Source organism: Vibrio sp. Isolate33, from assembly GCF_022397895.1.
Lineage (GTDB): Bacteria > Pseudomonadota > Gammaproteobacteria > Enterobacterales > Vibrionaceae > Vibrio > Vibrio pomeroyi.
In genome coordinates this window covers 1-46,762 of record NZ_JAKEUP010000027.1, presented here as the reverse complement: position 1 = coordinate 46,762, position 46,762 = coordinate 1, and the positions used below count along the sequence as shown (strand labels likewise).

General features: G+C 45.2%; 61 protein-coding genes and 1 pseudogene. 21 read left to right on the top strand and 41 right to left on the bottom strand.

Annotated elements, in window-relative coordinates; genetic code table 11:
- Positions 1-167 precede the first annotated feature (167 nt).
- The 4 genes from L1D37_RS22695 to L1D37_RS22680 all read right to left on the bottom strand — a co-directional run bounded on the left by L1D37_RS22695 (position 168) and on the right by L1D37_RS22680 (position 6,517).
- Complete coding sequence (locus L1D37_RS22695; protein WP_017633399.1) at positions 168-524, bottom strand: DUF2799 domain-containing protein; 357 nt, start codon at positions 522-524, stop codon at positions 168-170.
- A gap of 81 nt (positions 525-605) precedes the next feature.
- Positions 606-962 (bottom strand): gamma-glutamylcyclotransferase, encoded by a 357-nt coding sequence (locus tag L1D37_RS22690; protein ID WP_239849230.1) that lies wholly within the window; start codon positions 960-962, stop codon positions 606-608.
- Between the two features lie 87 nt (positions 963-1,049).
- On the bottom strand, positions 1,050-4,808 hold the full coding sequence (locus L1D37_RS22685; RefSeq protein WP_239849229.1) for a translocation/assembly module TamB domain-containing protein: 3,759 nt from the start codon (positions 4,806-4,808) through the stop codon (positions 1,050-1,052).
- Positions 4,805-6,517 (bottom strand): autotransporter assembly complex family protein, encoded by a 1,713-nt coding sequence (locus L1D37_RS22680; RefSeq protein ID WP_239849228.1) that lies wholly within the window; start codon positions 6,515-6,517, stop codon positions 4,805-4,807. Before L1D37_RS22680 ends, L1D37_RS22685 begins: the two co-directional genes overlap by 4 nt.
- 195 nt (positions 6,518-6,712) lie before the next feature.
- Here L1D37_RS22680 and msrA point away from each other — a divergent pair, with 195 nt between their 5' ends.
- Positions 6,713-7,342 (top strand): peptide-methionine (S)-S-oxide reductase MsrA, encoded by a 630-nt coding sequence (gene msrA, locus L1D37_RS22675; protein ID WP_239849227.1) that lies wholly within the window; start codon positions 6,713-6,715, stop codon positions 7,340-7,342.
- Positions 7,343-7,471: 129 nt separating this feature from the next.
- Here msrA and L1D37_RS22670 read toward each other — a convergent pair whose 3' ends face one another.
- Positions 7,472-7,672 (bottom strand): DUF1107 family protein, encoded by a 201-nt coding sequence (locus tag L1D37_RS22670; RefSeq protein WP_017632273.1) that lies wholly within the window; start codon positions 7,670-7,672, stop codon positions 7,472-7,474.
- Positions 7,673-7,924: 252 nt separating this feature from the next.
- Here L1D37_RS22670 and L1D37_RS22665 point away from each other — a divergent pair, with 252 nt between their 5' ends.
- From L1D37_RS22665 to L1D37_RS22635, 7 genes are all read left to right on the top strand, one after another.
- The gene (locus tag L1D37_RS22665; RefSeq protein WP_239849226.1) at positions 7,925-8,476 is read left to right on the top strand and encodes a YtfJ family protein; all 552 of its coding nucleotides are present in this window, start codon (positions 7,925-7,927) and stop codon (positions 8,474-8,476) included.
- A gap of 90 nt (positions 8,477-8,566) precedes the next feature.
- The gene (locus L1D37_RS22660; RefSeq protein ID WP_176680494.1) at positions 8,567-8,857 is read left to right on the top strand and encodes a DUF2607 family protein; all 291 of its coding nucleotides are present in this window, start codon (positions 8,567-8,569) and stop codon (positions 8,855-8,857) included.
- Positions 8,858-8,899: 42 nt separating this feature from the next.
- A complete protein-coding gene (locus tag L1D37_RS22655; RefSeq protein ID WP_239849225.1) occupies positions 8,900-9,622 on the top strand; it encodes a DUF2796 domain-containing protein in 723 nt (240 codons plus the stop codon).
- Between the two features lie 140 nt (positions 9,623-9,762).
- A complete protein-coding gene (locus L1D37_RS22650) occupies positions 9,763-10,479 on the top strand; it encodes an ABC transporter ATP-binding protein (protein ID WP_239849224.1) in 717 nt (238 codons plus the stop codon).
- The gene (locus tag L1D37_RS22645) at positions 10,476-11,735 is read left to right on the top strand and encodes an FtsX-like permease family protein (RefSeq protein ID WP_239849223.1); all 1,260 of its coding nucleotides are present in this window, start codon (positions 10,476-10,478) and stop codon (positions 11,733-11,735) included. Before L1D37_RS22650 ends, L1D37_RS22645 begins: the two co-directional genes overlap by 4 nt.
- Positions 11,736-11,749: 14 nt before the next feature.
- On the top strand, positions 11,750-12,265 hold the full coding sequence (locus tag L1D37_RS22640; RefSeq protein WP_017632266.1) for a DUF3299 domain-containing protein: 516 nt from the start codon (positions 11,750-11,752) through the stop codon (positions 12,263-12,265).
- A 431-nt stretch (positions 12,266-12,696) separates the two neighbouring features.
- A complete protein-coding gene (locus L1D37_RS22635; protein ID WP_176680498.1) occupies positions 12,697-13,605 on the top strand; it encodes a TIGR03899 family protein in 909 nt (302 codons plus the stop codon).
- A 156-nt stretch (positions 13,606-13,761) separates the two neighbouring features.
- Here the strand turns inward: L1D37_RS22635 and cysC are convergent, their stop codons facing one another.
- The 4 genes from cysC to cysD form a co-directional block, all read right to left on the bottom strand.
- Positions 13,762-14,382: an adenylyl-sulfate kinase gene (gene cysC, locus L1D37_RS22630; RefSeq protein WP_176680499.1), complete on the bottom strand. Its 621-nt coding sequence runs from the start codon at positions 14,380-14,382 to the stop codon at positions 13,762-13,764.
- 24 nt (positions 14,383-14,406) lie between these two features.
- Complete coding sequence (locus L1D37_RS22625) at positions 14,407-16,131, bottom strand: SLC13 family permease (protein ID WP_017632263.1); 1,725 nt, start codon at positions 16,129-16,131, stop codon at positions 14,407-14,409.
- A 65-nt stretch (positions 16,132-16,196) separates the two neighbouring features.
- Positions 16,197-17,627 (bottom strand): sulfate adenylyltransferase subunit CysN, encoded by a 1,431-nt coding sequence (gene cysN / locus L1D37_RS22620; protein WP_048662155.1) that lies wholly within the window; start codon positions 17,625-17,627, stop codon positions 16,197-16,199.
- Positions 17,628-17,645: 18 nt separating this feature from the next.
- Entirely contained in the window at positions 17,646-18,590 is a 945-nt protein-coding gene (cysD, locus tag L1D37_RS22615) for a sulfate adenylyltransferase subunit CysD (RefSeq protein ID WP_258166798.1), read from the bottom strand.
- Between the two features lie 414 nt (positions 18,591-19,004).
- Between cysD and L1D37_RS22610 the strand changes: the two genes are divergently transcribed.
- From L1D37_RS22610 to L1D37_RS22560, 11 genes are all read left to right on the top strand, one after another.
- Positions 19,005-20,981 carry a bifunctional 2',3'-cyclic-nucleotide 2'-phosphodiesterase/3'-nucleotidase gene (locus tag L1D37_RS22610; protein WP_239849222.1) on the top strand — a complete coding sequence of 659 codons (1,977 nt, stop codon included), beginning with the start codon at positions 19,005-19,007 and terminating at the stop codon, positions 20,979-20,981.
- A 285-nt stretch (positions 20,982-21,266) separates the two neighbouring features.
- A complete protein-coding gene (locus L1D37_RS22605) occupies positions 21,267-21,854 on the top strand; it encodes a DedA family protein (RefSeq protein ID WP_239849221.1) in 588 nt (195 codons plus the stop codon).
- The gene (locus L1D37_RS22600) at positions 21,851-22,984 is read left to right on the top strand and encodes an ATP-grasp domain-containing protein (protein WP_239849220.1); all 1,134 of its coding nucleotides are present in this window, start codon (positions 21,851-21,853) and stop codon (positions 22,982-22,984) included. The genes L1D37_RS22605 and L1D37_RS22600 overlap by 4 nt, the downstream gene beginning before the upstream one ends.
- 19 nt (positions 22,985-23,003) lie before the next feature.
- Positions 23,004-23,546 (top strand): hypothetical protein, encoded by a 543-nt coding sequence (locus L1D37_RS22595; RefSeq protein WP_123322761.1) that lies wholly within the window; start codon positions 23,004-23,006, stop codon positions 23,544-23,546.
- 2 nt (positions 23,547-23,548) lie between these two features.
- Positions 23,549-24,298, top strand: a complete 750-nt coding sequence (locus L1D37_RS22590; protein ID WP_239849219.1) for an NRDE family protein — start codon at positions 23,549-23,551, stop codon at positions 24,296-24,298.
- A gap of 12 nt (positions 24,299-24,310) precedes the next feature.
- Positions 24,311-24,748 carry a YHS domain-containing (seleno)protein gene (locus L1D37_RS22585; protein WP_123322759.1) on the top strand — a complete coding sequence of 146 codons (438 nt, stop codon included), beginning with the start codon at positions 24,311-24,313 and terminating at the stop codon, positions 24,746-24,748.
- Between the two features lie 10 nt (positions 24,749-24,758).
- Positions 24,759-25,202 carry a hypothetical protein gene (locus L1D37_RS22580; RefSeq protein ID WP_055319933.1) on the top strand — a complete coding sequence of 148 codons (444 nt, stop codon included), beginning with the start codon at positions 24,759-24,761 and terminating at the stop codon, positions 25,200-25,202.
- Between the two features lie 12 nt (positions 25,203-25,214).
- Positions 25,215-26,969, top strand: a complete 1,755-nt coding sequence (locus tag L1D37_RS22575; RefSeq protein WP_239849218.1) for a lysophospholipid acyltransferase family protein — start codon at positions 25,215-25,217, stop codon at positions 26,967-26,969.
- 71 nt (positions 26,970-27,040) lie between these two features.
- Complete coding sequence (locus L1D37_RS22570; RefSeq protein ID WP_239849217.1) at positions 27,041-27,607, top strand: Crp/Fnr family transcriptional regulator; 567 nt, start codon at positions 27,041-27,043, stop codon at positions 27,605-27,607.
- Between the two features lie 57 nt (positions 27,608-27,664).
- Positions 27,665-28,117, top strand: coding sequence for a GNAT family N-acetyltransferase (locus tag L1D37_RS22565; protein ID WP_239849216.1), 453 nt, complete (start codon positions 27,665-27,667; stop codon positions 28,115-28,117).
- Positions 28,117-28,965: a DMT family transporter gene (locus tag L1D37_RS22560; protein WP_239849215.1), complete on the top strand. Its 849-nt coding sequence runs from the start codon at positions 28,117-28,119 to the stop codon at positions 28,963-28,965. The genes L1D37_RS22565 and L1D37_RS22560 overlap by 1 nt, the downstream gene beginning before the upstream one ends.
- A 50-nt stretch (positions 28,966-29,015) precedes the next feature.
- Here the strand turns inward: L1D37_RS22560 and L1D37_RS22555 are convergent, their stop codons facing one another.
- On the bottom strand, positions 29,016-29,600 hold the full coding sequence (locus L1D37_RS22555; protein ID WP_239849214.1) for a LysM-like peptidoglycan-binding domain-containing protein: 585 nt from the start codon (positions 29,598-29,600) through the stop codon (positions 29,016-29,018).
- 213 nt (positions 29,601-29,813) lie between these two features.
- Here L1D37_RS22555 and L1D37_RS22550 point away from each other — a divergent pair, with 213 nt between their 5' ends.
- Together L1D37_RS22550 and L1D37_RS22545 are read left to right on the top strand one after the other, a co-directional pair.
- Positions 29,814-30,434, top strand: coding sequence for an FKBP-type peptidyl-prolyl cis-trans isomerase (locus L1D37_RS22550; RefSeq protein ID WP_008220519.1), 621 nt, complete (start codon positions 29,814-29,816; stop codon positions 30,432-30,434).
- Positions 30,435-30,568: 134 nt separating this feature from the next.
- Positions 30,569-31,063: a DUF2780 domain-containing protein gene (locus tag L1D37_RS22545; RefSeq protein ID WP_239830715.1), complete on the top strand. Its 495-nt coding sequence runs from the start codon at positions 30,569-30,571 to the stop codon at positions 31,061-31,063.
- 253 nt (positions 31,064-31,316) lie between these two features.
- Here the strand turns inward: L1D37_RS22545 and rplQ are convergent, their stop codons facing one another.
- The 31 genes and pseudogenes from rplQ to tuf all read right to left on the bottom strand — a co-directional run.
- Complete coding sequence (gene rplQ / locus L1D37_RS22540) at positions 31,317-31,697, bottom strand: 50S ribosomal protein L17 (protein WP_004729812.1); 381 nt, start codon at positions 31,695-31,697, stop codon at positions 31,317-31,319.
- A gap of 24 nt (positions 31,698-31,721) precedes the next feature.
- A complete protein-coding gene (rpoA, locus tag L1D37_RS22535; protein WP_004729813.1) occupies positions 31,722-32,714 on the bottom strand; it encodes a DNA-directed RNA polymerase subunit alpha in 993 nt (330 codons plus the stop codon).
- A gap of 22 nt (positions 32,715-32,736) precedes the next feature.
- Positions 32,737-33,357, bottom strand: a complete 621-nt coding sequence (gene rpsD, locus L1D37_RS22530; protein ID WP_004738777.1) for a 30S ribosomal protein S4 — start codon at positions 33,355-33,357, stop codon at positions 32,737-32,739.
- 31 nt (positions 33,358-33,388) lie between these two features.
- Positions 33,389-33,778 carry a 30S ribosomal protein S11 gene (gene rpsK / locus L1D37_RS22525; protein WP_004738778.1) on the bottom strand — a complete coding sequence of 130 codons (390 nt, stop codon included), beginning with the start codon at positions 33,776-33,778 and terminating at the stop codon, positions 33,389-33,391.
- Between the two features lie 19 nt (positions 33,779-33,797).
- Entirely contained in the window at positions 33,798-34,154 is a 357-nt protein-coding gene (rpsM, locus tag L1D37_RS22520; protein WP_004738779.1) for a 30S ribosomal protein S13, read from the bottom strand.
- A 148-nt stretch (positions 34,155-34,302) separates the two neighbouring features.
- Positions 34,303-34,416 (bottom strand): 50S ribosomal protein L36, encoded by a 114-nt coding sequence (rpmJ, locus tag L1D37_RS22515; protein WP_000868186.1) that lies wholly within the window; start codon positions 34,414-34,416, stop codon positions 34,303-34,305.
- Positions 34,417-34,457: 41 nt separating this feature from the next.
- Positions 34,458-35,792: a preprotein translocase subunit SecY gene (secY, locus tag L1D37_RS22510; protein ID WP_004738781.1), complete on the bottom strand. Its 1,335-nt coding sequence runs from the start codon at positions 35,790-35,792 to the stop codon at positions 34,458-34,460.
- A gap of 20 nt (positions 35,793-35,812) precedes the next feature.
- Complete coding sequence (rplO, locus tag L1D37_RS22505; RefSeq protein ID WP_004736758.1) at positions 35,813-36,247, bottom strand: 50S ribosomal protein L15; 435 nt, start codon at positions 36,245-36,247, stop codon at positions 35,813-35,815.
- Between the two features lie 5 nt (positions 36,248-36,252).
- Positions 36,253-36,429, bottom strand: coding sequence for a 50S ribosomal protein L30 (gene rpmD, locus L1D37_RS22500; RefSeq protein ID WP_004736756.1), 177 nt, complete (start codon positions 36,427-36,429; stop codon positions 36,253-36,255).
- 7 nt (positions 36,430-36,436) lie between these two features.
- Positions 36,437-36,937, bottom strand: a complete 501-nt coding sequence (gene rpsE / locus L1D37_RS22495) for a 30S ribosomal protein S5 (protein WP_017061307.1) — start codon at positions 36,935-36,937, stop codon at positions 36,437-36,439.
- A gap of 14 nt (positions 36,938-36,951) precedes the next feature.
- On the bottom strand, positions 36,952-37,305 hold the full coding sequence (gene rplR / locus L1D37_RS22490; protein WP_004738784.1) for a 50S ribosomal protein L18: 354 nt from the start codon (positions 37,303-37,305) through the stop codon (positions 36,952-36,954).
- Positions 37,306-37,314: 9 nt separating this feature from the next.
- Positions 37,315-37,848 (bottom strand): 50S ribosomal protein L6, encoded by a 534-nt coding sequence (rplF, locus tag L1D37_RS22485; RefSeq protein ID WP_017629801.1) that lies wholly within the window; start codon positions 37,846-37,848, stop codon positions 37,315-37,317.
- Positions 37,849-37,861: 13 nt separating this feature from the next.
- A complete protein-coding gene (gene rpsH, locus L1D37_RS22480; RefSeq protein WP_017061309.1) occupies positions 37,862-38,254 on the bottom strand; it encodes a 30S ribosomal protein S8 in 393 nt (130 codons plus the stop codon).
- A 29-nt stretch (positions 38,255-38,283) separates the two neighbouring features.
- On the bottom strand, positions 38,284-38,589 hold the full coding sequence (gene rpsN, locus L1D37_RS22475) for a 30S ribosomal protein S14 (protein WP_004738789.1): 306 nt from the start codon (positions 38,587-38,589) through the stop codon (positions 38,284-38,286).
- Between the two features lie 16 nt (positions 38,590-38,605).
- Complete coding sequence (gene rplE, locus L1D37_RS22470; RefSeq protein WP_004738790.1) at positions 38,606-39,145, bottom strand: 50S ribosomal protein L5; 540 nt, start codon at positions 39,143-39,145, stop codon at positions 38,606-38,608.
- A 24-nt stretch (positions 39,146-39,169) separates the two neighbouring features.
- Positions 39,170-39,487, bottom strand: coding sequence for a 50S ribosomal protein L24 (rplX, locus tag L1D37_RS22465; protein ID WP_004738792.1), 318 nt, complete (start codon positions 39,485-39,487; stop codon positions 39,170-39,172).
- 11 nt (positions 39,488-39,498) lie between these two features.
- Positions 39,499-39,870: a 50S ribosomal protein L14 gene (gene rplN, locus L1D37_RS22460; protein WP_004736740.1), complete on the bottom strand. Its 372-nt coding sequence runs from the start codon at positions 39,868-39,870 to the stop codon at positions 39,499-39,501.
- Between the two features lie 162 nt (positions 39,871-40,032).
- Complete coding sequence (gene rpsQ, locus L1D37_RS22455; RefSeq protein ID WP_004736739.1) at positions 40,033-40,287, bottom strand: 30S ribosomal protein S17; 255 nt, start codon at positions 40,285-40,287, stop codon at positions 40,033-40,035.
- The gene (gene rpmC / locus L1D37_RS22450) at positions 40,287-40,478 is read right to left on the bottom strand and encodes a 50S ribosomal protein L29 (RefSeq protein WP_004736737.1); all 192 of its coding nucleotides are present in this window, start codon (positions 40,476-40,478) and stop codon (positions 40,287-40,289) included. The genes rpsQ and rpmC overlap by 1 nt, the downstream gene beginning before the upstream one ends.
- Positions 40,478-40,888 (bottom strand): 50S ribosomal protein L16, encoded by a 411-nt coding sequence (gene rplP, locus L1D37_RS22445; RefSeq protein ID WP_004736736.1) that lies wholly within the window; start codon positions 40,886-40,888, stop codon positions 40,478-40,480. Before rplP ends, rpmC begins: the two co-directional genes overlap by 1 nt.
- 11 nt (positions 40,889-40,899) lie before the next feature.
- On the bottom strand, positions 40,900-41,598 hold the full coding sequence (gene rpsC, locus L1D37_RS22440; RefSeq protein ID WP_004736734.1) for a 30S ribosomal protein S3: 699 nt from the start codon (positions 41,596-41,598) through the stop codon (positions 40,900-40,902).
- 18 nt (positions 41,599-41,616) lie between these two features.
- Positions 41,617-41,949 (bottom strand): 50S ribosomal protein L22, encoded by a 333-nt coding sequence (gene rplV / locus L1D37_RS22435; protein WP_004736732.1) that lies wholly within the window; start codon positions 41,947-41,949, stop codon positions 41,617-41,619.
- Positions 41,950-41,959: 10 nt separating this feature from the next.
- On the bottom strand, positions 41,960-42,238 hold the full coding sequence (gene rpsS, locus L1D37_RS22430; protein ID WP_004736729.1) for a 30S ribosomal protein S19: 279 nt from the start codon (positions 42,236-42,238) through the stop codon (positions 41,960-41,962).
- A gap of 19 nt (positions 42,239-42,257) precedes the next feature.
- Positions 42,258-43,082 carry a 50S ribosomal protein L2 gene (gene rplB, locus L1D37_RS22425; RefSeq protein ID WP_017629802.1) on the bottom strand — a complete coding sequence of 275 codons (825 nt, stop codon included), beginning with the start codon at positions 43,080-43,082 and terminating at the stop codon, positions 42,258-42,260.
- A 14-nt stretch (positions 43,083-43,096) separates the two neighbouring features.
- Positions 43,097-43,399: a 50S ribosomal protein L23 gene (rplW, locus tag L1D37_RS22420; RefSeq protein ID WP_004736765.1), complete on the bottom strand. Its 303-nt coding sequence runs from the start codon at positions 43,397-43,399 to the stop codon at positions 43,097-43,099.
- Positions 43,396-43,998 (bottom strand): 50S ribosomal protein L4, encoded by a 603-nt coding sequence (rplD, locus tag L1D37_RS22415; RefSeq protein ID WP_004738803.1) that lies wholly within the window; start codon positions 43,996-43,998, stop codon positions 43,396-43,398. The genes rplW and rplD overlap by 4 nt, the downstream gene beginning before the upstream one ends.
- A gap of 16 nt (positions 43,999-44,014) precedes the next feature.
- Positions 44,015-44,644 (bottom strand): 50S ribosomal protein L3, encoded by a 630-nt coding sequence (gene rplC / locus L1D37_RS22410; protein ID WP_004736763.1) that lies wholly within the window; start codon positions 44,642-44,644, stop codon positions 44,015-44,017.
- Between the two features lie 14 nt (positions 44,645-44,658).
- Positions 44,659-44,970: a 30S ribosomal protein S10 gene (gene rpsJ, locus L1D37_RS22405; protein ID WP_004736761.1), complete on the bottom strand. Its 312-nt coding sequence runs from the start codon at positions 44,968-44,970 to the stop codon at positions 44,659-44,661.
- Between the two features lie 425 nt (positions 44,971-45,395).
- Positions 45,396-45,878, bottom strand: coding sequence for a bacterioferritin (gene bfr, locus L1D37_RS22400; RefSeq protein WP_017629803.1), 483 nt, complete (start codon positions 45,876-45,878; stop codon positions 45,396-45,398).
- 81 nt (positions 45,879-45,959) lie between these two features.
- Positions 45,960-46,148, bottom strand: a complete 189-nt coding sequence (locus L1D37_RS22395) for a bacterioferritin-associated ferredoxin (RefSeq protein WP_017629804.1) — start codon at positions 46,146-46,148, stop codon at positions 45,960-45,962.
- A gap of 314 nt (positions 46,149-46,462) precedes the next feature.
- Positions 46,463-46,762: pseudogene (gene tuf / locus L1D37_RS22390) on the bottom strand (elongation factor Tu); the annotation flags it as partial.

The window sequence follows — 46,762 nt, the reverse complement described above, 5'->3', positions numbered from 1 at the left end:
CTAGTAAAAGAGTCTATAAGTACCTATAACAATATGAGGCCGCACCTTAGTCTCAGGATGAAAACTCCAAATGAGGTGCATGAAAAAAGCCAACAGCTGACGCTGTTGGCTTAGTAGAAATACTGTCAACGTATTTTAGGACGAGACACAATTAACTGTTCGTCAGATTATCGAATATCAAACTTCGATTCCGCGCCTCTTTCATAGTTGAAGCGGAACCATTTATCGACATCGTCACAAATACCAAGGTAAGTCTCACCACGGCGTCCTAGCGCTCTTGGGTTTTGAGAACAATACTGAGTTTTACCCACTTCATAACCTTGGCCATAAGCGGCATATAAGTCTGCATCAATTGATGGTGAAGACGCGGCTTCAGCCAAACTTGCTTCAGTCTGTTTGGTTTTTCCTTTTAGCGCCATTTCTTCGCCAAAGCTCTGCCAATCGGTTGTGTTCATTGACGTTGGTGGCGGAGTTTGCGCACAACCAAATAACATTACTGATAGCACCAATAATAGATATTTCATAATTTCCTCCTGATGGAAAAGACTAGCCTGTACATTGAGACTTTTAGCTATTACGTCAGAATGCTTCCAGTAGTTCATTCACTATAGCGGGTTGCTCCGCTTACACCAGTTACCCGAAAGTATTTCTTTATTAGCTGTTAGATCAAGCTGATACAAATATACCCATGCTAATCCAAATATAGTCTCTATTTGCTCGCGACGATACTCAACAGGTACATCTTCTAGCCGATCGAGCGACTCCAAAATTTCGTCGTTAATGATATAGACCTCGCCAGCGACACTTTTCTTTCCAGAAATCATCGCCGGATAGGCACCTAAATCAAAAAGGGCAAACGACCCTGGTGTATCGAAGCGCCCCAACAACTCGCAATCCTGCAAATAGTGGTGATTGGATTGACCTTGTCTCAAGGTGCCATAGACGAACACAAGATGCTGCATAACCCCTCCATAGGACATTCATTTCGGCAATTCGATGAACGGCTAAACACTCTCGACCTAAACCGCTCTATTCGGAATCAAACTGTTCTACTCGAACTCAAACTGATAGAGGAGGTCTACCGCACTGTCTAAGCCCGATACGGCTTCAACGTAGAGATCCTGCATTAATCGATAACGAACGGTAAACTCACCCAACGAGTTAAAGATACCCACACCATACTTCACCTGTAAGCCTGGCAGAATGTAACCACTTACCGTGACTTGTGAGTCATCGCCAGAACCTGCGGTATCCAGTTGTAGATCTTGTACACCAAATGCTTCACCGATTTCGCCAACAACCTTACCGCTCTTCGCTAAGCTCAAACCAATTAAGGTCGTTGTCATCGAACCGTTCGACTCACCATCAATATCTTGGCCACGTAAAATATAAGATAGCGCGTTGGCTTGCGGCATTGCAGGGTCAGAATAAATCTCAATCGTCGGCTCTGTCGCTGGGCCTGTCACTCGAATACCAGCGGTCACGTCATCCTGAGTGTTGTCAGGGTTACGTATCGCGTTGATCGCTACGTATGGCTGATCCGGTGGACCATTCATTAGAATCTTACCTTCTTCGATCAACAGGTCTTGTCCGAATGATTGGTAAGTACCATCGACGATGTTTACCTCACCGGTGATAAATGGACCTTGGTCTTTTTGAGCGACATTAAGTTTACCCACCAGCTCACCTTCAAGGCCGAAAGCAGACAGTTTAAAGTCATCACCAATGGAGATATTAATATTGGTCATCACATTAAATGGAATCGTGTCTTCATTCTCTGGCTCAAGATCTTTATTCAAGATAACTTGATCAGAAGAGACGCCGACCGCTGACGGTGGTAAGTCTTCGACAACAATACGTCCCCATGGCAATGCGATATCACCAGTGATTTTTGCAAGCTCAGGCGTAACATCAATGGTCATGTCAGGAACCACCTTGACCTTGACCATCGGCGGTATATCAACCATCAACTCATCAGCAAACACTCTCACGTTCGAGTGCCATGCTTGAAGATCCTGCCAATCCCCTGAGCCTTCAATATCAAGGTGACCATCTGGCGTTTCCACATTGGCATCCAGCTTCGCGCTATAACCATCAAAATCGAGATCAATACGGCCGTCTTTAACATCAACAGGTGTGACATCACCTTTAACTTGAATGCCATCAACAGAGAACTGACCAAAGACTTGAGGATGCATCAAAGAACCTTTTACCTGTAGGTCACTCTCCAGATCGGCCTTCAACAGACTGTATTCGCCGAGGATTGGCTGTAAGAAGTCCAAATGGAAAGTTGTCAGCTTAATTGCCGCATCGACCATTTTGTCTTCAGCAAGAATGTCCGGTAACGACACCGTACCAGACAGGTCACCATTGTCGGAAACATCGAGCTTAAAGTCGGCGTTCAGTTGGTTGTCTTTCAACTGTGCATTTAATGCAACACTTTCCCAACCGAGTGTGATTGGCTCGCCAACTTGTTGAACAACCTGACCTTTCGGCATATCAACGCTTACCGTCACCTCAGGTTCACCTTGTTCCAACCATTTGGCATGAGCGGTCGCATTCACTAAGCCCTGCAATTGCGTCTCTTTAGGTACAAAGGCTTTAATTTGCTCGAAGTCGAATTGGTTAATCGCGAGTTTAGCCTCACCCGATTTCCCGGCTCGAATATCTTCATCCAAACACACGCTCGAACCCGATTGCTTCCAACAGTGTGCTTGAACGTCGGCATACTGCTTATCGACATCCGCCTTAATCGCAACAGGTTGGTCTAATACCCACGGCCCCTGCTGAGTGGTGATTTTGACTCTGTCTAACGAGCCATCCCAAATCAGAGAAGGTTTCTGAATTAACTGACCAGAAATCGCCAAACTTGTCGACACGATGTCGGATATCACATCAAGTGTTACGGTATGCTTCTTCTCACCGCCATTCACTGTTAAATCGATACTTTCAACGCTTTGATCTTGGTAGGTTAAGTTCTTCGCTTTTAATACAAGGTCAGCTTGAGCTTCCGGTAATGGCAGTGGAACTACAGAGCCATTAAGTGATAACGACTCAAGTGTTGCCTCGCTATTCCAATCAATCTTATCGACATTTAAAGCTAGGTCGACTTCAGGTTCGTTCGTTGGGCCGCTAAGTTGGATGTTACCAATCACTCTACCTTTCAACTCAGGAACACTTCGTGCGAGATCAGGGAAGAAGATATCAACGCCCATGTCCCATTGTTTATCAAGCTCACCCAGCGCCTTAATCGAGTTCACCCCGTGAGCCAAGCTCAAGCCGCTGGTTTTCAGTTTAGGTTCACCACTCGCGCTGCGATCCGACGCTGACAACTGGCCTTCGATATCCAGAGGGTATTCTCTCAAGATCCCTTCAATATCCAACTTAGGCAGCTCAATTGCCCAACCGCCCGCTTCGGTCAACTCACCAGAAGTAACGATGCTGCCGCTAATGTTACCTTCAGCTTCTGGCCATTGCAGACCTGGCTGAATATCCTTCAACGTCACATCGGCTTGCCAGTTAACAAGCTTCTTCCAGTTCGCTTTAACCACACCATTGAGTTCACCACCCAGCGTGTTCAGTTTTAAGCGCTCAAGTTCAATCTGTTCTGTGGTGCCCTTTCCCTCTAGGTCTATGGTTAAGGCCGGTATCTCCTTACCATCCGCTTCACCTTTAAGCTGCACATTAAAGCCATCTAATGAGCCGTCGGCTTTGAATTTTTCAATTGCAGCTTGGTAATCACTTTTACCTGAAAGAGGCCATTGCGCTTGACCATCTTCTAAAAGAAGGTCAAATGGCAGAGTCGGCTCTAAAGGTTGAAGTTCTCCAGAGAGCTTTGCTTCTATCAAGTCAGAAAACTGCGAATCGAGCTGTAGCTTAGCCACGCTGCCTTCTGCTTTCAGTGATAACTTCTGACCCGCAAGATCGGTTTCTTTCACTAATGCATCTAAAGAAAGCTCTAATGGGTAGCCGTCTTTAAGCTCAACTTTAGCCGCAAGGTTTGCACTTGCTTGTGGCATATCGAGTTCAAGAGTGGAAACTTCGACCGTATTTTCGCCCGCTCGAGCTTCAAGTCCAAGGTGGTTTACCACAATCGGAGTTTCTTGTTCTAAGGTGAAACGATTGAGGTCAAAACGCTCCAGAACAACCTGTAACGGAATCCAGACTTCAGGCAGTTCAATCGCTGTTTTAACAGCTGCTTCTGGTTCTGCCGTTTCATCTGGAGATTCTTCAGTCGACTCTGCGAGCTTAACTTTCAGATCATTGAATAAGGTTGGCGATACCGTCAGCTTTTCACCCTGCATACTCAACGCCGTTGAAAACAAACCCCATTCAATCTCATGCCCCAAGATATTCAGTTTGATATCAGACAAAGCAATACGGTTGATCACGATTGGTAGCGGCGTTTTCACCGATGTCACTGGCGGAGTCGGTTCAGTTTCTTCTTCAGAGGCTGGAGGTAATTCCGTAAATGCGAAGTCCAAACCTTGAATCGCTAAGCGGTCGACACATAACTTAGGATCGAGTAAACAGCGAGGATTAATAGCCAAGTTCAGCTTTTGAACCTTGGTATCGATATGCAAGCTATCATCTTTAAACTGAACGTTATTAAGCGTGAAACTTGGGAACAGAGCCCCTTTGGTGCTCTCCACTTTCAGTTGTGGCAATGCTTTTTCAGCGCCCCATAGCACTGTGTTCAACCCTGGATTGGTGAACAATACAAAACCGAGCAGGGCTATCAACAACAGCAAAATAGACGTCAATGAAATCGACGTCCACTTAATGCATTTGCCCATCACTTTGATCATAATTCTGGCCCTAAACTAAAGTGCAGTTGGAACTCATCGCCTTTCTTCGCATCTAGACCCCAAGCAAAATCTAAACTCACAGGACCGACAGGCGATGCCCAACGAACCCCGACGCCAGTGCCGCGTTTCCAATCTGGCTTATCATTAAATGCATCACCGATATCGTAGAAAGCTGCGCCCCACCAATTTCCAACTAAGCGGTATTGGTATTCAAATGAGCTGGTAGCAAGGAATTTTGCACCTGTTAATGCGTCACTTTCATCACGAGGAGAGATGGATTCATAACCATAACCACGAATGCTGTTATCACCACCAGCAAAGAACCTCAGCGAGGGTGACAGCTTTTCAAATTCATCGGCAAAGTTACCGCCAAATTGAAGTCGAGTTAAGCCACGATGATTATTACCAATGCTTCGGATCCATGCCGTTTGCCCTTGGAAACGCACCACCTTGGTTTCAGACAACAAGGTGTCATCACCCGCTTCAAGCATGATGGTTTGCTTATCGCCCCACATAGGCATAGAACCACCACGCGTTCGAGTTCGTGAGAAAGAGATGCCCGGCAATACGAATTGCGCCAAGTCATCTTGCAAACCTTGCTCATAGTTTTCGACCAAGTATCGAATGAACACAGTACGTTGCCAGCCATTATCCAAACGCCAATATCTTTCTAAGGCTAAGTTCGACTCCAAACTTTTGGTATCACGGTTGTCTAGATTCTTCATTCCGTACTTAATTTGATAATAGTCATTAAGCACGTCGTCCAACGGGATTTTGTAGGCTGCGGTAATCGTCTGCTCAGGTTTGGAGATCGATAAGCTGCTATTGAAGCTATGGCCTTGAGCGTTAACCCAAGGTTTTTTCCATTTGAGGGTACCTTTAACACCAAGGTCGGTTGATACACCGATACCCGTTTCGATTTGGTTACGCGCTTGCGGAGCCAGGCTCACCTTCATCGGAATTTCACGACCTTCACCGAGCTGGCTTAAGTCGGGTTCAACAAACACCGAAGAGAACCAATCCGTATTAGACAGGTTTTGGTTGTACTCACCGACTTTGGTGATGGAGTAAGGTTCGCCATCCTCAAAGGGTTTAAGCGATTGCACTCTATCGTCTTCGATTTGGCTACCGGTAACCTGTGTGGTGCCAAAGTGATAACGGATACCACTGTTATAATGAAGGCGCACATAAGCACGGTTTAACTCAGGGGCAACCTCGAGTTTGCTGACCTCATACGAACCATCAAAATAGCCTTTCGCTAATCCAAGGTTACGTATCGACGATTTTAAGGAATCATAGTTACCGTGATTCAGGATTGAACCTTTAGACAAGTTGCTCTTAGCGATCAACGCCAGAAAGTCGGGATCGTCTTCAGCTTCACCACTCAGCACAATATCTGAAGTATAAATAAGAACAGGCTCCCCCTTCTCAACCGTAACGGTCAATTCGGTGTCGTCTTCAGAGTGAGTGAAAGTGATCGTCGGTTGGTAGTAGCCTAACGCATTCAACGCTTCTTTTATCATAGATTCCACGCGAGATTGGAACCTTAGAGAAACGGCATACTCTTCTTCAGGGACTGCACTCAGATAAGCATCAACATTATCCTCAAGCGCTCCATCTAGCCCTTTAATTTCAAGGGAAACGTCAGCGAAAGCGAGCGTCGATGACAGTAGAGTGCCAATCAGAACTGGTAAAGTTTTTCTTATCATGTTTAATTGGTGAAGAAGTTATCAATACGTTAATAAGTGAAAAGAAATAATACCGCTAAAAAGGCATTGAGTCTGTAATAAATCTGGTAATAACGCGGTCTAATTTAAAGACTTAATCAATATAAACCAACAGTTAATATGAGCCTACCGTTCATAAAAGCCAACGCGGTAAACGTATGCGAAAAGGAATATAACATGCTAAACAAACAACAACTGGTTTCTGCAGCAACCGCATTACTGGGAAATGCTGACCCAATCCGAATTACTGAGCGCCACTTCGTCAATCAAACTGACTTACTCGATGCTCCGACAGGTTCCCAACAAGAAGTCCTGCTTGGTATGGGGTGCTTCTGGGGAGCTGAGCGTTTGTTTTGGCAATTAGATGGCGTGATTTCAACATCCGTTGGCTACGCGGGCGGATACACAGTCAACCCAACTTATGAGCAAGTGTGTACAGGCCAAACTGGCCACACTGAAGTCGTTCGTGTCATTTTCGATAGCGAACAAACCTCTTTAGCTCGAATACTAGAGACTTTCTGGGAACGTCATGACCCAACTCAAGGCATGCGCCAAGGCAACGACTTGGGAACTCAATACCGCTCCGCTATCTACACTTTCAGCGAAGAACAACAGTCTATTGCCGAGCACTCTAGACAAGAATATCAAAGAGCAATGACTGAATCTTTAGGCAACGAGATCACGACGGAAGTTCTACCTGCGGGAAAATATTTTTTTGCTGAAACCTACCACCAGCAATACCTAGCTAAAAACCCTAACGGTTACTGCGGACTAGGTGGTACGGGGGTTTGCTTCCCGCCACAATAGAGGGCATTTAGGCACCTTATCTCAAACGATATCCATTAAAAAAGGGCTTCCATTAGGAAGCCCTTTTCGTTGTTAATCTATTTGAAGCAAGACCAATCAATAAAGCTCAGTTATTTACTACGATTGGTATTACATAGGCAGAGCAGCAATCGTGCCGTTCACTTCTTTAAAAATAGTAAGCTTTTGTTTGTCTGACACTTCAGGAAGAAGCACCTTGCCGTGGTCGAAGCGAAACTCTCCAACACCTTCGATGGCAAACTGGCCCTTGAACAGGACTTTAACGAAACGCGCCACCTGATGTGGGCGGTAAGTAGAAAATTTTCTTAACATAATACAACCTCAATTCCATTTGAGTACTACAGTCACGCACCTGAACATCACCGCATTCAAAGCACATTTAATCGCTAATTCCTTTAGCAAACAGCAAGATAATCTATTGTTCATCTTGATATTGATGCATTATACCTTTTGGTAACAAGCCTGCAACTTATTTCTACATCGTACGATAAAAAAGTTAAAGAGGCATTTTTCAAATTTCATATTATACTTCCAGTGCAAACCAATAAGCGGAACAAAAATATAATGAAAAACAAAACTCTACTGGCTTTTCTAGCCGCAGCCTCTCCACTCTTCGCCAATGCCCACAATCTATCTGTAGGTTCAACTCTACCTGCTGTCGATGTTAGCAACTATGGTGAAATCGTTCTAAACGACGGTAATACCGGATATCAAGCTTGGGCAACCAGCAATCTCCTAGGTAAAGTTCGTGTCGTTCAAGCTATCGCTGGCCGTAGCAGCTCTAAAGAGCTCAACGCACCATTGATGGCAGCCATCACAGCATCGAAGTTCTCAGAAGACAGCTATCAAACCACCACCATCATCAACCAAGATGATGCTATCTGGGGTACGGGTTCTTTTGTTAAATCGTCAGCAGAAAGCAGCAAAGAAGAATTTCCATGGTCTTCTATGGTGTTAGACGAAGATGGCAGCGTTGCTTCATCTTGGGCTCTGAAAGAAGAGAGCTCAGCGATTATCGTTCAGGACAAACAAGGAAAAATCTTGTTTGTTAAAGAAGGTGCGCTTAACGAATCAGAGGTCACGCAAGTCATTGAATTGATTAAAGCGAGTCTTTAATCAGATATTCACCTCTTTTTCGAGACCTTATCAAAGGATATTGTTATATTGTAACAGTATCCTTTTTTTATTCTGTGGTTAATCATCCTCATGTGGCAAGACACACCCAACAATGTGAAACGCAAAACAGGCTTCTTGCTTGGGCTGATGCTCATGCTAAGCGTGTTAGCCGCAACACACATGGTGGATATTGACCCAGAGCACCATACCTCGCATCACTGTGAGCTGTTTTCGATAAATCAGTTCATTACTGCGCACTCGCTGCCACAAGTTCCAGAGTTTCATTCAGAGTTTACTGCCGTTATCACAGAGTCAGTAACCTCACTACAGCGCCTCTATTTCGCCTATCTAGCGCGCTCTCCTCCTGTCAAAAACACTTAATTACCACTACTTTTTAATTAACCTTTATTCAGGAAACAAAACATGAAACCTTCTATTTTAGCCGTTGTTATCGGCATGACTGTCTCTACTAATGTTCTAGCAAACGAAGAATTCCGCTCTCATGGTGCACACGTACATGGTCAAGTTGAAGTAAACATCGCTCAAGATGGACAAGAACTGCTTGTTGAAGTAACAGCGCCAGGTGCCGATGTGGTTGGCTTTGAACATGCTCCAGAAACCGATGAGCAAAAGAAAGTGTTTGAGCGAGCTATCGCACAACTGAACAAGCCAGACGAGCTGTTTAGCTTTAACAATGCGAGCTGTACTCTGAAATTTAAATCAGTGACTAACACGCTAGAAGGCGATCATGATGATCATGAAGGCCACGACCACGCTGAACACGGTCATGATGACCACGAAGGCCATGACCATGCTGAACACGATCATGACGACCACAAAGACCATGACCATGCTGAGCACGATCATGACGACCACAAAGACCATGACCACGCTGAGCACGATCATGACGACCACGAAGGTCACGACCACCACGACCATGAAGGCCATGACCACTCAGAAGGTGGCCACGGTGAGTTCACTGTTGAGTACCACTATGAATGTTCAGACGTTGCTAAGCTAGACACAGTTAGCACTCAGTGGTTCTCTAAGTTCAACAACACTGAAAAAATGACGGTGAACCTACTAACAGACACTGCTCAAGTGCAAGAAGTACTTAACGCGGAGCGTATTAGTTTCCGATTCTAATCACGCCTAGATCGGATTAAACGTAAATAAGCAGCCAAGTAAGTACCTACTTACTTGGCTGTTCAAATCGGTGTGCTCTAGGGAATTTATGCTGCTAATTGCTGTCCAGTAGATACACCGCTTTAATTATTGGAGCTCGCATGTCTTCTGACAGTTCATCACTTGTGGTCAAACTCGAAAATATTAGCTTTCGTTGGAAGCCAGAATTACCACCAACACTAGAGATCCCTTCTCTGCACATCCAAGCTCAAGAGCACCTTTTCATAAAAGGACCAAGTGGTTGTGGCAAATCAACATTGTTAGGCCTGCTGACTGGAATCAACCAAGCCGAACAAGGTGAAATCTCTATCTTAGGCCAAGACCTGACTCAGCTTACACCTCGTCAAAGAGACAAATTCAGAGCCGACCACATAGGTTATATCTTCCAACAATTTAACCTGCTTCCTTACCTATCAGTCATCGACAACGTGACGCTTCCTTGCCAGTTCTCAACTATTCGCAAGCAACAAGTCACAGAAAGTAAGAACAGCCTGCAAGCCACTGCTCAAGACCTATTGTTGCGACTAAAGCTGCCTCAAGCCCTAATGGATAAACCTGTTACTGAGCTGAGTATTGGCCAACAACAACGTGTCGCCGCGGCTCGTGCCCTCATCGGCCAACCTAAAATTATCATTGCAGATGAACCAACATCCGCATTGGATCATGACAACCGAGAAGCTTTTATCGAACTGTTGCTAGAACAAGCCAACCAAGCAGGTTCTACTCTCATCTTTGTGAGTCACGATCCAACACTCGAAAAATTGTTCACTCGAACCATAGATTTAAAAACCGTTAACCAAGCTAAGGTTGTCGTATGAAAGTAATTACTCACTTAGCCTTAAAAAGCGTACTCAATCGTAAAGCCACTGCCATTCTGACTATTCTTACCGTGGCGGTGTCTGTCATTCTATTGCTCGGTGTTGAGCGCGTGAGAACCGAAGCCAAGAGCAGCTTTGCGAATACTATTTCAGGTACTGATCTGATCGTCGGTGGCCGTTCTGGCCAGGTAAACCTTCTGCTCTACTCTGTATTTCGAATCGGTAATGCGACCAACAATATCGACTGGAAAAGCTATCAAGAATTTAGCCAACATAACGCAGTAAAGTGGGCGATCCCTATTTCACTGGGCGACTCTCACAAAGGCTTTCGCGTGATGGGTACCAACCATAGCTACTTTGAAAACTATCGCTATGGAAGTAAGCAGTTACTTACCTTCCAACAAGGTAAAGAGTTTGAGCAGCTGTTTGATGTGGTGATTGGTGCCGATGTCGCGAAGAAACTGGATTACACAATCGGTGACCAAATCATTCTTGCACACGGTATCAGTGATGTGGCGTTCAGCCGTCACGATAACCTGCCCTTCAAGATTGTCGGGATACTCGCACCAACCGGAACGCCGGTAGACAAAACTGTACACGTATCATTAGAGGCAATCGAAGCGATTCACGTTGGCTGGGAGTCGGGTGCTAATTTAGGCCACACACCAGATGCCGAAACCTTGAAGACCTACGATTTCCAGCCTCAGCAAATCACCGCAATGATGCTTGGACTGAACTCGAAGATTCAAACCTTTGCACTGCAAAGAGAAATCAACAACTACCGCCAAGAACCGTTGAGCGCAATTATGCCGGGCATTGCTCTGCATGAATTATGGGGCATGATGGCCGTAGCAGAACAAGCATTGCTGATTGTTTCAGGATTTGTTGTGGTCGCCGGTTTACTGGGGATGCTAAGTAGTCTACTAACGAGCTTGCAAGAAAGACGTCGCGAGATGGCTATTCTGCGTGCGATGGGGGCAAGACCTCGTCATGTGTTTGGTCTATTGATTAGTGAAGCCAGTGCCCTGACCTTCTTAGGCATTACATTGGGCGTAGCCGTGTTGTTTGCTCTGATCGCAGTAGTTGCTCCTATTGTGCAACAAAGTTATGGTATCAACATATCGATATCCGCAATCACACCGCATGAGTGGAAACTGCTTATGTTGGTACAAGTTGCCGGAATCATTATCGGCTTTATTCCCGCTTTCAGGGCTTACCGTCAGTCGTTATCTGATGGCATGACTATTCGAATCTAAAACAGGAACCTACGATGCAACGCAAATTCCTACTGATACTTGGGCTACTTATGTTCCCATTTATCAGCACAGCTCACGCTGACACCACTCAGAATGAGGAATCGGTATTAACACTCGAATGGATTGACTTAATTCCAGAATCAGAGCGCGCTCAACTAGATTCGTTTGGTATGCCGATGGTAGACCACAACAGCATGGAAAAACCTCAGCAATCGACACTTGGTGCGGTTCGCCCTGAGTTAAACGGCAGCAAGGTTAAGATCCCGGGCTTTGTGATTCCATTGGAAGGCGATGAGAACATGATCACTGAGTTTCTGTTGGTGCCATACTTTGGCGCATGTATCCACGTGCCGCCACCGCCACCAAACCAGATTATCTACGTGAAGTTCCCGCAAGGTGCACCCATTCAGCAACTATGGGATGTGATCTATTTGGTCGGTACGCTGAAAACAGAATCGATCAGTCACGACTTAGCTCAGACTGGTTATCTTATTGAAGGTACTGCGATAGAAGAATATGACGACATGTAGTCATTAGAAGGGTGGCTCAAGGATGAGCTGCCGTCACTGAATAAAAGATATCATTCAATAACAGTTTAATAACGATATTGTTTGACTAGATTACGCGATGTAATTAGACAAATAAGCTAGAACAGCTACATAAGTAACGAGTAATAACCCTATGCTAAGCTGTTTCTTCAGCTTGTTATCATTGACTTGATTCATAACTCCTCCTTGAGAATTACAACAAATTTAACATTTTATTATCATTAGCAAAAGTAAAATTTTGTTGAAGTCTTCAACTCTGCACGCAAAATCTAGCCACCAATCAGATAAAGAGTTACATTTTAGACAGTTATATCAATCACAGTAAGTAAGTGTTCAGAAATGGCGTTGCAACAAGCTAGGGCGAGCAATGAATAACTACGATTGGTATTAAGTCACATCCTAACGGAACTCTTATGTCAGAAACCAAACAGCCAGTGATCATTGAGCATGCTAGCGACACACAGCATAAGCATGAGAAAAAACCTCATATTGCCGACAGTGCCAGTCGAATGCTGCACATTGCCCAAAGCTTCGGTTTAGATTCCTTAATCAGTCATAGCGAGAAAGCGAACGATAAAGCCGCTAGCACACTGATTGAGCGAGCGTTATTACGAGAGAAGAAACGCAAGGAATTACGCCAAAAGAACTTAGAGCAGATCCTGAAACTGGCACACTCTTCATGTAAAGATGAAGCGGCTGGAGACCCAGATCAGGACTGGCTGTACCGCTTTTTCGATATGGCGCAAGAGATCCACAATACCTCGATGCAAAGACTATGGGCTCAGGTGTTGAAAAGAGAAGTCACCAATCCAGGCTCGACTTCGATGAAGGCACTGCAAATCTTAAAAGACATGACGCCAAAGGAAGCACTGACCTTACAAAGAGCGGCTTCATTAGGCTGCAGTTTTGGTAGTGATAACAGCAGGAAGCTATTACTTGGATTTAAATCCCATGCTGGACTGTTCAGCTTTGGTAAGAGAGACACCACCAACACCATCAACCTTGGTGGGCATAACCTGCCCTACTCCAGCCTACTCCACTTAATTGAACTCGGCATTATTCTGGGTACAGAGTTAGAGTCTGGTGAGATTGATTTCGACCCAGCACTGCACCTGACCTATCAAGGTAAGAGCATGTCACTGGCGCCGATATCCAAAGGAGTGAAGTTGGTTTACTACCGCTTCAGCCCAACAGGCAACGAACTGTGTACCTTACTTGGCAACAAACCCAACATGCAGTACTACGACCAGTTGATTGCGCTATTGAGCCAAAAATTCACGGTGCAGACAGAAGTGAAAAGCAGTGTGAACTACACCGTCTAGATAATAGAGTCTGGGAAATAGACGGTGTGAAAGTATTGAGAAGAATGAAGATAATCTAGAGGATAGGTTTCTTGTCTCGGTAAACCAAGGCTGTGCTATTTATCCGTTGGCAATAAACAGATAAATAGCTGAGCAGCCTTAGTCATACCAGCGATCTCAATTGGCTAAAATATTACGCTTCTCTAAAGCATCAATACACAGTTCGACCAACTCATCGAGCGTCTTCTCACCCGCAGGTAGATCTATCTCTGGATTCTGTGGCGCCTCGTAAGCTGAGCTAATACCCGTGAAGTTCGGGATTTCTCCAGCGCGTGCTTTCTTATACAAACCTTTAGGGTCACGTTGTTCACATACCTCAAGTGGTGTGTTCACAAACACCTCAAGAAACTCACCTTCCGGCAGTAAATCACGTACCAACTGTCTTTCCGCTTGGTGAGGAGAAATAAACGCTGACAACACGATCAAGCCTGCATCCGCCATCAATTTAGCGAGCTCACCGATACGACGAATATTCTCTCTACGGTCTTGCTCAGAAAAGCCAAGGTCGCTACATAAGCCATGACGCACATTGTCACCATCCAATAAGTAAGTATGGTAACCAAGCTGTGCCAAGCGATTTTCTAATGCTCCAGCGACTGTCGACTTCCCAGAACCAGACAACCCCGTGAACCAGAGCACGGCTGGTTTTTGTGATTTCAGATTAGAGCGAAATGCTTTATCAATCGAGTGTTGATGCCACACAACATTCTCATCTTTTGGTTTGAGTACTGCGGTCATAATTAGTCCTTTAAATAAACAGCATTAAAATGGGAAAAAGTAAGGAATTAGGGTCAGTACCAAGCCCGAGTAAACAATCGAGATTGGGATACCGATACGTAGATAATCCGTGAGGTGGTAATTACCTACGCTATAAACAAGTAAGTTGGTTTGGTAGCCGTATGGCGAAATGAAGCTAGCACTCGCACCAAACAAAACCGCCATAATGAACGGCATTGGGTCGACGCCATAACCTACCGCCATGCTGTAGCCGATAGGAAATGAAAGCGCTGCAGCCGCATTATTAGTAACCAGTTCGGTCAACACCAAGGTCATGAAATAGGTCGCGACTAATGCCCCGAATACACCCCAACCATTAAAGGCTTCCATGAACATCAACCCCATACGTTCAGACAAGCCCGATGAAATCATCAGTTGAGCAATAGATAGGGCTGAGCCAACAATCACCACAATATCAACCGGAAAACGGCGACGAAGTTCACCAAGCTGCACCACACCAAATGCCACCAGCAATAGTAAGAAGCCTGCGAGCCCTTTGATAATCGGCACGACATCAACAAGCGCTAAACCAATCACGCTAGCAAAACCCAATAACACTAATGTCGATTTGTCAGCATCAAGCTTGGCACTCGAATCCAAGTCATTCATCAACACAAACTCTTTGTTGTGTTGCTGACGTTGCTCTTCAAAACGCTTACCAGGTACTAAAATTAAGGTGTCACCAGCAGTCAGTGTGATATTTCCAAGACCACCTTCAAGGCGTTCATGACCACGACGAATCGCGACTACAACTGCATCGAAACGGTCTCTAAACTGACTGGTTTTCAAGGTTTTATTACAGAAGCTTGCCGATGAGCTCACCACCACTTCGACAAAACTCTGACCGTTCAAATGGTGTTGACCAAACAGGGTTAAGCCTTGAATTTCTTGCAACGTTGCAACACTCTCTACATCACCACAAAACAGCAGTCGGTCACGAGCTTGCAGTATAAAGTCAGGGTCAATCGACGCGGTTGTTTTACCGTCGCGAATCACTTCCGCTAAGAACAGTTTTCTCAATGCTCTTAGGTTGTTCTCACTCACACTGCGGCCAACTAACGGAGAGCCTGGCTCAACTCTGGCTTCTAAGAAGTAAGGTAGATCATCTTGAGATCCATCATCGTAGCTTGGTAGAAAGTAGCTAAGAGGAATCAGGATCAACACGCCGCCGACCAAAACCGCTAAACCGATCAAGGTGGGTGTGAAAAAGTTCAAGCTCGGCAGTCCAGCATCTTCAACAAAGCTATTGATGATCAAGTTGGTTGAGGTGCCGATCAATGTCAGTGTTCCACCCAAGATGGCGGCGTATGACAAAGGTATAAGTAACTTAGATGGCGCGTGCTGTTGATTACGTTTGATCGCCCCGATCAAAGAGACAACCACTGCCGTATTATTAGTAAAAGAAGAAAGTAGCGCTGTGGAAATACCCAACTTCGCAACCACTGTGCCTAGCCGACCTTCAGAGATATTGCGGCTAACCCAGCTGATTAAGCGAGTTTTCTCCAACGCACTTGATGCGAGGATAAGAAGAATTAAAGTCAGTAACGATGAGTTAGTGAAGTTATTGGCTAGGCTCGATAGATCGATCATGCCGCCCATAAAAGCAATGAACGCCGCGCCAGCAAAGATAAAGCTTGGCTTAATACGGGTAACGAGCAGGCAAGTAATGATGCCGAGCAAAATCGCTAATACAAATCCTTGTTGCCACATATACCCGTCCTTTATGGCGGAAACGGTCGGTTTCCGCCTGATTCAATAAGCTGTTACTTAGCCGTTTATGACTTCAGTAGTTGGCTTAAATCTTTGGCATCCCAATGAGGGAAGTGTTTGCGAACCAATGCGTTGAACTCAAGTTCAAATGCAGAGAAGTTACCGACTTGCTGTTCAACAGAGTCCAAACGGTCTCGAATCAAACCCGCGCCAACTGTCACGTTAGTTAGACGGTCGATCACGATGAAGCCACCGGTATCGGCACTTTCACGATATTTATCCAGCGCGACAGTCTCGTTCAATGACCATTCACACAAGCCAATGCCATTCAGTGGCAACTCATCAACCGCGTGGGTCGACAGGTTGTTGATGTCATACTGGTGACGAACGGTTTCAACCTGACCAACAGTTTTCTTGCCTGCGATCTTAATGTCGTAAGCTTTGCCCGGTTGCAGTGGTTGCTCAGTCATCCACACGATGTCAGCCAATACGTGGTTGGTAGATTCAATCTGAGCGTTTTCCAACACAATCAAATCACCACGGCTGATATCGATCTCATCTTCAAGGGTCAGCGTTACCGCCAAGCCCGCTTGCGCAGATTCCAAGTCACCATCAAAAGTCACGATACGTGCAACCTTAGACGTTTTGCCTGACGGCAGCGCCTTGATTTCATCACCAACACTCACACGGCCAGAAGCCACTGTGCCTGCAAAGCCACGGAAATCTAAGTTTGGGCGATTCACATACTGCACTGGGAAACGGAATTCACCCGCAGAACGCTTTTGATCAATGTCGACGTTCTCTAACACTTCTAGTAGAGATGGGCCTTCGAACCATGCTAGCTCTTTGCTTGGTGCAGCAACGTTGATGCCTTCAAGCGCCGAAACTGGCAGGATCTGAATGTTAGTTTCGCCTTCTAGGTTTTCAGCAAACTCTAGGTATTCATCACGAATCTCTTCAAAACGATCTTGAGAATATTCCACAAGATCCATCTTGTTGACTGCAACGATGAAATGCTTCAAACCAAGCAGGTTAGAAATAAACGAGTGACGACGCGTTTGATCCAGAACGCCCTTACGAGCATCAATCAAGATCACAGCCAGATCACACGTTGAAGCGCCTGTTGCCATGTTGCGCGTGTACTGCTCATGCCCTGGGGTATCAGCAATAATGAATTTACGTTTTTGTGTCGAGAAGTAGCGGTAAGCTACGTCGATCGTGATGCCTTGCTCACGTTCAGCCTGCAAGCCATCAACAAGCAGTGCCAAATCAGGCTTCTCACCTGTCGTACCCACTCGTTGGCTATCCGAGTGAACTGCGGCTAGCTGATCTTCATAAATCTGTTTTGTATCATGGAGCAAGCGACCGATTAACGTACTTTTACCGTCATCTACTGAGCCACAAGTTAAAAATCTAAGCATAGATTTATGCTGATGCTGACTTAGATAACCTTCAATCCCTAGTTCAGCCAATTCGGCTTCTACTGCACTATTCATTTTTCTTTCCTTAGATTCTTAGAAATAACCTTGGCGCTTTTTCAGCTCCATTGAGCCAGACTGATCATGGTCAATCGCTCGACCTTGACGCTCACTAGACGTCGCCACCAGCATCTCTTCAATAATGCCTGTTAGCGTATTCGCCTCAGATTCAACCGCTCCGGTTAGTGGGTAACAGCCTAAAGTACGAAAACGAACGCTTTTCTCTTCAATCACTTCACCTTCTTGCAACTCCATACGGTCATCATCAACCATGATCAGCATGCCATCACGCTCAACAACCGGGCGCTTGTCTGAAAGGTAAAGTGGAACAATATCGATGCTCTCTAGATAGATGTATTGCCAGATATCCAGTTCAGTCCAGTTTGATAGAGGGAATACACGGATGCTTTCGCCCTTGTTAACCTGACCGTTATAAGTGTGCCAAAGCTCTGGACGCTGGTTCTTTGGATCCCATGTGTGGTTCTTATCTCGGAAAGAGTAAACACGCTCTTTCGCTCGAGATTTCTCTTCATCACGACGAGCACCACCAAAGGCAGCATCGAACCCATACTTGTTTAACGCCTGCTTAAGACCCTGAGTTTTCATGATGTCGGTGTGCTTAGAAGAACCGTGCACAAATGGGCTACAACCCATCGCTAGACCTTCAGGGTTCTTATGTACCAAAAGGTCAAAACCATACTTCTTGGCTGTGCGGTCACGGAACTCAATCATCTCGCGGAATTTCCAATCCGTATCAACGTGTAGCAGTGGGAATGGAATCTTGCCTGGGTAAAACGCTTTGCGAGCTAAATGAAGCATCACAGAAGAATCTTTACCGATGGAGTACATCATTACTGGGTTATCAAACTCAGCCGCTACTTCACGGATAATATGAATACTTTCCGCTTCTAGCTGTTTTAGGTGGGTTAAACGTTCTTGGTCCATTTCAGTGCTTCCTTTAAGGCTCGCGTTACGAGCAATTCATTACTTGGTCTTGCCAAGCAAGGGATTTAACTCATCCACTTCAGTGAATGGGAGTATTGGCACTAGAAGAAAACAGAAGCTTCGTTTTGAGCTATCCTTGCTATTCATCTGCCTGATACGTCCTTGATATAGGCATTATGACGAGCCTCTCATATTACTGGAAATTCTAAAATTTCATTTTTTATTCGAAAAGCTGATAAGGGATTAAATTTATAGATAAGCGGGTGAAATGAATGGACTAATCTTATCGATTTCAATTGTGCATTGATTGAGCAGGTTTGGGAGGCGTCTTGCAGAACACCATAAAGTAATCGATCTAAGTCACGAATTAACATTCGTTGTAATCATTGTTTCATTCCATTTTGTTACATTACGCAACGAATTTTCTACTATCCACTTTGGAGCTACAAAATGAAAGTTGCAATGAAACCTTTATCATTGGCTGTACTTGCAGGTCTTGGTCTGACTCTAGCAGGCTGCACAACAACACCAGATACCGATGAAGTGATTAAACTGCGTGTCGTAGAGACAACGGACATCCATACCAACCTAATGGATTACGACTACTACAAAGACAAGCCATCGAAGAAAATTGGCTTAGCACGTACTGCAACTTTAGTAAAAGAAGCTCAAAGCGAAGTAACAAACAGCGTATTAGTTGATAACGGTGACTTGCTGCAAGGTAGCCCAATGGGTGACTACATGGCAGACAAAGGCATCGTTGCAGGTGAAGTTCACCCGGCATACAAAGCAATGAACCAACTAAGCTACGATGCAGCGAACATCGGTAACCACGAATTCAACTACGGTCTTGAGTTCCTAGAAGAGTCTATCAACGACGCTGATTTCCCATACATCAGTGCTAACGTTTACGACGCAGAAACGAAAGAACACTACTTCACGCCTTACATCATCAAGACACACACGTTTGAAGATACAGCTGGCGTAGAGCATGAGATCAAAGTGGGTTACATCGGTTTCGTTCCACCACAAATCATGACGTGGGATAAGAAGAACCTTGAAGGTAAAGTGACGGCTCGCGACATCATTGAAACTGCGAACGAGTTAGTGCCTCAAATGAAGGCTGAAGGTGCAGACGTTATCGTTGCAATCCCTCACTCTGGCGTATCTCAAGACCCATACAAAGCGGGTGAAGAAAACTCTACGCTTTACCTTTCTGAAGTAGAAGGCATAGATGCTATCGCATTCGGTCACTCTCACGCGGTATTCCCAGGTAAAGGCTTCGACAATATCCAAGGCGTTGACAACGAAAACGGAACCATGAACGGTGTTGCGGCAGTCATGCCAGGTCGTTGGGGTAGCCACGTAGGTGTTATGGACCTAACACTTGCACAAAAAGACGGGAAGTGGGAAGTGGTTAAAGGCCAATCTGAAGCACGCCCTATCTACGACAAGATCGAGAAGAAATCGCTTGCTGCAGCTGATGAAGGCATCGTAACTGCACTAGAAAAAGACCACGCAGGTACTCGTGAGTTTGTTAACCAACCAATTGGTAAAGCAGACGATGTGATGTACAGCTTCCTGTCTCTAGTACAAGACGATCCAACAGTACAGATTGTTAACCTTGCACAGAAAGATTACGTTGAGCAATTCATCCAAGGTGACCCAGACCTAGATGGTACTCCAGTACTTTCAGCAGCGGCACCGTTCAAAGCGGGCGGCCGTAAGAATGACCCAGCAAACTTCACTGAAGTTGAATCTGGTCAACTGACATTCCGTAACGCAGCTGACTTGTACCTATACCCGAATACGCTAGTTGCGATGAAGGTAACCGGTCACGAAGTAAAAGAGTGGCTTGAGTGTTCTGCTGGTCAATTCAACCAGATCGACGTGAACTCAACAGCACCACAGCAGCTGATCGAGTGGGATAACTTCCGTACTTACAACTTCGATGTTATCGACGGTGTGGATTACCAAATCGACGTAACTCAACCTGCAAAATACGATGCAAACTGTAAAGTGGTTAACCCTGACTCACAGCGTATTGTTGGTCTAACTTACCAAGGTAAGCCAATCGACATGAAGCAAGACTTCCTGATCGCGACCAACAACTACCGTGCATACAGTGCTAAGTTCCCAGGTACAGGTGAAGACTTCATCGCATTTGATGCACCAGATGAGAACCGCACTGTACTTGCAAACTACATCTCTCGCGTAAGCAAAGAGCAAGGTCAAGTGAGCCCAACGGCTGACAACAACTGGTCATTCGCACCAATCAAAACGGATAAAAAGCTAGATATCCGCTTTGAAACATCACCAAGTGAGAAAGCGGCACAGTTCATCAAAGAGAAGGGTCAATACCCAATGAAACGTGTTGCGACTGACGATGTTGGTTTCGGCGTTTACCAAATTGACCTAACTAAATAGATTGCTTAAGTAATCAATAGTTAACCTTCTAAAAGGCTGAGTTTAACGACTCAGCCTTTTTCTTTTCTCGTCTAAATTCACAGCTTAAAGCCTTAGCTTTCGAGCCTCAAACACCAGTTCATTCTTCATCTAAATCGCACACCTCAAGCCACCCATTAAATCCAATCAACGTAAAAAAGCAGCAATTCGCTGTAAGTTTTTCAGAGCTCCTCCTGTCTATTTAATTTACTACACTCAATGAATGGTCAATAAGCCATTCATCTATAGGATAGATAAGGACATTTGATGGGCACCGTCGAGAGTATTCAAGCATGGTTAAATTCAGGGGAGGAGTCGTTGCTATGGCTGATGCTTGGCATTATCGCGCTTTCTTACCTGCTTGAAGATCTGGCCATCGTTACGGCCGCTGGTTTAGCGACTCAAGGGCTCATCCCACCTCAATATGCGTTACTTGCGATCTTTATCGGTATTGCCACAGGTGATCTTGGCCTTTATTACCTTGGGAAATCAGGCCGTTATTTCAGAGGCGTTCGTTACAAAGCCCTCACTAACCGATACTTTCGATCGCTTCGCACCAAATTACGTCAAAACGCATTCAGCAGTCTTTTTGTCATCCGCTTTATACCGGGGCTTCGTACCGTTGGTTTTACCTTAAGTGGTTTTTTCGCCATACCACTGCCTACTTTCTTGTTTGCCGTTATTAGCGCGACAGCGATCTGGACTGGCGTTGTCTTCTCTACCATCTACTATTTAGGGACGTCAGCGTGGCTGCAAGCCTCTGAATATCAATGGATCGTCATCCCGTGTGCCATCGCTTTGCTGCTAGTCGGCAATCGATTAATGAATAAAACCTACTCTAGAGGATTATCATGAGTTCACCGCAAGATATTCGCATCATTCCAGCACATCAAATAAATGCAGGCATGCCCCTGCTTGAAAAAGATACCGTGCGCAGTGTCTCTCCTTACGAGTTTCTTCCGACGTGGTTCTTCTACACTCCAGTAGTGATTCAAAGCCTGATGCAAGGGTTACGGCACTTTGATTGGGCGCTGCCACTGATCGCCAACCCGAGCATTAAGCTCAGTGGCATGGTCGGCGAATCGAAACACGAGATACTGAGCCTTGCCGGATCATCAAGTAAGCGTTGGATCTCTCCATTTATCACCTTAACCAAAACCGATCTCAGCAGTAAGAAACAAGCTGAAGATGCACGTAGTGCACTCATCCAGTCGGATCTTAATTTTCCTATTGTGGCGAAACCGGATCTTGGTTGCCGAGGTGTTGGGGTAAAGCTGATCAACAACCAAGATCAACTTGAGCAATATATTGAATCCTTCCCAAATCATGCTCGCTTTCTACTGCAAGAAAAAGCGCCTTATCAAGCCGAGGCTGGCGTTTTCTATGTTCGTTACCCGAATAGTAAACAAGGCGAGATCATATCGATCACCCTCAAATATTCGCCAATGGTAACGGGCGATGGTAGCTCAACACTCAAACAGTTAATTGAAAATAGCCCGCGTGCTGGGCAGCTCAGTCACCTATATCTACCAAGACATGAAGACAAGTTGGATCAAGTACTCGCAGAGAGCGAAGAGTTCCAACTTGCGTTCGCAGGTAGCCATAGCCGTGGCTGTATCTTCCGAGATGGCAATCAATACATCACTCAAGCTTTAACAGAACGCTTAGATGAGATATTCGACGACTTCGACGGCTTTCATTTTGGTCGACTCGACGTGAAGTTTAAGGACATGCACAGCCTAATGAGAGGTGAGGATTTCACTATCCTTGAGGTTAATGGTGCAAGCAGTGAAGCCGGACACATCTGGGATCGCAACACACCGCTGCGAGAGATATTTTCCACGCTACTTCTTCAATACCGCATTCTTTTTGATATTGGTGCTCAACAGAAACAGAGAGGCCATCAACCTCCTTCTTTTAAGAGCTTATTTAACGCGTGGCAAGAAGAGCGACGTCTTGTTCAACAATATCCGACCACCGATTAACTTTGTACGAGGATCATGAATGAACCCCATAGCCCAACCGAGCGCCCTCACGTCTTTCTCTCCTAGTATCAAGGGAGCGGTAGAGATATTGAATCAGGGTTTAGAGTTTCTATTAGCGATTTCTGACAGCGACTACCTAACACGAGCGAAGCCGCACGTCACAAGCTCTATTGGCGAGCATACTCGCCACACGCTCGATCTTTTTCATGCGCTGATTTTAAAAGAGAACGCGACAGTTGATTACAACACTCGTCGTCGTGGTCACCCAGTAGAATACGACCGCTCAATTGCAGTAAAAGAGATCCACTATGTGATCAATTGGCTTGAACGGTTAGACCGCAACGATCTCGAAGCGCCCATAATGATCCAAACCGAGGTTTCGATGGATGCTCAAGTGTTTGCAAGCCTACCTTCTACACTAGAAAGAGAGGTGACTTTTGCGGCGCTGCATGCCAATCATCATTACGCGATGATCAAGGTGATCACCACCTTCCTAGACATTGAAACCTGTAACACCTTTGGTTATGCCCCAACCACCAGTAGTTATCTGAGGGAGCAATAATCATGTGTTCAGTATCTTGGCTACTTGAAGAAAATGGTTATCAGGTCTTTTTTAATCGTGATGAGCAAAAGACCCGAGCATTGGCGATGCCACCGAAGCAATATCGAGTCAACGGTGTCGATATCATCATGCCACTCGACCCAACAGGCGGTGGCAGCTGGATAAGCATCAACGAGTTCGGGCTTTCGCTATGCTTACTCAATAACTATCAAGGTATTGTTCCAGTCGGTCCTTTAGTTAGCCGTGGTTTGTTACTTAAAAACCTATCATCGAGTCGTAATATCAGTCAGCTCTCTGAGGCATTCCATAAGCTCGACCTGCACTCTTTTGCCCCGTTTACCTTACTGGCTTTTGCGCCGAGCCTAACTCAACACAACGGTTTGGTGATTGCCTACATGTGGGATGGCATTCAACAGCAAATAGTGGAGACCGACTCACCACTGTTCTCATCCGGTGTTGATTTAGAGCGAGTGCAAGCCTACCGACAAGCCAAATACGATCAGCTAATGGCAACAGGCAAGAATCAGCAGAACTTACTGAAATTTCATTCTCACCATCACAGTGAACAGCCCCATTTAGCAACTTGTATGCATCGTGAAGACGCACACACAGTCAGCTTTACCCATTTACGTAATCTGCACGGTCAAGCCTCTATGTTTTATGCACCCGGCTCACCTTGCGAACCGATAAACCCAAGCCTGATAAATCAACAGCGCTTTACCTTCGATTTATCGCCCGCAATCAATCTATAGATGGAGTCCATCATGAGAAAACTAATCACCATGGTCATGCTACTTGTTAGCCCGTACGTATTTGCTGCCGATGAAATCTATACCGGCTTCTTTAGCAGTAAGGCACTCGATGGCTACGATACCGTGGCTTACTTCACTTCTGGAAAGCCAGTTGAAGGGAGCAAGAAGTTCAGCACAGAGTACAAAGGTGCGGACTGGTATTTCTCTTCTGAAAAGAATCTGACTTTATTTGTTAATAATCCTGAAAAATATGCCCCTCAATATGGTGGTTATTGCGCATGGGCCGTTTCAGCCAAAAACGACTTCGCACCAGGTGATCCACAGTATTGGACCATAGTTGATGACAAACTTTATCTTAACTACGACCAAGAAATTCAAACCACTTGGGAGCAAGACCGTGCACAGCATATTCAACAAGCCGATAAAGCTTGGCCGCAGCTGATTAAGTAAGGGAATAACCATGACATTCACTCCTGCTAAACATCTCCCGGCAGCATTTATCGCTTTTGTGTTTATTCAGTCGCTGTTCTTTAAGTTCACCGGCTCATACGAGACAGAGCATATCTTTGGCACGCTAGCGACATGGTCAGGCTTAAGCTGGTTCGGCTCATTCGGCGGCTACTTGATTGGATTCGCTGAATTGATTGCGGCCATTCTGCTGTTCACTCGTTGGCATGGTCTCGGCGCCATTATGAGTGTGGGGATCATGAGTGGCGCGATATTTTTCCACCTGTTTACTCCGCTCGGTATTCAAATGCCTGAGTTCAATGCCGCGGGTGAGATTGTCGGTTACGACGGCGGGTTATTGTTTGGCATGGCATGCCTAGTCTGGTTATGCGGTGCGTTTTTAAGTGTGAAAGATTTCAAGAATCAAGACGGTTTCCTAAACAACTTTAGTCAATAAGGTAGCTTCATTATGATTGATAGTCCTTTTCGTTTACCACGTTACACGCCTTTTGGTTTAGGTGAGTCTGTTGTCGAGTGGGCAACTGGGCTATCTAAGCTAGACCGACTCTATCAAGATCGAAAAAACGAGTTATCTAGCTTCGAATTCATGAATTACACCCTATCGGCGCTCAATATCGACTACTCGGTGGCATCGGGAAGCACAGAAAATATCCCGGAAGAAGGGCCAGTCGTGATTGTGGCGAACCACCCACTTGGCGCAATTGAAGGTGTGATCCTGGCAGATCTCGTAGGATCGGTAAGAAAGGATGTGAAGGTATTAGCGAATGAATTACTCAAGCGACTGCCTGAGCTGGATGATCTTTTCATAGGTGTTGATGTCTTTAATAGTAAAGAATCGAGACGCACCAATGCCAAAGCTATTCGAGATGCCAATCGTCACCTAGCCGATGGCGGGCTGTTGATCGTGTTCCCTGCAGGGGAAGTATCAAGTTACCGGAAAGGGGCTAAAACACTGACGGATATCGAATGGAGCAAATCGGTCGCGAAATTCGTTAAACGTCATCAAGCCACGACGGTTCCTATCTTTATCAATGGAAAAAACAGTGAGCTATTCTATCAAGCGGGTCGTGTGCACCCACTGTTGAGAACCGCTCTACTTGGGCGTGAGCTCCTCAATAAACAGGCAACAACTATCTCTATCTCGATTGGCTCATCGATTCCGTATTCAGAGATAAAGTCGTTTGAAAAAGAGATGGATATCGTCAACTACCTACGACTTAATACCTACTTAATGAGTCAACAAGATAGTCCGAACACGCCAATCCACGCGCCCTCTTTCGATACCCAAGTGATAGCGCCAATATCACCCGAAGTATTGGCAATAGAGATAGGCTCACTCCCTGAAGAGATGAAACTGCTCGAACAAGGCGACTTCGAGGTCTACTGCACGCCAAGCCAATCTATTCCAAACTTAATGCGTGAGATTGGTCGAGTCAGAGAAGAGAGCTTCCGTGAAGTTGGAGAAGGCAGTGGGCTTGCTTGTGATTTAGATGAGTACGACCTTTACTACCACCAACTGTTTGTGTGGAACAAAGCTAAGGCAGAATTAGTCGGCGCTTATCGACTGGGTATGGTCGACAAGTTAATCGCAGAGCACGGGTTGGACCAACTCTATTCCCGCAGTCTGTTTAACTATAACCAAGAGTTTATCGATACGTTAGACAACAGCATTGAACTTGGTCGATCTGTTGTGAGTAAGCCTTATCAAAAGAGCCTTAATTCACTGTTACTACTGTGGAAAGGCATCGCGACCTTTGTATCTCGTCACTCCAAATACACTCACCTATTTGGCCCGGTCAGTATCAGTAATGATTACAGCCATAATGCGCGCCTGTTGATCGCAACCACCTTATCGATTCACCACTACGATGAGGAAAAGGCCAATCTGGTTTCTCCTTCTTCACCGCTCAATACCAGTAGTCATGTGTTCTGGCAGAATCACCTATTGTCGTCATTGGCGAGTGTTCCCCTACTTTCTAAAGTACTAGCTCGTATGGAACAAGGAAAAGGATTACCGGTATTATTGCGCCAATACCTAGGGATGAACGGCAAGCTGGTGTGCTTTAACGTCGACCCATCATTTAATGATGCGTTAGATGGTTTAATTGTGGTTAACCTTAAGAAGGTACCATTGAAAACCTTAGGCAAATACATGGGTAGAGAACTCGCTCAAGACTACCTAGAGCAACACGCTCGACGCTGATTTAGCCCGAACTGTACCTACACTCAAATAAGTGCGATGATTTCGGCACTTATTTGGGTTAGGTTATTTTCATGCACACCTCTTTTATCGAACAACTGCAAAGCTTCGACTTCTCTGAAAGTCAGATTGAATCTCTAGTCGCTGTCGCCAAGCCACTTGAACTGCCAACCAGACACATCCTTATTAACCAAGGTGAGATGGCAGGCTCAATCTACTTCGTACTTGAAGGCTTGTGTCATGCTTGCTACCTCACTAATGATGGTAAGCAATACAGCAAAGAGTTCTACTGGGAACAAGATTGGATCATCGGCTTTGAGAGTCTGATAAAAAACCAAGCTTCCCCTTACCTATTAGAAACACTGACACCCATCACAATGTTAGAGCTGCCAATGAATGCGGTAATCGAGTGGCGTGCATCGAATAACCCTTTGTATTTAAAGCTGTTAGAAACACAACTGATGCATAAGGAAAACAAAGAACGCTTCATGCTCCTCTATACCCCAGAGCAACGTTACCAGCTTTTCTGCGAACACTATCCAGACCTTGAACAGCGCCTCAACGACAATCAAATTGCCGCCTATTTAGGAATAACCGCGATCAGTTTGAGCAGAATTAAAGGTCGAATTAACAATAGTTAATGCCAACAATCATCGCGCATAGTACATTCAGAGCATCGATAACCTCTGGATGTAAACATGATCACTTGGCGCTCAATTCCTTTCTCTGAACTTTCAACACATCAGCTTTATCAACTACTTAAATTGCGAGTAGATGTATTCGTGGTTGAGCAAACTTGCCCTTATCCAGAGCTTGACGGTAAAGACACACTCGCTGGTGTTCACCACCTTCTCGGTTACGTAGATGAGGAGCTAGTGGCGTGTGCTCGCTTATTGCCGCCGGGCACGAGTTATGACAACACCAGCATCGGCCGAGTGGCAACTAAACAATCAGCAAGAGGCGATGGCTTAGGGCACCAATTGTTGAAAGAAGCATTAACACACTGTGAGTCTCTTTGGCCTGGCACGGCCATAGATATTGGTGCGCAAGAGCACCTAGAAAATTTCTATGAAAGTCATGGATTCAAGACGATCTCTGAGATGTACCTGGAAGATGATATTCCGCACGTAGATATGAGATTAGAGAAGTAATGTCGAATATCACTGTCGGTATCCTATTACTGATCGCAGGTAACCTGTTTGCCTCGCTTTCGGATGTAGCAGTAAAACTATTGAATGGTGAAGTACCACCTCTTCAATATATTTTTTTCCGACAGTTGATCTCTCTGCTGATAATAACTCCACTGTGGCTGCAGCAGAAAAAGGAACAACGACGCTTACAGCAAGCCAAAGTCACCTTCATACGAGGCCAACTAATATTAATTGGCAGTGGGTGTATGGTTGTAGCAATCACTCATCTAACGTTGGCAACCGCCAACGCTGTGTTCTACGTAGCGCCCCTATTGATGTTGCCTCTTTCTATGTTTCTCCTCAAAGAGCAACCTGCACTTGGGAAGGTGATCGCCACTACCATAGGTTTCATCGGTGCGCTGATTGTCTTAAGGCCATCTCAATTTCATTGGGCAGCACTGTTTGCATTAGGCACTGCGCTTACTCTAGCCCTGTTCAATGTATTGGTGCGAAAGCTCCCTAGTGAGCAATCTGTAGTCACAACGCTATGGTGGACAACGTTGTTCTCAATTCCGGCTTCATTGATATTGTGCTTCCTGTATTGGCAACCGGTATCTCTCGAGCACTTAGGATACATAGCACTCAGCGCAACACTCATCTTGAGCTATAACGGGCTTGCGGTTGCCGCCTATCAAAAAGCACACTCAAGCCAAATTGCCTTGGCAGAATATTCAGGCTTGGTGTTTGTCGCGCTAATTGGCGCCATTTGGTTCGATGAGATTCCAGATACATTAACCCTTATCGGTATCATGCTGATCATCTTGCCACTCGCCCCTTTCAAGCGACCAAAAAAAAGAGCTAGTGCTTAGCTCTTTTCTATCACGCTCTTGCTGTTGAGTTCATCACTCAAGCAAAGCACTTATTTACTACGGCCAAAGCCACCATCAGACAAGCGGAAGAACATCACCGATGTGTTACCTTTCTCTAGCTGTAGGATATCAAGTTGCCCGGTCTCAGCCAGCTTAAATCGAACGAGCTGACCTTTTCGGATCTGACTAAGTGGTTTGTCTGAGCCTTCGATACGTACCAATGCGTTCAAGTCAGACAGTGGCAAATCGTTATTTCGAAAAACCTGCGCCAGAGTATCTCCTTGCTTAACAAGGTACTCTTGCCAGTTATTGTTACTCGGCTCTGATGAGTTGCTGTTGGCATTTTGTTGTTCGCTTAACCCAACCGTGTTTATCTCAAGCGCAACGCGCGATGTGGTTGGGGTCGCATCTACTTTTGGTTCTGGTAGCGGCACAAAAAGTAATACTAGTACGATCGGCGAAATCACCATCAACAGTCTTTGGTGTAATTTCGGTAATGAACCCCAAGTTTGTACTGTAGAGGCTTTCATTTTCTTTACATCGATCGAGCTCAATTTCTGTTTGACCTGATTCAGTCGATCCTTGAATTCTGCTAAGTGGTCAACTTTCTGTTTTTTCTTTTGACGACGATTCATACCACTGCGTCCTATACATTGAATAACTACAGTATAAAAACCAAAGTACCAACAGTATAGATCTTTCCGTCACAACAAGGCTCAAAGGGAGAAAATTGACATCCCTGTGATTTGGACGCGGTAAAGCACAAGTGATCAGGGACTAGCCGTTTCTTCACGCTGCTAATACTGGTATTCTTACCCTTTTCGTACTGACAAAAAGAGTGACTTTTCATGTCTGAAGTAAAATTTGAAACTGTAGAGCAAAAAGCTAGCTACGGTATCGGTCTACAAATGGGCCAACAACTTGCTGGTTCTGGTCTTGAAGGCCTAAACGTTGACGCAATCGCTGCTGGTATCGCAACAGCTCTAGTTGGTGACATGCCAGCTATCGAAGTTGACGAAATCAACAACGCACTACAAGAGCTACACACTCGCGGTGAAGCTGCACGTCAAGAACTAGCTAAAGCTGCTGCTGCTGACGGCGAAGCTTTCCTAGCTGACAACGCTCTTCGTTCAGAAGTAACAGTTCTTGAGTCTGGTCTTCAGTACGAAGTACTAACTGAAGGTACTGGCGAAATCCCAACTGCAGACAAGCAAGTACGTGTTCACTACCACGGCGAACTAACTGACGGTACTGTTTTCGACAGCTCTGTATCTCGCGGTCAACCAGCTGAGTTCCCAGTAACTGGCGTAATTCAAGGTTGGGTACAAGCTCTACAAATGATGCCTGTTGGCTCAAAGTGGAAGCTATACATCCCTCAAGATCTAGCATACGGTGAGCGTGGCGCAGGTGCTGCAATCCCACCATTTGCTGCTCTAGTATTTGAAGTTGAACTTCTAGCTATTCTTTAATTTTTATAAAAACCTTTAGTAAAACAAAATACTATAGGCAAATAAAATTAAAATAATGCAACGGCGATGTGACTACATCGCCGTTTTTCGTTTATAGTGAAAGAGTAAATTACTTTATTACTTAAGGACGAATAATGAAGAAAGTACTCATCACAGTTTTAAGCAGCCTTGCTGTTGTCTCTTGCGCTAGTACTAGCGACTCTGAACAAACCAGTTCATCATCAGATACCAACTATTCCCAACTATCACAAACTGCACTAATGGCAGCGGTGAATATGTGGTCTCAACAAAATGAAACAACACCTCTTGCTGATACTGTTGCCGACCAAGCGTCTGTCACTACCGATCAAGCTATTGGCGGTATTGGTTCAATGTTAGCGCTTGCACAAAACTCACTTGGCTCTACCGACAACAAAGAACTCGCTACGCTGATTCCTGGCATGTCGAGCCTTGAGTCTACTGGTCTATCATCGCTACTGAGCTCACAAGGTGCTGTTGAAAGTGCATTTTCTGGACTAGGTATGGACCCATCAATGGTTACGACATTTGCACCAATCATTCTTCAGGCATTGCAGTCACAAGGTGCAACGAGTGGCCTGATGGACTCACTTGCGGCTATATGGCAATAACCGTTAATAGCAAATAGCTAGCTTAAGAATTTGATAAGGGCACTTCGGTGCTCTTTTTTGTGCACGAAAGAGATACGAGATACGAGATACGAGATACGAGATACGAGATACGAGATATTTTTGAGAATCATGCTAGAAAGGGCAAGTGAAAGTGCCAAACATCGTGGTGCAATTTTTAACGTGTTATCAGATTCGATAGATACAAAAAAGCCGAGCTAATGCTCGGCTTTTTGTATTAAGAATCTAGTATAGATTACTCAGCAGCTTCTTCAGCAGCTGGGCGGTCTACAAGCTCAATGTAAGCCATTGGAGCTTTATCACCAGTACGGAAACCACATTTAAGAATGCGAGTGTAACCACCTTGGCGAGCCGCAAAACGCGGGCCTAGTTCATTAAATAGTTTTGCTACAACTTCGTTATCACGAGTGCGAGCAAATGCAAGACGACGGTTAGCAACACTGTCTGTCTTAGCTAGGGTAATCAATGGCTCAATTACGCGACGTAGTTCTTTTGCTTTTGGCACGGTAGTTTTGATAACTTCGTGACGAACAAGAGAGCTAGCCATGTTGCTGAACATCGCTTTGCGATGACTGCTGTTGCGGTTGAGTTGACGACCACTTTTACGATGGCGCATGACCTAATCCTTCTAACTTTTCGATTAATCTTCAGCGATTGACGCTGGTGGCCAGTTTTCTAGACGCATGCCTAGAGAAAGACCACGTGAAGCAAGCACATCTTTAATCTCTGTAAGAGATTTCTTACCAAGGTTTGGCGTTTTAAGTAGCTCAACCTCAGTGCGCTGTACAAGATCACCGATGTAGTGAATCGCTTCTGCTTTCAAACAGTTAGCAGAGCGAACTGTTAGTTCAAGATCGTCTACAGGACGTAGTAGGATAGGATCGAATTCTGGCTTCTCTTCCTTCTCCTCAGGTACACGTACATCACGAAGATCTACGAACGCATCCAGTTGTTCAGCTAGAATAGTAGCTGCACGACGGATTGCTTCCTCAGGTTCTAGAGTACCGTTCGTTTCCATATCGATAACAAGCTTGTCTAAGTCAGTACGTTGTTCTACACGTGCCGCTTCTACAGCGTAAGCGATTTTATCAACCGGGCTGTAAGTAGCGTCAACTAGTAGACGACCGATTGGACGCTCATCTTCTTCAGTATGGATACGAGCTGAAGCTGGAACGTAACCACGACCACGTTCTACTTTGATACGCATAGCGATCTCAGCGTTGTCATCCGTTAGGTGACAAATTACGTGCTCAGGGTTAGCGATCTCTACATCACCATCGTGGGTGATGTCACCTGCAACAACAGGGCCTGAGCCTGATTTGTTCAGTGTAATAAACACTTCATCTTTGCCTTCAGCAACGCGTACAGCCAAACCTTTAAGGTTTAGAAGGATTTCCAGGATATCTTCCTGAACGCCTTCTTTAGTGCTGTATTCGTGTAGCACACCTTCAATTTCAACTTCTGTTACGGCACAACCCGGCATAGAAGATAGAAGAATGCGGCGAAGAGCATTACCTAGAGTGTGGCCGAAACCGCGCTCTAATGGCTCAAGAGTTACTTTCGCGTGTGTCGTATTGATCTGTTCAATGTCAACAAGACGCGGCTTAAGAAATTCTGTTACAGAACCCTGCATTGTGTCCTCTCTTTTTTTAACCTTACTTAGAGTAAAGTTCGACGATCAAGTGTTCATTGATGTCAGCTGATAGGTCAGAACGCTCAGGCATACGCTTGAATGTACCTTCCATTTTGCCAGCATCTACTTCAATCCAAGTTGGCTTTTCACGTTGTTCAGCAACTTCTAGAGCCGCTTTAATACGAGATTGCTGTTTAGCTTTCTCGCGGATAGAAACAACGTCGTTTGCCGCTACTTTGAAAGAAGGAACGTTTACAACTTTACCGTTAACTAGGATAGACTTGTGGCTAACTAGTTGACGAGATTCAGCACGAGTAGCGCCAAAGCCCATACGGTAAACTACGTTATCAAGACGACCTTCAAGAAGCTGAAGCAGGTTTGCACCCGTGTTGCCTTTAAGACGTGCAGCTTCTTTGTAGTAGTTGCGGAATTGTTTTTCTAGAACGCCGTAGATACGACGAACTTTTTGCTTCTCACGAAGCTGAACGCCATACTCAGATAGACGACCGCGACGAGCGCCGTGTACACCTGGTGCGTTATCAATTTTACACTTGGTATCGATCGCACGGACACCAGACTTAAGGAATAAGTCAGTACCTTCGCGACGGCTAAGCTTCAGCTTAGGACCCAAATATCTTGCCATGATCTTTCTCCAATATTCCTAGAAACGAAACTTAAACGCGACGTTTCTTAGGTGGACGACAACCGTTATGAGGGATTGGTGTCGCATCAACAATGTTAGTGATACGGAAACCAGCAGCGTTCAGTGCGCGAACAGTAGATTCACGACCTGGACCTGGACCCTTAACCATAACTTCCAAGTTCTTTAGGCCATATTCTTTAGCCATTTCACCACAACGCTCAGCTGCAACTTGTGCTGCGAACGGAGTAGATTTACGAGAACCACGGAAACCTGAACCACCTGCTGTAGCCCATGCAAGAGCGTTGCCTTGACGGTCAGTGATAGTTACGATTGTGTTGTTGAAAGAAGCATGAATGTGCGCTACGCCATCAGCTACTTGCTTGCGTACGCGCTTACGCGCGCGAGTTGGTTGTTTTGCCATTGTACTCTACCTTATCCGACTATTTCTTGATCGGCTTGCGCGGACCCTTACGGGTGCGAGCGTTGGTTTTAGTACGCTGTCCACGTAGTGGTAGACTGCGACGATGACGAAGACCGCGGTAACAGCCAAGGTCCATAAGACGCTTGATGTTCATCGATACTTCACGACGTAGATCACCTTCTACAGTGTACTTAGCTACACCATCACGCAGTTGATCGATCTGCTCTTCAGTTAGTTCACTGATCTTAGCATCTTCAGCAATACCCACTTCAGCTAGAATAGCTTGAGAGCGAGTTTTACCGATACCGTAGATTGCAGTAAGTGCAATTACAGAATGCTTATGATCAGGAATGTTAATGCCGGCTATACGGGCCATTATTCACTCCTAAGGGGTTCATAAAAGAATTATCCGCAGCAAAGCCCGTTATGGATACGCTGCGGCATACTACTTCTTTTGCACGCAAAAGGTAGGCCGAGGAATATACTCGACTCTACCTTGTATTTCAAGTAAAAATTTCTGCTAATTAGCCTTGGCGTTGCTTATGCTTTGGCTCACTGCAAATCACGCGAACGACACCGTTACGCTTGATAACTTTACAGTTACGGCAGATTTTTTTAACGGAAGCACGAACTTTCATTGCTAAACTCCGTAAATGGAATCGAAATTGTTACCACCGAATTAACGGCCGTAACCCTTCAGATTCGCTTTCTTTAACACAGAATCATACTGTTGTGACATCAGATGAGTCTGTACCTGTGCCATGAAATCCATGATAACTACCACTACGATTAGTAGTGATGTGCCGCCGAAGTAGAAACGAACGTTCCACGCGACCATCATGAACTCAGGAATCAGACATATAAAAGTAATGTATAGAGCACCCGCAAGGGTTAGTCTAGTCATCACTTTATCGATATATTTCGCTGTCTGCTCACCTGGGCGGATACCGGGTACGAATGCACCAGACTTCTTCAAGTTATCAGCTGTTTCACGTGGGTTAAACACCAACGCTGTATAGAAGAAACAGAAGAAGATTATAGCTGCTGCATAAAGCATTACATACAGAGGCTGACCTGGGCTAAGAGCTAATGACACGTCAGTTAACCAACCGAACGCGCTGCTTTCACCATTTTGACCAAACCACTGTGCTAATGTTCCTGGGAACAAAATAATACTTGATGCGAAAATCGCTGGAATAACACCTGCCATATTAATCTTAAGAGGCAAGTGAGAGCTTTGTGCTGCAAAAACCTTACGACCTTGTTGACGTTTCGCATAGTTAACGACGATACGACGTTGACCACGTTCCATGAAAACTACGAAGTAGATAACAGCAAAAGACAATACAGCAATCAACAGCAGAAGAAGCACATGCAATTCACCTTGACGCGCTTGCTCGATTGTTTGACCGATTGCAGAAGGCAATCCAGCAACAATACCTGCAAAAATCAGAATGGAAATACCATTACCGATTCCTCGCTCAGTGATTTGTTCACCTAACCACATTAAGAACATGGTACCAGTTACTAAACTCACGGTAGCAATAAGCGTAAACATGGTTTGGTTGATAACAACCAGATTGTCGACCATGTTTGGTAAGCCTGTTGCGATACCAATAGCTTGGAATGTTGCAAGTACAAGCGTGCCGTAGCGTGTATATTGGCTTATCTTACGACGGCCTGCTTCACCCTCTTTCTTGAGTTCCGCTAACGCTGGATGAACTACAGTTAACAATTGGACTACGATCGATGCCGAAATGTACGGCATGATACCCAATGCTAATATAGATGCACGCTCAAGAGCACCACCGGAGAACATGTTAAACATTTCAACGATGGTACCTTTTTGCTGATCGAACAAATCGGCAAGTACAGCTGCGTCAATACCAGGGATCGGCACAAAAGAGCCGGCTCGGAATACTAAAAGTGCACCAATTACGAATAATAAGCGCGACTTTAGTTCACTTAAGCCGCTCTGAGCACTACGAAAATCTTGTCCTGGTTTCTTAGCCATCTGTACCTCGTTCCTCGAGATTATTCCTCGATTTTACCGCCTGCAGCTTCGATTGCAGCTTTAGCGCCTTTAGTCACGCGTAGACCTTTAACAGTCACAGCTTTGCTTAGGTCACCAGAAAGAACGATCTTAACGAATTCGATGTTCTTAGTGATAACGTTAGCAGCTTTAAGGCTGTTAAGATCAACTACGTCACCTGTTACTTTCGCTAGCTCAGCTAGACGAACTTCAGCAGACACTAGGCTCTTACGAGAAGTGAAACCGAATTTAGGTAGACGTTGTTTTAGAGGCATTTGACCGCCTTCAAAACCTGGACGAACAGAGCCGCCAGAACGTGACTTTTGACCTTTGTGACCGCGGCCACCTGTTTTACCAAGGCCAGAACCGATACCACGACCTACACGCTTCTTAGAAGGTTTAGAGCCAGCAGCCGGTGATAGAGTATTCAAACGCATTCTGATTACTCCTCAATCTTAACCATGTAGTAAACCTTGTTGATCATACCGCGTACGCACGGAGTATCTTCAAGTTCTACTGTATGGTTGATGCGACGAAGACCTAGACCTTTAAGACACGCTTTGTGCTTAGGTAGGCGACCAATTGAGCTTTTAGTTTGAGTTACTTTAATAGTTGCCATCGTGTGCTTACTCCGAAATAGATTCAACAGTTAGACCACGTTTAGCAGCAACCATTTCTGGTGACTTAACGTCTACTAGAGCACCAATCGTTGCACGAACGATGTTGATCGGGTTCGTTGAACCGTATGCTTTAGAAAGTACGTTATGTACGCCCGCAACTTCAAGTACAGCACGCATTGCACCACCGGCAATAACACCTGTACCTTCTGCAGCTGGCTGCATGTAAACTTTAGAGCCCGAATGACGACCTTTCACCGGGTGGTGAAGAGTGCCTTCGTTTAGCGATACTGTAACCATGTTACGGCGCGCTTTTTCCATTGCTTTTTGAATCGCTGCAGGTACTTCACGAGCTTTGCCGTAACCGAAACCTACGCGACCGTTACCGTCACCAACTACTGTTAGTGCAGTGAAGCTCATGATTCGACCACCTTTAACCGTCTTAGATACACGGTTAACAGCGATCAGCTTTTCTTGCAAATCATTAGCTTGTTGTTGTTCTTTAGCCATCTTCCAACCCTACCTTAGAATTTCAGACCAGCTTCGCGAGCAGATTCTGCTAGCGCCGCTACTCGACCGTGGTATTGGAAACCAGAACGATCAAATGCAACTGAAGCTACGCCTTTTTCAAGAGCGCGCTCAGCAACAGCTTTACCAACTGCTTTAGCTGCATCAACGTTACCAGTGTTCTTAACTTGCTCACGGATCGCTTTTTCTACAGTAGAAGCAGCTGCGATAACCTCAGAGCCGTTTGCCGCGATAACTTGTGCGTAAACATGGCGAGGAGTACGGTGTACTACCAGGCGAGTTGCACCAAGTTCTGCAATCTTACGACGTGCACGTGTAGCACGACGGATGCGAGATGCTTTCTTATCCATAGTGATACCTTACTTCTTCTTAGCTTCTTTAGTACGCACATTTTCATCTGCGTAACGAACACCTTTACCTTTGTAAGGCTCAGGAGCACGGTAAGAACGAATGTCAGCCGCAACTTGACCTACTACTTGCTTATCGCAACCAGTAATGATGATCTCAGTTTGGCTAGGGCACTCAGCTTTAATACCTTCAGGTAGAGCGTGCTCTACTGGGTGAGAAAAGCCAAGAGTTAGAGCTACAGAGTTGCCTTTCATAGCAGCACGGTAACCAACACCCTTAAGAGTTAGCTTCTTAGTGAAGCCCTCAGTAACACCCACAACCATGTTATTAACTAGAGCGCGAGCTGTACCAGCTTGTGCCCATGCGTTAGTAACGCCTTCTTTCGGACCGAAAGTTAGCTTGGTTTCTTCCTGTGCAATAACTACGGCGCTGTTAAGAACGCGAGTAAGCTCACCTTTGCTACCTTTTACAGTAACTTCTTGGCCGTTTAGTTTCACCTCTACGCCAGCTGGAATAGCGACAGGTGCTTTAGCAACACGAGACATAATCTACTCCTTATTAAGCTACGTAACAGATGATTTCACCGCCAAGACCTGCTTTACGAGCAGCACGGTCAGACATCAGACCCTTGGAAGTAGAAACAACTGCAATACCAAGACCACCCATCACTGTAGGTAAAGAGTCTTTATTTTTATAAACTCTTAGACCAGGACGTGATACGCGCTTGATTTGCTCGATTACAGGTTTAGCTTGGAAGTACTTAAGAGTAACTTCTAGCTCAGGTTTTGCTTCGCTGTTTACAGCGAAGTCTACGATGTAACCTTCAGCTTTAAGTAATGCAGCAATTGCAACTTTAAGCTTTGAAGAAGGCATTTTTACAGCAACTTTGTTTGCTGCCTGACCGTTACGAACGCGGGTCAGCATATCCGAAATCGGATCTTGCATGCTCATAAGATTTACTCCAAATGATTAAGTGGCAATTACCAGCTAGCCTTACGAAGACCCGGAATCTCGCCTTTCATGCAAGCTTCACGAACCTTAATGCGGCTTAGACCGAATTTACGTAGGTAACCGTGTGGACGACCAGTTTGGTTGCAACGGTTGCGCTGACGTGATGCACTTGAATCACGTGGAAGAGATTGCAGTTTAAGAACCGCATTCCAACGATCTTCTTCAGATGCGTTTACATCGCTAATGATAACTTTTAGCGCAGAACGCTTTTCAGCGAACTTAGCTACTAGTTTTGCACGTTTAGCTTCACGTGCTTTCATTGATTGTTTAGCCATAACAGTAACCCTACCCTTACTTACGGAATGGGAAGTTAAAGGCAGCCAGCAGAGCTCGGCCTTCCTCATCGGAACCCGCAGAAGTCGTGATAGTGATATCAAGACCGCGGACACGATCGACTTTATCGTAGTCGATTTCCGGAAAGATGATTTGCTCGCGAACGCCCATGCTGTAGTTACCGCGACCGTCAAAAGACTTAGCGCTAACACCACGGAAATCACGTACACGTGGAAGTGCGATAGAGATTAAACGCTCTAAAAATTCCCACATGCGCTCACCACGCAAGGTTACTTTACAACCAATTGGGTAGCCTTCACGAATTTTGAAACCAGCTACAGATTTACGCGCTTTAGTGATAAGTGGCTTTTGACCAGAGATCGTTGCCATATCAGCTGCTGCGTTTTCTAGCAGTTTCTTATCGTTGATTGCTTCACCAACGCCCATGTTTAGGGTGATTTTCTCAATCCTAGGGACTTGCATGACGCTTGTGTAGCTGAACTCTTTGGTAAGCTCAGCGACTACAGACGACTTGTAGTAATCATGCAGTTTCGCCATAGTAGAACTCCAAATTACTTCTAATTAGTTAGAAACAGTTTCGCCGTTAGATTTGAAGAAACGAACTTTCTTGCCATCTTCGATACGGAAACCGATACGGTCTGCTTTACCAGTAGCCGCGTTAAAAACTGCAACGTTAGAAGCGTCAATAGCTGCTTCTTGTTCAACGATGCCACCTTGTTGACCTAGAGCCGGAACCGGCTTTTGGTGTTTCTTAACAAGGTTGATGCCTTCAACGATAACTTTACCAGTTGTCAGAACCTTAGTTACTTTACCTTTCTTGCCTTTATCTTTACCAGCAAGAATGATTACTTCGTCATTACGACGGATTTTAGCTGCCATGTTGCCGCTCCTTACAGAACTTCAGGTGCTAGTGATACAATCTTCATGAATTTCGCGTTACGAAGTTCACGAGTCACAGGACCAAAGATACGTGTGCCGACTGGTTGCTCAGTAGTGTCGTTTAACAATACACAAGCATTACTGTCGAAGCGAATGACAGAACCGTCTGGGCGACGAACGCCTTTACGGGTGCGCACTACTACCGCCTTCAGAACATCACCTTTCTTTACTTTACCGCGAGGAATCGCTTCCTTCACTGTAACCTTGATGACGTCACCGATATGTGCATAACGGCGGTGAGAGCCACCCAGAACCTTAATACACATTACCTTGCGCGCGCCAGAGTTATCTGCTGCGTCAAGTGTACTTTGCATCTGGATCATTGTTAGTGCTCCGCTAAATATTAAAACTAGACCCTCTCGGGTCGGGCTGCCTCTTTAAAAGGGACGCGAATTGTACCACCCTTTTTTTAAATTGGGTAGACAAAAAACAAGCGGCTCCAAAAAATAATTTGGAGCCGCTTATAAGTTATAGAATTACAAAGATTAAATCTTCGCTTTTTCTAAAACTTTAACCAATGTCCAAGACTTAGTCTTAGACAGAGGACGACACTCAGCGATTTCAACTTTGTCGCCTAGGCCACAAGTGTTGTCTTCGTCGTGTGCGTGTACTTTAGTCGTGCGTTTGATGAACTTACCGTAAATTGGGTGTTTTACAGTGCGTTCAATAGCAACAACGATAGACTTGTCCATCTTGTCGCTTACTACACGGCCTTGCTGGATGCGGTTAGTTTCGCTCATTATGCGCCTGCCTTTTCAGTCAAAACAGTTTTCACACGTGCGATGTCACGGCGTACAGCTTTTAGAGTATGAGTTTGCTGAAGTTGACCAGTTGCAGCTTGCATGCGCAAGTTGAACTGTTCACGTAGCAAATTCAATAGCTCAGCGTTAAGCTCTTCAACGTTCTTTTCGCGTAGATCTTGTGCTTTCATCACATCACCTGCTTAGTTACAAAAGTAGTTTTAACAGGCAGTTTACGTGCCGCTAGGCGGAACGCTTCACGTGCCAACTCTTCAGGTACGCCATTCATCTCGTACATAACTTTGCCTGGTTGGATTTGAGCAACCCAGTACGCAACTGAACCTTTACCTTTACCTTGACGAACTTCAAGAGGCTTTTCAGTAATTGGCTTGTCTGGGAATACACGAATCCAGATTTGACCTTGACGCTTAATGTGACGTGTCATAGCACGACGTGCCGCTTCGATTTGACGTGCAGTCAGACGACCACGGCCAACAGCTTTAAGACCGAATTCGCCGAAGCTTACTTCAGTACCTTTAGCTAGACCACGGTTACGACCAGTCATAACCTTGCGGAACTTAGTACGTTTTGGTTGTAGCATCGTTCGACTCCTTACTTACGGCCTTTACGCTGCTTCTTAGGCTTATCGCCTTTAGGCTCTACTGCGTTAGCAGCTGGCATACCGCCTAGAATCTCACCTTTGAAGATCCAAACTTTAATGCCGATCACACCGTATTGAGTGTGAGCCGAAGAAGTTGCGTAATCAATGTCTGCACGTAGAGTGTGTAGAGGCACACGGCCTTCACGGTACCACTCAGAACGTGCGATTTCAGCACCGCCAAGACGGCCGCCTACTTGTACTTTGATGCCTTTAGCGCCTAGACGCATAGCATTTTGTACCGCACGCTTCATTGCACGACGGAACATAACACGACGCTCTAGTTGAGACGCGATGCTATCAGCTACAAGCTGACCATCTAGCTCAGGCTTACGTACTTCAGCGATGTTAATTTGCGCTGGTACACCTGCGATTTTAGCTACAGCTGCGCGTAGCTTCTCTACGTCTTCACCTTTCTTACCGATAACAACGCCAGGACGAGCAGTGTGAATAGTCACACGGATGCTCTTAGCTGGACGCTCGATAACGATACGAGATAATGATGCTTTTTGTAGTTCCTTGGTAAGGAACTGACGTACCTTGAAGTCGCCGTCTAGGTTGTCAGCGAATTCGTTGGTATTAGCAAACCATGTAGCATTCCAAGGCTTAACGATGCCAAGACGAATACCATTAGGATGTACTTTCTGACCCATTGCTTACTCTCCTAGTCTTTAGCGATCTGCTACAACAATAGTGATGTGGCTTGAACGCTTCAAGATACGATCCGCACGACCTTTAGCACGAGGCATAATACGCTTCATGATAGGGCCCTCATCTACGAAGATTTTAGCGACATTTAGATCGTCGATATCTGCACCTTCGTTATGTTCCGCGTTAGCGATAGCTGACTCAAGAACCTTCTTAACCAATACAGCAGCTTTTTTGTTGCTGAAAGTTAGAATTTCTAGAGCTTGGTCTACCGACTTACCGCGAATTTGGTCTGCAACTAAGCGAGCTTTCTGTGGAGAAATACGAGCAAAGTTATGTTTAGCTAAAGCTTCCATCATCTACTCCTTATTTCTTCTTAGCTTTCTTATCTGCAGCATGACCGCGATAAGTACGAGTTGGTGCAAATTCGCCCAGTTTGTGACCGATCATTTCTTCGGTAACGAAAACTGGAACGTGCTGACGACCATTATGGACAGCGATGGTCAAACCAATCATTGTTGGGATGATCATTGAGCGACGGGACCAAGTCTTAATAGGCTTTTTGTCTCCGCTTTCCACCGCTTTCTCTACCTTCTTCAGCAAGTGTAGGTCAATAAAAGGACCTTTCTTGAGAGAACGTGGCATGGCGATTCCTCTTTATAAATTATTTAGTGCGACGACGTACGATGTACTTGTCAGTGCGCTTGTTCTTACGAGTCTTGAAGCCCTTAGTAGGAACGCCCCAAGGAGAAACTGGGTGACGACCACCAGATGTGCGGCCTTCACCACCACCATGTGGGTGATCCACCGGGTTCATTACTACACCACGTACGGTTGGACGTACGCCGCGCCAGCGTGAAGCACCAGCTTTACCAAGTTCACGTAGCATATGCTCAGAGTTACCAACTTCACCGATCGTTGCACGACCTTCAGAAAGTACTTTGCGCATCTCACCAGAACGTAGACGGATAGTTACGTATGCACCATCGCGAGCGATGATTTGAGCATAAGCACCAGCCGAACGAGCTAGTTGAGCACCTTTACCAGGCTTAAGTTCAACACAGTGTACAGTAGAACCTACTGGGATGTTGCGCATCGGCAGAGTGTTACCTGCTTTGATTGGCGCATCTACACCAGATTGAATCTGGTCACCTGCGTTAACACCTTTAGGTGCAATGATGTAACGACGCTCACCGTCTGCGTACAGAACTAGAGCGATGTTAGCACTACGGTTTGGATCGTATTCTAGACGCTCAACTTTCGCTGGGATGCCATCTTTAGTACGTTTGAAGTCAATCAGACGGTAATGGTGCTTGTGACCACCACCGATGTGACGTACTGTAATACGACCGTTGTTGTTACGACCACCGTTCTTAGAGTTTTTCTCTAGAAGTGGTGCGTATGGCTTACCCTTGTGCAGGTCAGCGTTAACAACTTTAACGACGTGACGACGACCAGGGGAAGTCGGCTTACATTTAACAATAGCCATTTTTACTACTCCTGTTATTCCGCGCCGCCAACGAAGTCAAGATCTTGACCTTCTTTCAAAGTAACGTAGGCTTTCTTAACGTCTGAACGACGGCCTTCACGCATACCTTGACGTTTGGTCTTACCCTTTAATACAAGAGTATTTACAGACTTAACTTCAACTTCAAATAGCTTTTCTACAGCTGCTTTGATCTCTTTCTTAGTTGCATCTTTAGCTACTTTGAAAACGATAGTGTTCGCTTTCTCAGCTGCCATAGTTGCTTTTTCAGAGATGTGCGGAGCACGTAGAACTTTTAAGATACGCTCTTCAGTGATCATGCTAGCATCTCCTCAACTTGCTTAACTGCGTCAGCAGTCATTAGAACCTTGTCGAAAGCGATTAGTGATACTGGATCAACACCAGCAACATCACGTGCGTCTACTTTGTATAGGTTACGAGCAGCTAAGAATAGATTTTCATCTACTTCGCCAGTCACAATCAGAACGTCGCTTAGCTCAAGCTCTTTAAGCTTAGCTACAAGTTCTTTTGTTTTTGGTGCTTCTACAGAGAAGTTATCAACAACGATTAAACGCTCTTGACGAACTAGCTCAGAAAGAATGCTCTTCATAGCACCGCGGTACATTTTTTTGTTTACTTTTTGGCTGTGATCTTGTGGTTTCGCAGCAAAAGTAACACCACCTGTACGCCAGATTGGGCTACGAATTGTACCAGCACGTGCGCGGCCAGTACCTTTTTGACGCCATGGCTTAGCGCCACCGCCAGATACTTCAGAACGAGTCTTTTGAGCACGAGTACCTTGACGAGCACCTGCTGCATATGCAACAACTACTTGGTGTACAAGAGCTTCGTTGAAGTCACGTCCGAAAGTAGTCTCGGAAACAGTTAGTGCATCAGCACCTTTAACCATCAATTCCATTACTTACTCCTAGACGTTATGCTTTAACAGCAGGTTTTACGATCACGTTTCCGCCTGTTGAGCCCGGTACTGCACCTTTAATAAGGAGTAGATTGCGCTCAGCGTCAACACGTACGATCTCTAGGTTTTGAGTCGTTACACGCTCAGCACCCATGTGACCTGCCATTTTCTTGCCTTTAAACACGCGGCCTGGAGTTTGACATTGGCCAATTGAACCCGGTGCGCGGTGAGACAAAGAGTTACCGTGAGTCATATCTTGAGTAGAGAAGTTCCAACGCTTGATAGCGCCTTGGAAGCCTTTACCTTTAGATGTACCAGTAACGTCTACTTTTTTAATTTCGTTGAAAAGTTCTACGTTTAGCTCAGCGCCAACTTCAAACTCTTCGCCGTTTTCTAAACGGAATTCCCAAAGACCGCGACCTGCTTCTACACCCGCTTTCGCGAAGTGACCAGCTTCAGGTTTAGTTACACGGTTAGCTTTCTTAGCACCAGTAGTTACTTGGATTGCTGCGTAGCCGTCTGTCTCAAGAGTTTTAACTTGAGAAATACGGTTCGCTTCAACCTCAACAACAGTTACTGGGATAGAAACGCCTTCTTCAGTAAATACGCGGGTCATACCCACTTTACGTCCGACTAGACCAATCATTATTCTTATCTCCCTTAACCTAGGCTGATTTGAACATCAACGCCAGCTGCAAGATCAAGACGCATTAGAGCATCAACAGTTTTATCTGTTGGCTCAACGATGTCGATCAAACGCTTGTGAGTACGAATTTCGTACTGGTCACGTGCATCTTTGTTGACGTGTGGAGAGGTAAGAACAGTGAAACGCTCTTTACGAGTAGGTAGTGGAATAGGACCACGAACCTGTGCGCCAGTACGTTTTGCTGTTTCAACGATTTCCGCAGTTGAAGCATCGATTAGCTTGTAATCAAACGCTTTAAGGCGGATACGAATACGTTGGTTCTGCATGAGACAGAGCTCCAATTATTAAAAATTACACAAACAATATCGCCACTCAAACCCGATAAAACGAGAGAATGCCGATTGATTTATGTGAAACCGTAGCATCCAAAATTAGGACGCATTGTCAGTTAACTTTTGAAGCAAACAAGAAGTTTACTATTTTTATTAACCGCGAACATAAGCTGAGTATACATTACTAGGTAAGACCTACTCCTCAGTGCTCATTGGTTCACAACCAGCGTTAGCCAGTGCGATGCATTATACAGATCACACTTTAACTTGCAAGCTGTGTTTGAAAAATAATCGCAGAATCGATTTAAGGGGATAAGTGGCGAGTTTTGATTGCGCGGTAGTGCCCTACCGTTGAAAATTGTAAGCAAGGTAACAGCTCAGTTTAAGCCTCAGCTGTTACCTCTTTTAATTGCTAAGTTTTAGCCTTCGTCTTCATCCACATATTGAGCTTGCAGATAATTTTGGATCCCGGTCATTTTGATTAACCCGAGCTGGGTTTCTAACCAATCGACATGATCTTCTTCGTCTTCCAGGATGTCTTGAAACAGGTCTCGCGATACATAGTCGTGAATATCTTCTGCGTACGCGATGGCATTTTTCAGATCAGGTATCGCTTCCATCTCAAGAGACAAATCACACTGAAGCATCTCTTCAGTATCTTCACCAATTTTGAGCTTACCGAGATCTTGAAGGTTTGGGAGGCCTTCTAAAAATAGTATGCGTTCTATTAGATGGTCAGCATGTTTCATTTCGTCGATAGATTCGTGGTATTCCTTATCAGCAAGATGCTTTAAGCCCCAATCTTTGTACATTCGAGCATGCAAGAAGTATTGGTTTATTGCGACGAGTTCGTTACCAAGAATTTTATTGAGATGTTGAATGATGATTGGATCGCCTTTCATGACATAACCCTCCTCTTTGGCTCTTCTAACTGTAGAACCAAATCGAGAAGTGTCAAAAAAGCTAATGCCCTTTGGGCAAAACTAGCTTGCCTGTTTGAACAGGTCTTTCGCAGTATCGTTGATGACTTCTTTTGCTGAACGTACACACTTGCCACATTGACTGCCAAGTGCTGTACATTTTTTAATTCCTTTTATGTCAGTAATGCCCTCTTCTATTACGAGCTTGCGGATTTTCTTGTCCGAAACCCCATGGCATAAACAAATGTACATACTAAAACCTAAACCTTTAACTTGGGGTTAAATATAAAAAGGAATCATTCTTATTACCAGTCATATTTAAGGTTTGGTTATATCGATTGGTTATAGTGTTTTGCGAGTAAATGGTAAAAATGGCTTTGAAGGTTGTATTACAGAAGGGGGGGGGGTAAGGCGGGTCAGTAAATAACTGTATTTAAATTGGAATATAGTTTGCGGTTATTAAGTGCGATGAATTTCCCTTATAACCAAAATAAAAAGGGAAGCCGAAGCTCCCCTTTTTGGATGCGTGCTCTTCTAATGAAGAGAGTGCAAAAATCTAAATGCTATTAAGCGAAGATTTTAGCTACAACACCAGCACCAACTGTACGGCCACCTTCGCGGATTGCGAAACGTAGACCTTCGTCCATTGCGATTGGAGCGATTAGCTCAACAGTCATTTGAACGTTGTCACCTGGCATTACCATTTCTACGCCTTCTGGTAGAGTGATGTCGCCTGTTACGTCAGTTGTACGGAAGTAGAACTGTGGACGGTAACCTTTGAAGAAAGGAGTGTGACGGCCGCCTTCGTCTTTAGAAAGTACGTATACTTCAGACTCAAACTTAGTGTGTGGGTTGATAGAACCTTT

Coding starts and splice junctions, on each gene's coding strand:
- L1D37_RS22580 (WP_055319933.1), top strand. CDS start 24,759: ATGACATTCACTCCTGCTAAACATCTCCCGGCAGCATTTATCGCTTTT.
- rplP (WP_004736736.1), bottom strand. CDS start 40,888: ATGCTACAACCAAAACGTACTAAGTTCCGCAAGGTTATGACTGGTCGT.
- rpoA (WP_004729813.1), bottom strand. CDS start 32,714: ATGCAGGGTTCTGTAACAGAATTTCTTAAGCCGCGTCTTGTTGACATT.
- rplQ (WP_004729812.1), bottom strand. CDS start 31,697: ATGCGCCATCGTAAAAGTGGTCGTCAACTCAACCGCAACAGCAGTCAT.
- rpmC (WP_004736737.1), bottom strand. CDS start 40,478: ATGAAAGCACAAGATCTACGCGAAAAGAACGTTGAAGAGCTTAACGCT.
- rpsE (WP_017061307.1), bottom strand. CDS start 36,937: ATGGCTAAAGAACAACAACAAGCTAATGATTTGCAAGAAAAGCTGATC.
- L1D37_RS22640 (WP_017632266.1), top strand. CDS start 11,750: ATGCAACGCAAATTCCTACTGATACTTGGGCTACTTATGTTCCCATTT.
- rplV (WP_004736732.1), bottom strand. CDS start 41,949: ATGGAAGCTTTAGCTAAACATAACTTTGCTCGTATTTCTCCACAGAAA.
- L1D37_RS22600 (WP_239849220.1), top strand. CDS start 21,851: ATGAGTTCACCGCAAGATATTCGCATCATTCCAGCACATCAAATAAAT.
- L1D37_RS22545 (WP_239830715.1), top strand. CDS start 30,569: ATGAAGAAAGTACTCATCACAGTTTTAAGCAGCCTTGCTGTTGTCTCT.
- L1D37_RS22395 (WP_017629804.1), bottom strand. CDS start 46,148: ATGTACATTTGTTTATGCCATGGGGTTTCGGACAAGAAAATCCGCAAG.
- L1D37_RS22570 (WP_239849217.1), top strand. CDS start 27,041: ATGCACACCTCTTTTATCGAACAACTGCAAAGCTTCGACTTCTCTGAA.
- rplO (WP_004736758.1), bottom strand. CDS start 36,247: ATGCGTTTGAATACTCTATCACCGGCTGCTGGCTCTAAACCTTCTAAG.
- secY (WP_004738781.1), bottom strand. CDS start 35,792: ATGGCTAAGAAACCAGGACAAGATTTTCGTAGTGCTCAGAGCGGCTTA.
- L1D37_RS22575 (WP_239849218.1), top strand. CDS start 25,215: ATGATTGATAGTCCTTTTCGTTTACCACGTTACACGCCTTTTGGTTTA.
- rplC (WP_004736763.1), bottom strand. CDS start 44,644: ATGATTGGTCTAGTCGGACGTAAAGTGGGTATGACCCGCGTATTTACT.
- msrA (WP_239849227.1), top strand. CDS start 6,713: ATGCTAAACAAACAACAACTGGTTTCTGCAGCAACCGCATTACTGGGA.
- rplR (WP_004738784.1), bottom strand. CDS start 37,305: ATGGATAAGAAAGCATCTCGCATCCGTCGTGCTACACGTGCACGTCGT.
- cysN (WP_048662155.1), bottom strand. CDS start 17,627: ATGAATAGTGCAGTAGAAGCCGAATTGGCTGAACTAGGGATTGAAGGT.
- L1D37_RS22680 (WP_239849228.1), bottom strand. CDS start 6,517: ATGATAAGAAAAACTTTACCAGTTCTGATTGGCACTCTACTGTCATCG.
- L1D37_RS22610 (WP_239849222.1), top strand. CDS start 19,005: ATGAAAGTTGCAATGAAACCTTTATCATTGGCTGTACTTGCAGGTCTT.
- L1D37_RS22595 (WP_123322761.1), top strand. CDS start 23,004: ATGAACCCCATAGCCCAACCGAGCGCCCTCACGTCTTTCTCTCCTAGT.
- L1D37_RS22625 (WP_017632263.1), bottom strand. CDS start 16,131: ATGTGGCAACAAGGATTTGTATTAGCGATTTTGCTCGGCATCATTACT.
- L1D37_RS22585 (WP_123322759.1), top strand. CDS start 24,311: ATGAGAAAACTAATCACCATGGTCATGCTACTTGTTAGCCCGTACGTA.
- rpsQ (WP_004736739.1), bottom strand. CDS start 40,287: ATGAGCGAAACTAACCGCATCCAGCAAGGCCGTGTAGTAAGCGACAAG.
- rpmD (WP_004736756.1), bottom strand. CDS start 36,429: ATGGCAACTATTAAAGTAACTCAAACTAAAAGCTCAATTGGTCGCCTA.
- cysC (WP_176680499.1), bottom strand. CDS start 14,382: ATGACCGCAGTACTCAAACCAAAAGATGAGAATGTTGTGTGGCATCAA.
- rplE (WP_004738790.1), bottom strand. CDS start 39,145: ATGGCGAAACTGCATGATTACTACAAGTCGTCTGTAGTCGCTGAGCTT.
- rpsD (WP_004738777.1), bottom strand. CDS start 33,357: ATGGCAAGATATTTGGGTCCTAAGCTGAAGCTTAGCCGTCGCGAAGGT.
- L1D37_RS22655 (WP_239849225.1), top strand. CDS start 8,900: ATGAAACCTTCTATTTTAGCCGTTGTTATCGGCATGACTGTCTCTACT.
- L1D37_RS22695 (WP_017633399.1), bottom strand. CDS start 524: ATGAAATATCTATTATTGGTGCTATCAGTAATGTTATTTGGTTGTGCG.
- L1D37_RS22685 (WP_239849229.1), bottom strand. CDS start 4,808: ATGATCAAAGTGATGGGCAAATGCATTAAGTGGACGTCGATTTCATTG.
- rpmJ (WP_000868186.1), bottom strand. CDS start 34,416: ATGAAAGTTCGTGCTTCCGTTAAAAAAATCTGCCGTAACTGTAAAGTT.
- rplX (WP_004738792.1), bottom strand. CDS start 39,487: ATGGCAGCTAAAATCCGTCGTAATGACGAAGTAATCATTCTTGCTGGT.
- L1D37_RS22605 (WP_239849221.1), top strand. CDS start 21,267: ATGGGCACCGTCGAGAGTATTCAAGCATGGTTAAATTCAGGGGAGGAG.
- rpsJ (WP_004736761.1), bottom strand. CDS start 44,970: ATGCAGAACCAACGTATTCGTATCCGCCTTAAAGCGTTTGATTACAAG.
- rpsK (WP_004738778.1), bottom strand. CDS start 33,778: ATGGCAAAACAACCAACTCGCGCGCGTAAGCGCGTACGCAAGCAAGTA.
- L1D37_RS22565 (WP_239849216.1), top strand. CDS start 27,665: ATGATCACTTGGCGCTCAATTCCTTTCTCTGAACTTTCAACACATCAG.
- rpsH (WP_017061309.1), bottom strand. CDS start 38,254: ATGAGCATGCAAGATCCGATTTCGGATATGCTGACCCGCGTTCGTAAC.
- L1D37_RS22665 (WP_239849226.1), top strand. CDS start 7,925: ATGAAAAACAAAACTCTACTGGCTTTTCTAGCCGCAGCCTCTCCACTC.
- rpsS (WP_004736729.1), bottom strand. CDS start 42,238: ATGCCACGTTCTCTCAAGAAAGGTCCTTTTATTGACCTACACTTGCTG.
- rplB (WP_017629802.1), bottom strand. CDS start 43,082: ATGGCTATTGTTAAATGTAAGCCGACTTCCCCTGGTCGTCGTCACGTC.
- rpsC (WP_004736734.1), bottom strand. CDS start 41,598: ATGGGTCAGAAAGTACATCCTAATGGTATTCGTCTTGGCATCGTTAAG.
- L1D37_RS22635 (WP_176680498.1), top strand. CDS start 12,697: ATGTCAGAAACCAAACAGCCAGTGATCATTGAGCATGCTAGCGACACA.
- rpsM (WP_004738779.1), bottom strand. CDS start 34,154: ATGGCCCGTATAGCCGGCATTAACATTCCTGATCATAAGCATTCTGTA.
- rplN (WP_004736740.1), bottom strand. CDS start 39,870: ATGATCCAGATGCAAAGTACACTTGACGCAGCAGATAACTCTGGCGCG.
- L1D37_RS22670 (WP_017632273.1), bottom strand. CDS start 7,672: ATGTTAAGAAAATTTTCTACTTACCGCCCACATCAGGTGGCGCGTTTC.
- rplW (WP_004736765.1), bottom strand. CDS start 43,399: ATGATCACTGAAGAGCGTATCTTAAAAGTTCTACGTGCTCCGCACATC.
- L1D37_RS22550 (WP_008220519.1), top strand. CDS start 29,814: ATGTCTGAAGTAAAATTTGAAACTGTAGAGCAAAAAGCTAGCTACGGT.
- L1D37_RS22560 (WP_239849215.1), top strand. CDS start 28,117: ATGTCGAATATCACTGTCGGTATCCTATTACTGATCGCAGGTAACCTG.
- L1D37_RS22650 (WP_239849224.1), top strand. CDS start 9,763: ATGTCTTCTGACAGTTCATCACTTGTGGTCAAACTCGAAAATATTAGC.
- rplD (WP_004738803.1), bottom strand. CDS start 43,998: ATGGAATTGATGGTTAAAGGTGCTGATGCACTAACTGTTTCCGAGACT.
- rplF (WP_017629801.1), bottom strand. CDS start 37,848: ATGTCTCGTGTTGCTAAAGCACCTGTCGCTATTCCAGCTGGCGTAGAG.
- L1D37_RS22555 (WP_239849214.1), bottom strand. CDS start 29,600: ATGAATCGTCGTCAAAAGAAAAAACAGAAAGTTGACCACTTAGCAGAA.
- rpsN (WP_004738789.1), bottom strand. CDS start 38,589: ATGGCTAAACAATCAATGAAAGCACGTGAAGCTAAACGTGCAAAACTA.
- L1D37_RS22660 (WP_176680494.1), top strand. CDS start 8,567: ATGTGGCAAGACACACCCAACAATGTGAAACGCAAAACAGGCTTCTTG.
- L1D37_RS22645 (WP_239849223.1), top strand. CDS start 10,476: ATGAAAGTAATTACTCACTTAGCCTTAAAAAGCGTACTCAATCGTAAA.
- bfr (WP_017629803.1), bottom strand. CDS start 45,878: ATGAAAGGCGATCCAATCATCATTCAACATCTCAATAAAATTCTTGGT.
- L1D37_RS22690 (WP_239849230.1), bottom strand. CDS start 962: ATGCAGCATCTTGTGTTCGTCTATGGCACCTTGAGACAAGGTCAATCC.
- L1D37_RS22590 (WP_239849219.1), top strand. CDS start 23,549: ATGTGTTCAGTATCTTGGCTACTTGAAGAAAATGGTTATCAGGTCTTT.